Genomic DNA, 55,192 nt, shown 5'->3' with positions numbered 1-55,192 from the left:
AGGACCTCGTCGAATCGCTGCGCAGCGCCGTCGGCCTCCAGGACGCCGCGCTGGACCAGGTGACGGCCGTCTACGCCGCCACCGACGAGGTGGCCAAGGCGAGCACCGGCGGGGTGGGCATCATCGTGACCCTGCTGTCGGCGACCGCGTGCAGCCGCGCCCTCCAGAGCACCTGCGAACGGGCCTGGCACCTGCCCAAGGCCAAGGCCGCGCTCGCCGCCTGGCGGTGGGTCGCGTGGATCGTCGTGTGGCTGACGGCGCTGCTCTTCCAGGGCCCCGTGCTGAACGCCTTCGGGACGGGGCGGATCGCCGGGTTGGTCCTCGCGACCCTCGCCGCCACCCTGCTGTGGTGGTGGACGCAGCACCTGCTGCTCGGGGGCCGGGTGCCGTGGCTGCCGCTGCTGCCCGGCGCGCTGCTGGCCGGTGTGGGGCAGCAGGCGCTGTCGCTGGGGTCGCGGATCTACATGCCGGCCGCGGTCAACCGCAGTCTGGGGGAGTTCGGCGGACTCGGCGCGGTCTTCGTCCTGCTGTCGTGGCTGATCGTGCTGTTCACCATCGTCACCGTCGCCATCGCCCTGGGCCAGGTCATCGCCCGCGAACCCTGGCCGGCCCGGTTGCTCGGCACGCCTCAGGAGGAGCCCCGCTGACCTGCTCCCGTCCGCTCCGCCGGTCCCGCCGGTCCCGCCCGGCCGCCCGCGGCCAGCAGGGCGAGGACGGCGAGCACCGCGAGGAGCACCAGCACCAGCAACAGCACGGTGAGCACCGTCGGGTGGTTCCACAGGGCGAAGACCAGGGCGACGACGAGCACCGCGGCGGTCGTCAGCCACCGCCGGTTCGCCTCCACCCACCGGCCCGCGCCGCCCGGGTCCACCCCGTGGGCCAGACCCCAGCGGGCCGCGGAGTCCGCGGTGCGTTCGGAGCCGCGCCGCACGGCGCCCGGCAGCCGGCCGGGCCCGGTGAGCCAGGCGCCGAGCGCGACGACCACGCCCAGGACGATCGCCGTGCGCAGGGCGGTGCGCAGGAAGCGCACCAGGGTGTCGAAGACGGCCGCCGCGGCCGCCGGCGACTGCACCTGCTCGGGCAGCCGGTCGAGGTAGACGTGGCGTACGACGACCAGCGCGACGGACACCAGGAGGCAGGCGGCCGCCGCGCACAGCGCGGTGGTGACCAGGGCCCGGCGCCGGCGCCGGGCGAGCAGCACCCCGGCCGCGCCCAGCAGGACGGTGAGGACGGGCAGCCAGTTGCCGACGACGTCCAGGAGGTGCACGGCCCCGCGGATCTTCCCCAGTTGGTCGGAGTGGAAGAGCACGAGCCGCTTGTCCACCTCGGGGATCTTCTCGGCGGGGGCCAGCCCCGCCTTCACCAGGTCCTGCTTGACCTCGTCCACGGCGGCGCCGAGGTCCAGGGTCACCGTGCCCCCGTCGACCTCGACGGGCCCGCGCCCGTGGCCGGTGAGCGCCCGTACGACGGAGGCGTGCGCGAGGCGGTTGGCCCCGACCCACAGCCGCTCGAAGCGGTCGCCCTCGACGAAGCGGGTCGCCGCCTTCGTGACGGCCCGGTCGGTGGCCTCGTCGAGCTGCGGGCCGAGCGCCCTGACCGCGGTGCCGACCGCCGGCGGCAGCCCGCGGTCCTGCAACCAGGCCGCGAGGTCGGCCGTGATCCGGGGCCCGTCCACGCGTACGTCGGCGGCCTGGGTGATCCGCCCGACGGCCGCGGCCCGGATCGCCGGGTCGGTGGCGAGCGGGGTGACGGTCTGCACGTAGCGGCGGTCGTCCAACACGATGTCGTGGACCCACACGGTCAGCAGTGACACCGGCACCAGCAGGCAGGTGAGCGCGATCAGTACGGCGGACAGCCCGGCGCGGGCGGCCCGCCCGCCCCGCCCGCCCCGCCGACCGTCGGCGGGCGGAGGCGGGCCGGACGGCGCGTCACCGGTCGGCCCGTTCCCGGGCGGCGGGGTCGACGGCGGGTTCGACGACGGGCTCGACGGCGGGTTCGACGGCGGGTTCGACGGCGGGTTCGACGGCACGTTCTCGGACGGCACGCTCATGCCGTCCATTGGATCCCCGGCCGCGCGCCGCCGCGCGCCCGGTTACCCCGTCCGGGCCTGGGGGCGGGCGCGTTCGGCCCGCTCCCGGCCCGGCGGCGGCTACCGCGGCTCGTGTCCCTGCGCGCGCAGGACGTCGGCCACGCGCGGGGGCTCGTAGGCCTCGCCCTTGAGGACCTTGCCGTCCTCGCGGCGGGCGGGGCGGCCGTCCGGGCCCAGCTTGGACATGTTGGCGCGGTGGACCTCGGCGAGCACCGCGTCGAGGTCGATGCCGTGGACGGCGGCGGTCCCGTAGGCGATGTAGACCACGTCGGCCAGCTCGTGGGCGATGTCGACGAGCCGCCCGGACTCGGTGGCCTCGGCCAGTTCGGTCACCTCCTCCTGGAGCAGCACCTGACGGTGCGCGGCCAACGCGGGCGCGACGGAGGTCGGTCGGGTCGCGAGGTCCAGCCCGAAGGCCTCGTGGAACGCGCGGACCAGTTCCTGGGGGGTGGGTGAGGTGGTCATGCGGCCCTGCCTTCGGTCGTGGGGGAGGTGGGGGAGGCGTGGTCGGCGCCGGCGCGGCGCAGTGCGAGCACCGCGTTGTGGCCGCCGAAGCCGAAGGAGTTGCTGAGGACGACGTCGCCGCCGGTCGGCAGGCCGCGCGGGACGAACGTCACCACGTCCAGGTCGCAGGCGTCGTCGCGGTCGTCGCAGCCGAGGGTGGGCGGTACGAGGCCGTGGTGCAGGGTGAGCGCGGCCACCACCCCCTCGACGCCGCCGGCGCCGCCCTGGAGGTGCCCGATGTTGCCCTTGACGGCCGTGACCGGCACCCCCTCGGCGTCCGGGGAGCCGGCCGCGCGTTCGTCCAGGAAGCGGCGCAGCGCCGTGGCCTCGGCCAGGTCCCCCTCGACGGTGGCGGTGGCGTGCGCGTTGACGTGGACGACGTCGGCCGGGACGGAACCCGCGTCGGCGAGCGCGCGGCGCAGGGCGAGGAGGATCCCCGCGCCGGAGGGGTCGGGTGCGACGAGGTGGTGGGCGTCGGCGGACAGCCCCCAGCCGGCGGCCTCGCAGTAGACGCGGGCCCCGCGGGCGCGGGCGTGTTCCTCGGACTCCAGGACGACCAGTCCGGCGCCCTCGCCGTGGACGAAGCCGTCGCGGTCCTTGGCGAAGGGGCGCGAGGCGCGGTCGGGTTCGGCGTTGCGGGTCGACAGGGCGCGCATGGCGGTGAAGGCGGCCATCACGGCGGGGGTGACGGCGGCCTCCGTGCCGCCCGCGAGGACGACGTCGACGTGGCCGTGGCGGATGCGGTCGATGGCCGCTCCGATGGCCTCCGTGCCCGAGGCGCAGGCGCTGATGACGGTCCGGGCCTCGCCGGTGATCCCGAGTTCGAGGGAGATCTGCGCGGCCGGCTGGGAGGGCACCGTCATGGCGGCGGTGAGCGGTGAGACCCGCTCGGGGCCCTTCTCGCGCATCCTGCGGTCCCCCTCGACGAGGACCGGGGCGCCGCCGATGATGGTGCCGACGCTCACGCCGACCCGGCTCGGGTCGAGGCCGCTGTCGAGGGTCCCCGACTCCTCGAAGCCGGCGTCGCGCCAGGCCTCGCGGGCGGCGACCACCGCGAACTGGGCGGCGCGGCCCATGCGTCGGGCCCGGACGCGGGGCAGCAGGTCGGCGGGGTCGACGGGGACGGTCGCGGCGATGCGCACCGTCTGGTCGGAGAACTCCTCGTCCGGCAGGGCGCGTACGCCGCTGCGTCCCTCCAGGAGTCCTCGCCACAGGGAGGGGACACCGACGCCGAGCGGGGTGATCGCCCCCAGGCCGGTGATGACGACCCTGCGAGGTGTCGCGTGGGTCACTTCTACGTGCCGGCCGGGGGTGGTGGGCGGCTGGTGCATGTGGTTCTGCTTTCCTGTTCCATGCTTTCAACTGTCGGTCCGTGCTCGACAGTTGCCTGCATGAAAGTCACGTCGTGGACGCCCGCGCAAGGTCTTGAGACGCGCGTCACCCGATACCCCGCAATGGGGCTTCGAGTCGGCGGTCGTGACAGGGGTGCGCGGTACACTTCGACACCAGATCACGCCCTGAACGGGTGAGCACCATCGCGGGGGGAATTTTAACGATGGGGACAACTGGCGTTCACAGACGGGCTCCCGATTCCGAGCCCGCTCCCCAGGTGATGGAGCTGCCTCAGCTCCTGCGCGTCTGGCGGAGTGACGCGGGTCGTAAACTGCGCCGGGACCGTGCGATTCCGCAGAAGGAAGTCGCCGAAATCATGGGCGTGAGCGAACGGTGGTACCGGAGTCTGGAATCCGGTGATTCTATTTCGCTGTCCAGTGACATATTGGGTCGGCTTTCCGAGGCATTGGTTCTGGGGCCCGACGAGCGCATGGTCCTCTACAGTCGCGCGCTCGACGGGGCGGGACTCGCCCTCACGGACGAGGAGGGCGCGGCCGAGAACCAGCTCGCGCTGTTGCAGGTGGTGACGGCCCAGACGCAATTCCCCGCCTATCTCACCGACGCCTGCTGGAACATCGTCGGCTACAACACCCTCATGTCCACCTGGTTCCCCTGGGTCCTGGAGCCCGGCGCGAACCTGATGCGGTGGGCGCTGACCGATCCGAGCGCCCGCGAGCAGATGCTGGACTGGGGCCGGCACGCCGAGGTCTACCTCGCCATGGTGCGGTTCGCCCTGGCCACGGGCACGCACAAGGAGTCGTTCGACCAGCTCCTCGACCAGGTCCTGCGGGATCCCGAGTGCGCCCGGATCTGGGCGCGGGGGCCGAAGGTCATCGCCTTCCGCCACGGGCACCGGTACCGGCTGAGCCTGCCGCACGTCTCGCCGGAGCCGATCACCGTCAACTCCCAGGTGCTGCTCCCCGCCTATCAGCACGGACTGCGCTGCGTGATGCTGCTTCCGCAGACGCCTCCCGTGTCGACGTCCCCCGCGCGGCCCCCCGCCGCGTCGGGGTCCGTCCTTCCCCACTCGCAATAACGTCACAGTACACGCGGAACCGCGCCGCGGACCGGCAAAGTTCTGCCGCTTCCGCATTCTTCCGACGGGCGACCGGCAAACATTTGCCGGTCGCCTTTCGTTTGTTCTCCTTGTCCGATTCCCAATGCTCAGGAAACGGACAAGTCGGTACAGCGGCAAACTTCTGCCGCTTGACGAACGCTTGAGCCGCCGACCATCCTCGTGCCACCGAAAGCGTTTTCCACCGAAAGCCTTCCGGCGCATCGTTCACACAGGTCGACCGATATCCGGTCGACTCCGTCCCGGCGTACGCGAGTCATCTCGTGGGCGCGTACGGGCATTTTCCCGTCGGAGATCCTGACCGATTCCTGAGATCGCGCGCGCACCGCGCTGCCATTGACGTCCACCTACAGGTCGCACCACGGCCTGAGCAGTCACATGAAGGTCTTAGAGCATGGCACTGCAATTCGCGAGCACGGCCAACCGGACCGTGCTCGCCCGCCGGCAACGCAATCGCCTCGACCAGGCTTTCGTCGAAGCCGACTACCGCAGCCGCTTCCGTACCTGGGAACGCGTCGCCACCGTCCGCAACAGCCCCGTCCGGGTGCTCGACGGCGACGGCGAGCTGTTCTTCAGCCCCGAACTCGTACCCGCCCTCGCCCACCCGATCCTCCGGGCGGCGCGGCCGCAGGTCCGCGAGACGCTGCTCGTCCACCGCCTCTACGAATACCTCAAGTTCACGATCGACCTCGAGCAGAGCGCCGTCATCCCGGTCACCGGGCACATCAGCCGCGGCATGTCCGGACTGGACCTGCCCGAACCGATGCGCATGGACGCCTTCAAGATCGTCACCGACGAGGCCTGGCACGCGCAGTTCACCTACGAGATCCTGCGCGACGTCCGCGCCCGCACCGGCATCGCACCGGCCCTGCCGGACACGCCGACGTTCACCGCCGAACTGGCCCGGATCCACGAGGAACTCCCGAGCGAGATCCGCGGCCTGGACGAGATGCTCTTCGCCATCGTCAGCGAGACGCTCATTTCCTCCATCCTCGACGAACTGCCCCGCGACGAACGGCTCCCCGAGGGCGTCCGCGAGATGGTCGCCGACCACGCCGTCGACGAGGCCAAGCACCACTCCTACTTCTCGACGCTGCTGCGCCACCTGTGGCCCGCGATGACGCGCCGCGAACGCGAGCTCGCCGGCCCGTACATCCCCCGGCTGATCTTCGCCTTCCTGGAGCCGGACTACGAGAGCGCCGCCCTGGGCCTGCGGGCGTCCGGGCTCGCCGGCCACGAGGTCGAAGAGGTCATGACGGACGTCTACACCCGCGAGAAGACCGTGGACGACGTGCGCCGCGGCGCCGCGCCCACCCTCCAGTACTTCATCGAGGCCGGGGCGCTGGAACACGGCGCCACCCTCGAGGCCTTCCAGGAATCGGGGTTGATCGCGTGAGGCCCGCCATCGTCTCGGCCGCACGGGCCCTGACGCCGACCGTCACCCAGTACTGGCTCACCCACCAGGACGGCGACGCGCCCCTGCCGGCCGCCGTACCCGGTCAGCACGTCACGCTGCGCGTCGGACCCCGGGTGAAGACCTTCACCGTCGTCGCCGCCGACGAGGACGGCTACGAGCTGGCCGTCCGCACCCGCGAGCGCGGCGGACAGCGCGACCACGTGTCGCCGCGGCTGCACGTCGGCGCCCGGGTCCGCGTCGGCGAGCCGGGCGGCCGGTTCACCGCCGAGAACCCCGCACCGTTCAGCCACTTCCTGGCCGCCGGCGTGGGCGTCAACCCGATCCTCGCGCTGCTGGAGAGCGGCCGGGTGCGCGACTGGCGGCTGGTCTACGTCGACCGGGGCGCCGCCGAGTTCCCCTTCCTCGACCGGCTCCACGCGCTGGCGGCCGCGCAGAACGGCACCGTCGTCGTCTTCGACACGGCCGCGCACGGCCGCCCCGACTGGACCGCCGTCGTCACGGGCATCCCGACCGGCGCCACCCTCGGCGTGTGCGGGCCGCCCGCGATGGTGGCGCAGGTCCGGGCCGCCGCGGAACTCGTCCCCGGCACCCGGAACCTGGCCACCGACGGCCCCTCGGCGGGGTCGGCGGGCGACGTGCCCGCGTCCGTCGAGGTGGAGTGCGCCAAGACCGGCGTCACCTTCGAGTTCGGGCAGAACCAGCCCCTGTTGGACGCGCTCCAGAGCAACGGCGTACCCGTGCCGTCCTCGTGCCGGCAGGGCATCTGCGGGACCTGCGAGGTCCAGGTGCACGACGGCCGCATCGACCACCGCGACGAGGTGCTGACCGACCAGGAGAAGGACGAGTCGCGCTACATGATCCCGTGCGTGAGCAAGTCGATCGGCGAGCGGCTCGTCCTCAACGTCTGACCCGCCCCGAACGCCCGGTGCCCCCCGCCTCATGACCAGGAAGACCGCTGTGAACCAGCTCATCGACGACTACGCCGGCCGACTCGGCCTGAGCACACCCCTGGAGCCGACCCTCGACTGCCTGCGCCGGCTGCACGAGGCCCACCTGTACACCGTCCCCTTCGAGAACTTCGGCATGCACCGCAACGCGGAGCGCGGCCTGGGCGAGGAGGTCCTGCACGCGGCGATCGTGCGGGGCCGCCGGGGCGGCATCTGCTTCGAGACCGGACTGATGATGCGGTGGCTGTTCGAGGCCTGCGGATTCGACCACGAGGTCCGCCTCGCCTCCTGCGTCAACCCGACGTACGGTCTCGGCCCGGCCACCCACCAGGTCTTCGTCGTGACCATCGACGGAACCCGCTGGCTCTTCGACATCGGCTACGGCGCCCAGGGCCCCCGGGGCCCGTTCCCGCTGGTGGACGGCGAGGGCTTCGAGCACCCGGCGCTGTCCACCCGGGTCGCCAAGGTGGCCCCCGCCGGCGAGGGCGGCGCCCCGGTGTGGGAGGTCTCCATCCGCGAGCACGCGACGGGCGCGACCGAGTGGCGCGAGATCTACCGCTTCGTGGACGCCCCGGCGGCGGACATCGACCTGGAGATGGCGCACTTCTACACGGTCGCCTCCCCCGACAGCCTGCTGAACCGGCACAAGGTGGCGAGCGTCCCCACCCCCACCGGGCGGGTCAGCGTCCGCGACCTGTTCCTGACGGTCGTCCACGACGGCGTCAGCACGACCACCCCCATCGCGGACCGCGCGGAACTGCGCGCGCTGCTCGAACGACACTTCGGCCTCGTCGTGCCCGAGCGCGAGCTGGCACCGGCACTGGCCGGGGCGCCCGAGCCCTCGCCGGCCGCCGTGCCCGTTCCCGCGGCCGGCGCTCCCGCCGTGGCTCCCGCCCCCGCCGCGCCCGTTCCCGCGTACGCCTCCGCGCCCGAAAGGCACTGACCCATGCACTACCTGACCGTCCCGGGCTACACCGGATCCGGCCCCGACCACTGGCAGACGCACCTGGAGAACACCTACGCGGACTTCACCCGCGTCGTCCAGGACGACTGGGAGGTCGTCGACCGCGGCCGTTGGGTCGCCCGCCTCGACGAGGCCGTGCGCGCCGTCGACGGGGACGTCTTCCTCATCGGGCACAGCTGCGGATCGGTGACCATCGCGCAGTGGGCCGCGACCCGCTACGACCGCCGCGTCGTCGGCGCGCTGCTGGTGGCCCCGGCCGACGTCGACGCGCCCGACGTGATGCCCGCCATCGCCCCCCAGGCCCCCCTGCCGACGAGCGCGCTGCCGCTGCCGACGCACCTCGTCGTCTCCGACGACGACCCGTTCCTGTCGCTGCAGCGGGGCATGGCGCTCGGCAAGCGGTGGGGGAGCGAGGTCGAGGTCATCCCGGGCGGGGTCCACTTCGCCACGCGGGACGGCTTCGGCCCGTGGCCGTACGCGGCCGAGCTGATCGGGCGGCTCTCCGGAGCCGCTCCCGTACCGACCCAGGAACGTGTTCCCGTTGCCCAGTAGGTTCTCGGCGGTGCCCCGGCCCGTCTACTTCTATCTCGCCGCCTCCTTCTTCATGGGGCTCGCGAACACCATCTTCGACGTGGTGTTCAACTTCTACCTCGCCGAGCGCGGCATCCAGGAGGCCGACGCGGGCGTGATCTACGCGATCGCCACCGGCGCCATGGCCGTCGCGGTCGTCCCGCTGCTGTTCCTGCGCCGGTACGCCTCGCAGCGCGCGCTCCTCATCGGCGCCTCGGTGCTCTACACCGTGCCCTTCGCCGGGCTGCCGTTCGTCTCCTCGGTCGCCTCGGCCTCCGTCGTGCTCAGCCTGATCCTCTCCGGGATGCTCGGCCTGCTGTCGGTGGGCAACGCCATCGCGGGCGCGCAGGTCCCCGAATCCGCCCGGACGCGCCTGTTCAGCGCGTTCTTCATCAGCTACCTGGGCGCCGGCGTCATCGGCTCCGCGCTGGTGTCCGTCGTCAGCGGTTGGCTGGACACGAGCGACCTGGAGAAGTACCGCTTCTTCCTGCTGCTGTCGTTCCTCGCGGCGTGCGTGATGCTCGTGCTGCGCTTCCCGTCCGGCAAGGCGGTCCCGCAGGCCGCCGCCGCGACCGGGGAGCGGGCGCCCGAAGCGCCGCCGGAGACCCGCAACTTCGTCGCGCTGTTCCTCGCCGCCGGCTTCCTGGGCGCGTCGATCGCGCTGTTCTTCCGGTTCGCCAACGTCCTCTTCGCGCAGGTCTACGACATCTCCGTGAGCGACATCTCGCTCATCCTCGGCACCGACAAGATCGTCAGCATCTTCGGCGCGATCTTCGCGCCCGTGCTGGTCAAGCGCTACTCCCTGCGCCCCAGCGCGGTGATCTTCGGCGTGCTCGCGGTCGTCGGCCTGCTCGTGCAGTCCCTGACCGTGCCGCTCGTCGTCTTCGTCGTGCTCTACCTGCTGCGCCTGCTGTTCAACTACTGCCTGATGCCGCTGCTGGACACGGTCGCGATGTCGGGCTTCGCCCCGGCCCGCCAGATGGTCTCCATCGGCCTGCGCCAGTCCTCGTTCTACCTGGGCGGCGCCGGCGCGGCGGCCCTCTACGGATGGCTGCTCGACGACGGCCGGTGGCAGGCGGCCCTGTGGTTCTCCGCCGGCTGCGCCCTGGTCGGCTCGCTCGCCATGACGTTCGTACGCGGCTCCGAGCCCGGCCGACCGGCCGATGCGGCCGCGGACACGGCCGAGGCCACGGCCGCCGACGGGGACGGGCCGACGCCGAAGAAGCCGAAGAAGGAGGCGGCACATGCCTGACACCCCGAACCCGACCGGCCGGCTCGTGGTGGTGGACCCGTACTCCAGCGGCTCGGTCCTCGCCCGCCGCGCCGCCGAGCGCCACGGCATGGACGCCGTCGCCGTACTGACCCCCGGGACGCTCCCCGCCGCGCTCCGCGCCTCCTACCCGGCCGGCGACTTCGCCGCGGAGGTGCCCTTCACGGACGTGGCGAGGACCGCGGCGGCCGTGGAGGCCCTGTGCGGCGGCCGGCCGCGCCACCTCATCTGCGGTTCCGAGCCCGGCGTCGAGGCCTACGACGCCCTCGCGGAACACTGGGGGCTGCGCCCCAACTCCGGCCCTTCGGAGCCGCGTCGGGACAAGTTCCTGATGCAGGCCCGGCTCAAGGAGGCCGGGGTGCCCTACATCCCGCACCACCTGGGCACGGACACCGAGTCGATCGTGGCCTGGTGCGCGGGGAGCGGCCTGGCGCAGTACGTCCTGAAGCCGGTGAAGTCCTTCGCCACCGACGGGGTGTTCTTCTGCGCCGACCTGGACGAGGTGCGCGCCGCCTGCGGGCTGCTGTTCGCGCGCAGCGACCTGTCCGGGGTGCCGATCACCGAGATCCTGGTCGAGGAACGGCTGGTGGGGCCGGAGTTCGTCGTCGACTCGGTGTCGCTGGACGGCGAGGCGTTCGTCGTCGACATGTTCCGGTACGAGAAGGAGACGGTCGACGGGAACCCGGTCTACCGCGCGATGGCCTCGGTGGACGTCGGCGAGCACCCGGAGGTCGTGGCCTACGTGGAGCGGGCCCTCGCGGCGCTGGGCATCGACAACGGTCCGGCCCACAGCGAACTGATCCTCACCGCGGACGGCCCGGTGCTCATCGAGACGGGCGCGCGGATGCACGGCGGGCTGGGACCGAAGCTGGTCGAGGCCTCGTCCTCGCACTCGTTGATCGACCTGACGCTGGCCTCGCGCGTGGCGCCGGCGGAGTTCCTGGAGCGGACCCGGGTGCGGCCGACCCTGCGCCGCGGGGTGGTGGAGTGCTTCCTGTTCGCGCCGACGGCGGGCGTGCTCACCGCGAACCGGATCGCGGAGCGGTGCGGGGGCCTCGACAGCTTCCTGTTCGACACCTGCGCGCAGGTGCCGGGCGACCGGATCGAGAAGACGGTCGACCTGATCACCTCCTACGGGCGGGTCGTCCTCGCCCACGAGGACCCGGACGTGCTCGCGCGGGACACCGAGTACGTCCTCGCGCTGGACCGCAGCGGCGGACTCATCGAGGTGCGGCCGGAGGACTGACGCCCTCGGGCGCGGCGGCGGGCGGCGGCCCCGGATCCATGGGATCCGGGGCCGCTCCGTCGTACCGGGCGGACCGGTGCGCGTCGCCGTCGCCGTCGCCGTCCACCGGGGCCGGGGTCGGGGCGGGGACGGTGAAGATCCGGTCCAGGTGGTGGCGCAGCACCTCGACGGCCGATTCGGGTCCGCGCTGGCCGACGAGGATGGAGGTGCCCATCGTCGCGGCCATCGCGAGCAGGCCGATCGCCTCGATCCGGGCGTCCGCTGCGGGATCGGCGGCGCCGTCCGCCTGCGCCCGGGCGATCAGCCCGGCCAGGGCGTCCTCGGCGGCGTCGGGGTTGGCGATGAACGACCGGTCGGCGAGGGACTCGTCCGTCACGGACAGGATCGCGTAGGCGCTGTAGAGGAGGTGGAAGGTGCGGCTCTCCTCGTCGGTGGGCAGCGAGGCCAGCAGCAGGGCCTCGGCGGTCTCGCGCGGGCCCGGGGCGGGCCCGACGGCGGCGAGGCGGGCGCCGACGCGGGCGGTGAAGCGGTCGGTCAGGTGCTGGAGCCCGTAGAGGAGCAGCTTCTCCTTGGTCTCGAAGTAGTACTGGACGAGCCGCAGGGACACCCCGGCCTCGGCCGCGACGTCGCGCATGCCGACGGCGTGCAGTCCGCGCCGTCCGGCGACCCGGACGAGCGCCTCGGCGATCTGCGCCCGCCGTTCCTCGTGGTCCACGCGCTTCGGCATGGTCTGCGGCTCTCCTGTTCGTCGGCCTCGGTGGGTCCCGATGGGTCCCGGTGGGTCCCGGTGATTTTCATGGTACCGCCGTACCAAGACAATGATACGGTCGTACCACGAAGAACGGATCCACCAGGAGGTGCCCCGTGCCCGTTTCCCCGTCCGCGCCGTCCCCGTCCCGTCCGCGCCGCGACATCGGCCGCTACGTCAACGACACCCTGCGCGACCGCTACTTCGCCACCTGCGACGCCCTCTTCGCGATGGGGGCGCCCATCCGCTCCGAGACCGACGTGGAGACCAGCTTCGGCACCACCCGCGTCTACCGGTTCGGCCCCACCGACCCCGCCGCCGAGTCCCGTACGCCCGTCGTCCTCATCCACGGCTCCGGCGGCTGCTCCGCGATGTGGTACCCCAACACCCCCGCGCTCAGCGCCGAACGACCCGTCTACGCCTTCGACACCCCCGGCGACCCCGGCCGCAGCGTCCATCGCGAACCCATGTGGCAGCCCGAGCGCGCCGCCCAGTGGATGGACGAGGTGTTCGAGGGCCTCGGCCTGGACCGCGTCCACCTCGTCGGGTCCTCCTACGGCGGCTGGCTGGTCATCAACCAGGTGCACCGCCGCCCCGAACGCCTCGCCTCCGTCACCGCCCTCGACCCGGGCGGACTGGAGAAGGTGGGCCTGCGCTTCTTCGTGTGGATCTTCGCCAGCCTCTTCGCCACCTTCGCGCCCAAGGCACTGCGCCCGCGCCTGGCCTCCTGGCTGGAGCAGCCCGTGCTGGTCGTCCCCGAGCTGCGCGTCTGGATCCAGGCCCAGGTCCGCGCCTTCCGGATCCGCCGACCCGCCCCGCTGCCGCTCAGCGACGCCGAACTGGGCACGATCCGCACGCCGTTCTACCTGATCATGGGAAAGCGCAGCCTGCTGGTGCACCCCAAGCGACAGCTGGAACGCGTCCCGCGCATCATTCCCGGGGCCCGCGCGGAGATCGTCGAGGGGACCGGACACGGCCCCCAGATCGACCACCCCGCCTTCGTCAACCCCCGGATGCTGAGCTTCATGGAGGACGTCGACTCCCTCGACCACGCCCGGTAGCCCGAACGGGTCCCGCCCCGCCCCACCCGATCCCGTGATCGTCGCCGACCGGTCACGAATGGAGAAGCCGGCGGGGAGGGGCCCGGACTAACGTTTCGGCCATGGACATCAGCATTCACACCAGCTTCCTCCCGCACGAGGACCCCGAGGCCTCCCTGGCCTTCTACCGCGACGTCCTCGGCTTCGAGGTCCGCAACGACGTCGGCCAGGGCAAGATGCGCTGGATCACCGTCGGCCCCGCCGGACAGCCCGGCACCTCCATCCTGCTGGCCCCGCCGGCCGTCGACCCCGGGATCACCGACGACGAGCGACGCACCATCGCCGAGATGATGGCCAAGGGCACCTACGGCTGGATCCTGCTGGCCACCCCGGACCTCGACGGCACCTTCGAGAAGATCCAGTCGGCCGGTGACGTCGAGGTCGTCCAGGAGCCGATCGAGCAGCCGTACGGCATCCGCGACTGCGCCTTCCGCGACCCGGCGGGCAACCTGATCCGCATCCAGGAACTGCGTTAGGGCCGGGCGGAGGTACCGCATGTGCCTCCCCGGATGGGGCGAGGCCCTGACCCTCGCCCGGCGTCGGAGCGACTTCGCCCGACTGCGCCGCGTCCGCGACCGCATCGACCGCGAGCACGCCCGGCCCTGGACGTCGAGGCGCTCGCCCGGGCCGCCGACATGGCGCCCCGCCACCTCAGCCGGCTCTTCCGCCTCGCGTACGGTGCCCAGCCCCACGCCTACCTGCTGGCCCGCCGCGCGGAACGCGCCGCGACGGCGGCCCGCCACGGCGTCACCGCCCCCCGCCCGGCCTGACGGGCCCGCCACGCCCGAACGGACCGGTCGCCGCCCTCGTCCGGGCGGGGCCCTCGCCCGAGGCGGGCGCCGAGCCCCGCGCGGCCGCGCTACGCGTCCGCCACCGCCCGCAGCGGATCCAGCGCCGCCGCCCGCCGCGCGGGGACGAACGCCGCGACCGCGCCCACCGCGAGCGACAGCAGGCAGACCAGGGCGAGGGTCCCCCAGGGCAGCACGAGCGCGTACCCCTTCATCGCCCCGTTGGCCAGCGAACCGACCGCCCAGGCGCTGAACACACCGCCCACCAGGCCCAACAGCGTGCCGAAGGCGGCGACGAGCACGGCCTCCGACCGGATCATCCGCCGCACGCCGGCGCGGTCCATGCCGAGCGCGCGCAGTACGCCGATCTCCCGGGTCCGTTCCGCCACCGACATGGCCAGCGTGTTCACGATGCCGAGCGCGCCGACCGCGACGCCCAGCGCGAGCAGCCCGTACATCAGGGCCAGCAGGTCGCCGACGCTGCCCGCCGCCTCCCGGACCAACGACGCCCGGTCCTGCACCTTCAGCAGCGGGTTGTCGCCCACCGCCGCCCGCAGCCGCTTCGCCGTCGCGTCCGACGTCGCCGCGCCCGCGGCCCCGCCGTCGGCGCGTACGAGGACCCGCTGCGCGGAATCGGGCCGGAAGGCGCTGCGCCGCACCTCGGAGCGGTCGCCGAGCGCGTCGCCCGCCGTCGGGTTGTCCTCGTAGACGCCGACGACGGTGTACGGACGCGGCTCCTGGTCGCGGCCCATGCGCGCGGCGAGCCGGTCGCCCGCCGCGAGGTGGTTCTCCCGGGCGAGGCTGCGGGACACCGCGATCCGCCCCGGGCCGAGGCCCTCGGCGGAGCCGCCGACGAAGTCCAGCCGCATGACCCGGTCCACGACGGCCGGGTCGACCCCGGACAGCCGGCGGACCATGCCGCCGGTGACGAGCGTGGAGTCCGCGACGGCCGTGGCCGTGCGCACCCCGGGGACGGCGGCCACCCGGCGCACGGCGTCCGCGTCGATGCCGTGGGTGGGGGTGCGGGTGCCGATCACCCAGTCGGCGGCGAGCCCGGCGGCGGCCTGCCGGTCCAGGGCCCGCCCGGTGGACTCCCCGATGACGGCGAGCCCGGCCACCAGCGCCGTGCTGATCATCAGGGCGGAGGCGGTGGCCGCCGTACGCCGCGGGTCGCGCAACGCGTTCTCGCGCGCCAGGTGCCCGACGAGCCCGGAGCGGCCCGCCGCCCGGCCCGTGGGCCGTCCCGCCGCCCGGCCCGTGACCCGGTCGGCCAGGGCGCCCGTCAGCCGGATCACCGGTCGGGCGAGCAGCGGCGCCAGCACGATCAGCGCGGCGATCAGGAGCCCGCAGGCGACCATCGCGTCCTGAAGGTTGTCCGTCGAGGCGTCCTTCGCCCCGGACAGTGACACCAGCAGGGCGGCGGCGAGGGCGAGCAGGGCCAGGCCCACGGCCCCCCGCACCCGCTGCCGGCCGGTCGAGGGCGGCTGTTCGGCCGAGCGCATCGCCTCGACGGGCGCGACCTTCGCGGCCCTGCGCGCGGGCAGCCACGCGGCGAGCACGGTCACTCCGACCCCGACGGCGAGCGCGGCGACGACGGGCAGCGGTCCGATCACCAGCGGGCCGTTCGGCAGCGCGTCCCGGTCGGTGCTCAGCAGGCCCGGCAGGGCGGCGGCCACGCCGAGCCCGAGGAGGAACCCGGCCGCCGACGCGACCAGGCCGAGGAGGGCCGCCTCGACGAGGACGGCGCCGGACACCTGCCGGCGGGAGGCGCCGATCGCCCGCAGCAGGGCGATCTCACGGGTGCGGCGGGTCACCAGCACGGTGAAGGTGTTGACGATCAGGAACGACCCGATGAAGAGGGACACCCCGGCGAAGAGCAGCGGCAGTTTGGTGTAGCCCCGGGTCAACGTGTCCACGAGGACGGCCTGTTGGGCCGCGAGCGCGGCGCCGGTGACGGCTTCGGCGCGGTCTGCCGGCAGGGCGGCCGAGACCCGCGCGGACAGTTCCTGCGCCGGGGTGCCGGGCGTGGCCGCCAGGTCGATTCCGGTGTAGCGGCCCGGGGAGGCGAACAGCCCCTGAGCGGTGGCCCGGTCGAACAGGACGAGGGTCCCGCCGGCGGTCACCCGGCTGTCCGAGGACCGGACGAGGCCGACGAGCCGTTTGCTCATGACCGGCCCGTCCGTGGCCAGCCGGACCGTGTCGCCGAGCGAGAGCCGGCCCGCCGCGGCCGTGCCCTCGTCCACGACGATCTCGTCCGGGCCGGCGGGGGCGCGGCCGGCGACCAGCGGGTGGCGGCCGTCCGCGCCGTCCGCGCCCGGTACGTAGGCGCCGGCCAGGTTCGAGCGGGCGTTCCCGGCCCGCAGCGGAGCGCCGTCCGCGTCGGCCAGGGTGGCCGAGCCGTCGGCGTTCGGGCGTACGGAGGCGACGCCGGGCAGGGCGGCCAGCTTCCGTACGAGCGCGTCGTCGAGGGCGGTCGCGCCCCGCTCCTCGACGGATTCGGCCGGGGAGCTCTTCGGGCCCACGGACACGGCGATGTCCGCGAAGTCCTTGGAGGTCGCGGCCCGGTGGGCCGCGGCGGAGGAGTCCGCGAAGACGAGGGCGCCGCAGACGAACGCGACACCGAGACAGACCGCGAGCACGGTCATGGCCAGACGGGCCTTGTGCGCGAGGAGGTTGCGCAGGGCTGTTCGCAGCATGGGGAGCTTTCGGGAGGAGGAGGCGTGGAGGGGCACGGGGTGGCCGGGCTCGGGAGCCGGGCTCGGCGGGCGACTCGGCGGGCGGGGCTCAGTGGCCGGGGCCGGGGCCCGCGCCCTCGGCCTCGGCCTCGAACCGGAGCATCCGGTCGAGCACGGCGCCCGCGGTCGGCTCGCGCAGCTCGTCGACGAGCCGGCCGTCGGCGAGGAACACCACCCGGTCCGCGTGCGCGGCGGCCACCGGATCGTGCGTGACCATCACCACCGTCTGCCCCAACTCCCGTACGGAGTCGCGCAGGAAGCCGAGGATCTCGGCCCCGGAGCGCGAGTCGAGGTTCCCGGTCGGCTCGTCGGCGAAGACGATCTCGGGCCGGGAGAGCAGCGCGCGGGCCACCGCGATCCGTTGCTGCTGCCCGCCGGACAGCTCGGCGGGACGGTGCCCCAGTCGGTCGCCGAGCCCGACGGTGGCGACGACGGTCTCCAGCCAGTCCGGGTCGGGCGCCCGCCCGGCGATCCGCAGGGGCAGGGTGATGTTCTCCAGGGCCGTGAGGGTGGGCAGCAGGTTGAAGCCCTGGAAGACGAAGCCCACCTTGTCCCGGCGCAGGGCGGTCAGTTGCCGCTCGTTCAGCGAGGACAGCTCGGTGTCGCCGATGCGCGCGGAACCGGACGACACCGTGTCCAGTCCGGCCAGACAGTGCATCAGCGTGGACTTCCCGGAGCCCGAGGGGCCCATGACGGCGGTGAACCGGCCCCGGGCGAAGTCGACGCTCACCCCGTCCAGGGCCGTGACGCGCGTCCCGCCCTTCCCGTAGACCTTCGTCAGGCCCGTGGCGCGGGCGGCGGGTTCGGCGACGGGACGCGCCGCCTGGGCGGCGCCGGGGTACGGGGAGAACTGCGACACGGGGATGCTCCGAGCGGTGCGAGGAGGGGGGACTCTCCCATCGTCACCGCCCTGACCTGCGCGGACATCGGCCTGCGGGCTGGAGCCGGCCTCTGCCGAAAGGCCGGGCCGGCGGGGCGCTCCCCGCCTTTGGACAGAGGCCGCGACCGGGCCGCCCCCGGTCCGCCGCCCCCCCGTCCTCGGTGTCAGGAGGCCAGGCCCGACCGGTGGGCGAGGAGCGCCGCCTGGACCCGGCTCGTCGACCCCGTCTTCTCCAGGATCGCGCCCACGTGCGTCTTCACCGTGCCGATCCCGATGCCCAGCCGGTCGGCGACGTCCTGGTTCGACAGGCCCTCGCCGAGCATCGCGAGGACCTCCCGCTCCCGTGCGGTGAGGCGGGCGATCCGCTCGTCCCCGAGCGCGCGCTCGGCGGGACCCGGACCGGCGCCGCCGCCGTCCAGCATCCGGCCGATCACCGAGGCGGTGACGCCCGGGGACAGCACGGCGTCCCCGCCGGCGGCGGCCCGTACCGCGCTGATCAGCTCCTGCGGGCCCTCGTCCTTCAGCAGGAAGCCGGTGGCTCCCTCCCGCAGCGCCCGCAGGACGTTGTCCTCGTCGCCGAAGGTCGTGAGCATCACCACGCGCGGCGCGGGATCGAGCGCGAGCAGCGGCGCGATCGCGGCCAACCCGTCGAGGACCGGCATGCGGATGTCGACCAGCGCCACGTCGGGGTGGTGGGCGGCGGCCAGGTCGACGGCCTGCCGGCCGTCGGCGGCCTCGGCGACGACGTCGATGTCGCCGGCGTGCCGCAGGATCAGGCGGACCCCGGCCCGGATCATCGCCTCGTCGTCGGCGAGCAGGACGCGGATCGGACGGTTCGGCTCGGTCACGGGGTCTCCCAGGGCGTGGTGTCCCGGACCGACGGCACGGGAAAGCGGTCGATGGCGATCAGCCGCTGCGCGGCGTCGAAGCAGTAGCGGGCGACGACCAGCCCGTCCGGGCCCGACTCGGTGGCCCCGTTGAAGGGGTACACGCAGCCGGCCGTGCCGGCCGGGCGCGGCGGTTCGTGCCCGGTGGCGGCGGCCCGCACGGCCTTGTTGTCCAGGACGCCCGTCGCCGCCACCTCCTGGTACGTCATGCCGACGCGCGGCAGCGGAGCCGGACCCGAGGGACCGGTCGGCCGTACCGCGAAGACGAAGGCGACCCCGAGGACCATCAGCACGCACAGCGTGAGCAGCCCACAGACGAGCAGTGCCCCGGCGGTACGACGCTCGGCCGCGCCGTCCCCCGTACCGTCCCCCGTCCCGGCCACGGCCCCTCGCGGGGCCGCCGGATCCGGGTCCTCCCCCGGTGCCGGGTCCTCGCCCGGTGCCGGGTCCTCGTCCGGTTCCGCCGGTACGGACGCCACCACCCGGAACCCGCCCGACGGCAGCGCGCCGGCCTCCAGCGTCCCGCCGAGCAGCTCCACCCGTTCCCGCAGCCCGGCCAGCCCGCGCCCGGTGCCCAGGCCCTCCCCGGCGGACGCGGGCCCCGCCGGGGCGCCGTTGCGCACGGTGACCCGTACCCGCCGCGCGTCGTGTTCCACGGACACGGCGACGTGTGCCTCGGCGGCGTACCGGTGCACGTTGGTCAGGGCCTCCCGCACGACGCGGTGCACCGCCCGGCGCACGGGCGCGGGCCGGGCGTCGAGGTCCGGCCCGGTCCAGTCGAGCCGTACGGCGATCCCCCCGTCGCGGGACTCCGCCACCAGCGCCTCGACGTCGGCGCGGGTGCCCGTCGCGTCGGTGAGCGCGTGCGGTCCCGTGTCCCGGCCGAGCGGGCCGAGCACCCCGAGGGCCTGGCGCAGCTCGCGCATGGCGTCCCGGGTGGTGCGGCGTACCAGCACCGCCTCCTCGCGCAGTTCGGGCGCGGCCCGCTCCAGCGCCAGTTCCAGCCCGCCGGCGTGCAACGAGACGAGGCTCAGCCGGTGCCCCACCAGGTCGTGCATCTCGGCGGCGATCCGGGAACGCTCGTGGGTGCGGGCCTCGCTGTCCGCCAGCCTGCGGGCCCGTTCCGCGGCGTCACCGCGCTCGCGCAGCGCCCGTACCAGCCGTTCCTGCTGCCCCCGGGCCGTGCCGACGAGGCCGGGCACGATCACGGCGGTCGGCGCGAGCACCAGGCCGAGGGCCAGCCCGTACGCCGGGGAACCGGGCCCGAACCCGCTCCCGGCCGCCGTGGCCGCCGCCACGAGCGCGGCGCCGGAGCCCGCGAGCAACCGGGCCCGGACCGACCGGCGGGCCACCACGTACGCCGCGCCGGCCGTGACGGGCCCGAGGACGGGCGCGACCCCGGCCAGCGCGGCCAGCACCGGCAGCACGGCGGCGGCCGGCAGCCGGCGCCGCAGCGCGAACAACCCGACCCCGGCGACGAGCAGCGCGAGCTGCGCCCGCGGACGCTCCAGGCAGTGGAGCAGCCCGAGCGCCACGTACACCCCCAGCCCGGCGAGGGCCACGCCGATCGTCTCCGCGACCGCGCGACCGGGGGCGAAACGACGCAAAACGCTGACGACCGGCACGCTGCCCAGTATCGACGCCCACCCGCCCCGGAACATGCCCCCACGGACCGAACCCCACCTCTCCCGAAAGGCAGAGGCCCGCCCCCGAACCGTCCCGGACCGCCCGGATGGGCGGGCGCTCAGGCGGGTGGGGCGGACCAGGTGACGAGTGGCGGGCGGACGGCGGCGCACAGGGGGAGGCCCTGGGCGTCGGTGAGGCCCAGGCGGGCGAGGAGGGTGCCGGAGCGCGTCGCGGCCGCGACGGTGTCCGGGTCGATGGCGTCGAGCATCAGCTTGGCGCGGCGGAACATCGCGAAGTTCCCGGCCTCGTCCACGTCGCCCCAGGTCAGGTAGATGAACCGGCCGGCCGGGCGGCCCTGGACGCAGGGGCCCCTCAGGTCGAGGCCCGCGTCGGTCGGCGTCGCCGTGCACTCCAGCGTCCACGTCGCCGCGTCGGCGTCCGCGGGCCGCGGGTCCAGGAGTTCGCCCGGGGGAGTGCGCCGTTGGACCGCGACGTGGATGTTGCCGTAGCCGGGGAAGCCGGGGCGCGCGGCGCAGGCCCGGCCGGGGAGGTCGTTCGCTTCGATCCGAATCCGCATGCGCCCATCCTCACCCGTACCACGCCGGGCGGTCCGTCAGCCCGCCGGCCGGAGCTCGTACGACCTCACGAGGCGGGCCAGTTGCCGGCCCGCCGCGTGCAGGGGCTCCTCGCTGCGGTTGACCTGGGCGGTGACCTCGGCGCCCTCCAGGGTGCTGATGACCGTGCCGGCGACCTCCCGGGCGGTCGCCGCGTCGAAGCCGGCCGTCAGGAGCTTGTCGTGGACCAGGGCGGTCCAGTCGCGCAGGGCGTCGGCGCAGGCCCGCTGGATCTCCGAGTCGGTGCCGAGCGTCTCCAGGGCCGCCGCCGTGACGGGGCAGCCGTCGATCCAGCCCGATCGGCGCAGCTCCTCGGCGAGTTGGCGGGAGCAGGCCAGCACGGCCTCGGCGGGATCCTCCTCGCCGGCCAGCGCCCCCCGCAGCAGCGCGGCGAACTCCGCGCTGCTGTGCGCGATCGCCGCCACGGCGACGGTCTCCTTGCCGCCGGGGAAGAAGTGGTAGACGGAACCGAGCGTCGCCTGGGCCTCGTTGGCGATCTGCTTGATGCCCGTACCGACGTATCCCTGGCGCTGGAGCAGGCGCGCGGCGGCGACGACGATCCGGTCGCGGGTGGTGTTCTGCATGGGCTCACCGTACCCGGCAATTGAGTAGAGCGCTCGTTCTAGAACTGTGCTACCTTCTGTCCAGCCGCTGGATAGAGCGCTCGTTCTAGTCCAGGCATCCGAGCCGGCGACCACGTCGGCGACCACACATGGGGGATCAGTCATGAGCAGCACCCGTCAGTCCGTCACCGTCATCGGCCTCGGCCCCATGGGCCGCGCGATGGTCGAGGTGTTCCTGGACCGCGGCTACGAGGTCACCGTCTGGAACCGCACCGCGGCCCGCGCCGCCGACCTGGTGGCCCGCGGCGCCCACCTCGCGCCGACCGTCGCCGAGGCCCTGGACGCGAACGAACTCGTGATCCTGAGCCTCACGGACTACGCGGCGATGTACGACGTACTGGAGCCCGCCACCACCCGGCTCACCGGCAAGGTCCTCGTCAACCTCAGCTCCGACACCCCCGAGGAGGCCCGCAAGGCCGCCCGCTGGGCCGCCGAACGGGGCGCCGTCCAGCTGACCGGCGGGGTCACCGTCCCGCCCTCCGGCATCGGCAAGGCCGAGTCGTCCACCTTCTACAGCGGCCCCCGCGAGGCGTTCGACGCCCACCGGGCGGCGCTGGAGGTCGTCACGGGCCGGGCGGACCACAAGGGGGAGGACCCGGGACTGGCCGCGCTCTTCTACCAGATCGGCATGACCATGTTCTGGACCTCGATGCTGAGCTACTGGCAGGCGACCGCCCTCGCCCGCGCCAACGGCCTGACCGCCGGCGACATCCTGGAGCACGCCGTCGACACGGCGAACTCCCTCCCCGGGTTCCTCACCTTCTACGCGGAGCGCATCGACGCGGGCGTCCACACCGGCGACGTGGACCGGCTGGCCATGGGCACGGCCAGCGTCGAGCACGTCCTGCACACCCACGCCGACGCGGGCGTCGACACCACCCTCCCGGCCGCGGTCGTCGACCTCTTCCGCCGGGGCATGGAGGCCGGCCACGCCGCGGACAGCTTCTCCTCCGTCGTGGAGCTCATGACGAAGCCCGCGTAGGGTCCGGGCCACCGCCCTCCCGCCCCCTGATCACGTCAACCGCTCGCCGCGGGCGCCGAGATACCGGTACGAAGGACACACACGGCGTCGAGACCGCCCGCTCAGCCCCGTTCGCCCTCGCCCTCGTCCTCCTCCTCGGTCCAGGCCCGGAGCTTCTCCGGATTGCGGACCGCCCAGATGCGGGCGATGCGGTCGCCGGCGAGGTCGAACGCCGCCACGGTGACGGTGCGGCCCGCGCGCTGGGCGACCAGGCCGGGCCGGCCGTTGACCGTACGCTCCAGGAGCGCCATCCCGGGCACCTTGTCGGCGATGTGGATCAGGTACTGGGCGATCTGCTCGGCGCCCTCGACCGGCCGCAGGACGGTGCCGACCATGCCGCCGCCGTCGGCGGTCATCGTGGCGCCGGGGTCGAGGAGGCCGACGAGGGCCTTGATGTCCTTGGCCTCCCACGCCTCCTTGAAGTCCCGCACCAGCCCGGCCTGCCCGGCCGTCGCGGCCGCCGGCGTCCGCGCGGCGCCGATGCGCCGACGGGCCGACGACGCCAGCTGCCGGCAGGCCGCCGGCGTCCGGCCGACGATCCCCGCGATCTCGGCGAAGGGGTAGCGGAAGACGTCGTGCAGGACGAACGCCACGCGTTCGGCCGGGGTCATCGACTCCAGTACGACGAGGAAGGCCATGTGCACCGACTCGTCCAGGGTGACCCGGTCGGCGGGGTCGGCCGGCTCGGCCCCGCCGCCGCCCGCCGCTCCGACGGACCACTCCGTACGGTCGGGCAGCGGCTCGGGTATCCACGCGCCGACGTACCGCTCCCGCCGGGCCCGGGCCGAGCCGAGCATGTCCAGGCAGACGCGGCCCGCCACCGTCGTCAGCCAGGCGCCGGGGGACTCGATGGCCTCCTGCTGCCGGCGCGACATCGCGTACCAGCGCGTGTACGTCTCCTGCACGGCGTCCTCGGCCTCGGCCAGTGAACCGAGCAGCCGGTAGGCGAGGTTGATCAGCCGGCGCCGTTCGTCGACGACGGCGCTCAGCTCCGGCTCGGATGGGGTGCTCATGGTCGTGATCGCTCCCTGTGCTTCTCGTTCGCTCGCGCCCGCCACTTCGGTACCTCGACCACCTCGACGAAACGGCACCCCGAAAGGTCAGGTCCGCCGGCCCACCTCACATTTCGAGGAGCCGCGTCGTCGTACCACCGAGACACCACGATCCGCCGCCGCGAGGCAGAAGAGGGGACCGCGTCATGGCCACACACACGACGACGACGGCAGTACCGGGCAGAGTCACGTTTCCGCAGGTTGCCATGGCCCTGCAGACGTTGGCCCTCTTTTTCCAGGCGGTCACCGCCGGAATGCTGCTCTCCTCGTCCCACGGCTACGCGCTGCACGACGCCGGATCGAAGGTGATGTACGGCGCCTCGATGCTGTACGTCGTCGCCGCGGTCCTGGCCTGGCGCCCGGGCGGCGGCTCACCCCGCCCCATCCTGTACGCGACCGGCTTCCTCGCCCTCGCTTCGGCACAGGTGGTCCTGGGCGTCGCGCACGTGTCGTCGCTCCATGTCCCCCTGGGCGTCCTGATGTTCGGCCTGAGCGTGACGGCACTGCTCCGCATGCTCTCCGCCCGCCGCACCGCCGCCCGACCGTAACGACCCCCGCACCACGCGGCAGGCCCGGGCCACCGACCTGGGCCTACTCCCGAGCGCGGCGAACCTGAAGAGATTTCCGGTGGACGAGGCGGCACACCCCCGCACTTCGACGAAAACGAGGCCGTCACCGCCACCACGGATCGCCGACCGAACGCCGTTGCCGTCGTCCTGGACGATCCGACCCGTGAGGGTCCCCTGATCCGCCTGAGGCTCCCGCTCCCCGCAGCCTGAGCGTGCATGCCCTTCGTTGTCGTACAGGTCGCAGGGGTGGCTGATGGCGACCGTGTTCGGGCCGCAGGACCGGCGGCGGCCACGAACCGTGTCCACAGGCCGGCCGGATGGCCAGGCCTTCGGGCATCCGCAGGAGCGAAGTCACGCGCAGACCCGCCGAGGGCTCGGGCACGTACGCCGACCTCAGGATGGGTGGAAGTCGAGGAGCGTCTCGGTGTCCGGATGCTGCCAGGGGAGCGTGTCGTAGCTTCTGACTTGCCACTCTATGTGGGCCTCGGCCTCGTCGATGAGTTCTGCGGCGTCGTGGACGACTCCACCGTGTGTGCGGTCCCGCCCGTCGTGCACGGTGTCCCACATGCTCTTCTTGCTTTGGCGGGTGGAGGGTCCCTGTTCATTGCTACCGAACCCCGTGAGCTTGCTGTTCCAGACTGGCTGATAGCCGACGCGGAGCCCGTTTTCACCCAGGTCCGCGTGCACGTCCGGCAACAGCAGGGCCCGAAAACAGAACTCCGAGAGGGGGAGACCGCCTTGGGAGATCGAGATCCGGTGCTTTCGCAGGCGGTTATGGAGGGGGTACTTTTGCCGGACTCTCGCTCCAGTGGCGCTGTTGCTAGCGCCCTGCCCTACGTAAACGGGGATCTGGAGACTCTTGAGAGGGAGGTAGAGTTCCACACTCTCCCCCCTGTAGTAGATCGCGTACAGACCGGAACCCTCGAATTTCGCGATCTCATGGGCCATGGACACAAGTGGCTGGCGTTCAAGGGTCTCGCAGATGGTGTTCGCGATCTGCATGGTTGACAAGGGGTCGAACTCGGAGGGCGTGTATTCGGCCGACATGGCTTCCTGTTCGTGTTGAAGATGTTGTCGGATCGGCCGCGCGGCGGCGGGCCCAAGAGGGCGTGATCGCGTTCGCTGCGGAGCTTGAGACGTCACCACTCGACGTCGAACGTGTCCTCGGCGGTCATCTCCTCGAGGGACGCCTCGGGTACGGCTTCGATCGCGTCACCGGATCGGTAGTACCGCCAAGCGCTCTTGTACTCGTTGGGAGAGTCCGCGTACATGATCACGTAGCCCATGAGCGCGGTGATCTGCCATTCCTTGGGGAGTGCCGCCGACACCAAGAGGAACGCCTCGTCGGCGGTGAGGCCAGCGGGCGGCACACTTAGCACTTCTAGTTTCGAGCGCGGCGGCTCGGAGTACCGGAAGTTGTAGGGAAGCCCGCCCTTGAGCGCTTTGAGGAGAGCGTGCAGCGTGGTGTCGCCGGGCCGAATCCCTTCGACGGGCCTGTCCAAGTCGATCGGATACACGACGTCGAAGTGGTTCTTCTTCAGGATCGTGCTGTCGCGCTGGCGACCGGGGTCCTTGTTGCCGAAGCCGTTGTTGTTCCAAGGGATGCCGCCCTGCCCCTTGTGGTGACTGATGAGGAGCTGCTCTGGTGCGAGCGCGGAGAAGTCCTCTGCGACATACAGACAGGAGAAGGCGACGTTCATCAAGTCGAGATTGCGTCGGCCCGAGAGTTTGCGCAGGTGGTTGCGTAGCCGACCGGGGAGGGTCTTGTCGGCCTTGCCGACGTAGACGAAGTCACCGTCGAGGTAGAGCTGGTACACGCCGGGCCGCTCATCGAGCAGCACGAGGGTTTCTTCGGCTAGTGGGGCCCGCCCCAGGTGGGACAGTGCTTCGGACAGCTGATCGCCAAGGGCTTTGGTGATACTCAGTCGGAAGTCGTCGTGGTAGGCGCCCCGGCCGTTGGGCATGGCTGCTGCCGGTGTCATTCTCCCCGCCCCTTCTACGGTCTTGATCACCGCGAAGACTATGGTCTTGCTCACTTTCAGGCGAGCCAATCGAGTGAAAGTAGTGCCTGGATGGGCCGCTCCGCGGTATGGTTCTCTCATGGTTGAACAGGCAAAAGACACACAGGCTCCGCGTACGAGTGTTGAGCTGTTCGCGGGTGGGGGCGGCCTCGCCATGGCGGTTCACCAAGCGGGCTTCCGTCCGCTCCTGTTCAACGAGTTCAACAAGCGCGCCTGCGAGACCCTCGTGGCCAGCGCGCAGAAGACCCTTGGCGTCGACGGTCTGCTGCTCTCCGACGGGAAGAAGCCCGAACCCCCGAAGCCCGGCCAGCCCGCGCCCCTCTATCCCGGAGACGTTCGCGACCTCGATCTGGGGGCCCTTGAGGGGAAGGTCGACGTGCTGGCCGGTGGGCCGCCGTGCCAGCCGTTCAGTGCGGGTGGCGTCGCCAAGGGCGACGAGGACAAGCGCAATATGTTTCCCGCCATGTTCAAGGCCGTTCGCGAGATGAGGCCGAAGGCGGTCATCTGTGAGAACGTCCGCGGCCTGCTGCGCCCTTCGTTTGAGGGGTATTTCGAGTACATCCAGAACGAACTGCGTCTTCCCTTCGAGAAGCGGGATGACGAGGTCAAGTGGCAGGCGCACAACTCGCACCTGCAGGGCATCCTCGGAAAGCTGTCCGACGAAGACAGCGACCCGGATCACTACAAGGTCGTCATGGTGCCGGTCAACGCGGCTGATTACGGAGTGCCTCAGGTACGCAATCGCGTTGTCCTCATCGCTTTCCGGGCCGACCTCGGAGTGGACATCGACGCGTTCACGAAGGACGTCAACACGCCGAGGTTTTCCGACGCGGCGCTGCTTCGGTCTATGCGAGATGAGGACGGCGAGTACTGGCGGCGTCACGGCGATGTTGTGCCGGACTATGTGCGTGATCAGGTTCGAGCGAACCTGCCCAAGGTCATCAAGGAGGACGACTGCCGCCCGTGGCGCACGCTGCGTGACGCCATCCAGGGATACGGCACGGACGTGAGACTTCCGGCGCTGCCGCCCGTGGACCTTGACCAGCTCGCGGAGTACCGCCGAGGCCCCGGCCCCGACTTCGGTAAGAGCGTCGGCATCGCCGATCACTTCGGCTGGCCTGGCGCTCGCATCTACAAGGGGCACACCCCGAATGGACTCGATCGGCCGGCGAAGACGGTCAAGGCCGGTGTGCACGGTGTACCCGGCGGCGAATCGGTGATGTTGCTGGACGACCGTGTTCGCGACTCCGATTCGCCTACTGGTTGGACCCACCTCCACCGTTACATGACGGTTCGCGAGACCGCCCGAGTCATGACCTTCCCGGACGAGTGGCTCGGATCCGGCCCCCGCGGAGAACAGATGCGGCAGCTGGGCAACGCGGTTCCCGTCGTGCTCGGTGAGTTCTTTGCCAACGCCGTCGCCGAGGCCCTTGCGGCGGCGGGACACTAAGAGCATGCCGCAGACAGGGTGGAAGGAGCAGCTACCACCGGAGCGGGCGTATAAGCGTCGGTCTGGCTCTATCGCGCCGGCGGTGGAGCAGGACCGTGCCGCTGGAGGCCGTGGTCGGCGCAACATCGCCTTGGGGGATGGGCGCTTCGCGAGGGCCTCGATCAGCCTCCGGCTCTACAGGAGCACGCGGCGCATTCGCGCTTATCTGCGCTGGTCGCAGGATGGAAAGACCCAAGAGAAGTACGTCTGTGAGGTCGAGCACGACTCCAGGCGGGAGAACCTGGTCGAGGCGTGGCAGTGTGCCTGGGACAAGCGACTCGTGACGGAGGAACCGCTGCCCTCGCAGTCGACTGCCTCCTCACCCGAGGTTCGTGCCTCCATGCGGGGCAACCGAGGAAAGGACACAGGGCCGGAGCTGGCCCTGCGTAGCCTGCTCTATCAGCGAGGTCTGCGCTATCGAGTGGACGCGAGGCCACTCGCGGAGATTCGACGCAGGGCGGACCTCGTCTTCCCCCGCGATCGGCTCGCGGTCTTCGTTGACGGCTGCTTCTGGCACGGCTGTCCAGATCACTACCGCCCAGCTGTGAAGAACGCGGACTTCTGGCGCGACAAGATCGACGGCAACCGGTCCCGCGACGCCGAGACCAATGAAAAGCTGCTCGCTGCCGGATGGACGGTCGTCAGGGTTTGGGAGCATGATGATTCTGCCTCGGCGGCGGATCGTGTTGAGCAGACGCTGCGACAGCTTCGGCTCGGCACCCCGGAGAACACTTCTGCTCCGAGGGGCAGGTGACCTCCCCCTCGGTGGTGGCACGAGGTGCATGACGCGGGTGGGGCATAGGGCCGACTGCGAGCAAGAGCGGCATTCGGCCATCGCCTCCGCCATCGCTGTTGATCCGTTGCGAGGTGCCCATGAGCTCCCTATTCTCGTGGGCAACGCGTTGCTGGAGACGAGTAGCCAAGGATCACGCGAGCAGAGAGAGCCGCCGGTAGCTGGGAAGGCGGACTCGCGCCCGAGGTGAAGATCCTCCTGAGCGCGGGGAGGAACGGCCGCCAGGCCCAATGTCCGGCCGGGTCGCCCCCGTCATCGGGCTGAATGAGGCTGTTGCCCTCGGGTGGCGGCGAAAGTGCGGTGGTACCGCGAGTTCCCTTCTCGCCCGCACTCCCAAGGGATCATGACGACGCCCCTGAAGGGCTGCGATGATCCACACCACGAGCCGCGTTCTGACCTCTGACCTACGCGGCCACATCGACCGGATCGTCTCTGTCTCCGGCTGCAGCGTAAGATGCAGTTCGTGATCCTGCGCGACCACTCCGGCATGGTCCAGGTGACCCACAAGCGCGACGGCGGCCCGCTGGAGGAGCTGCTCGAGTCCCTCACCCCGGAGTCCGCCGTACGGATCACCGGGCGCGTCGTGGACGCGGCCCAGGTCAAGCTCGGCGGTCTGGAGCTCGTCCCCGAGTCGGTCGAGGTGCTGAACCTGGCGGAGACCCCGCTGCCGATCGACGAGCACACCGGGCCCGAGCACCGGCTCGACTGGCGCTTCCTCGACGTGCGGAAGCGGGAGACCGCGCAGCTGGTGTTTGCGGTGCAGACGACCCTGGAGCAGGGGCTTCGCGAGTACGCCATGGAGCACGGGTGCACGGAGATGCACACCCCGAAGCTGATGGGGACCGCCTCGGATTCCGGGGCAGAGGTGTCCAAGCTCGGGTACTTCGACCGGTCGGCCTACCTGGCGCAGTCGCCGCAGTTCTACAAGCAGATGGCGGTGGCCGCTGGCATCGACCGGGTCTTCGAGATCGGCCCCGTCTTCCGGGCCGAGCCGTCGTTCACCTCCCGGCACGCGACCGAGTTCACCGGCGTGGACGTGTAGCTGTTGTGGATCGACGACGTCGAGGACGTGATGGCCTTCGAGGAGCAGATGCTCGCCCACGCTATCGCCAAGGTGGCCGAGGTCCACGGTGAGCGGATCCGCGAGGTCTTCGGGGTCGAGGTCGCGGTTCCGGAGACGCCGTTCCCGCGGATCACTATGGCCGAGGCGCAAGAGGTCCTGCGGGCCGGCGGCTGGGACCCGGAGTGGGCGAAGGAGGACCTGGACCCGGACGGTGAGCGTCGGATCGCCGCGCACATGAAGGAGCAGACCGGGCACGAGTTCGCGTTCATCACGCACTACCCGGCGAGCATCCGGCCCTTCTACCACATGCGCCCGGCGGACCGGTCGGACCTGACGCTCAGCTTCGACCTGCTGTGGAAGGGCCTGGAGGTCACCACCGGTGCCCAGCGCGAGCACCGCTCCGACGTCCTGCTGAAGCAGGCGGAGGAGAAGGGCATGAGCACCGAGCCGATGCAGGACTACCTGAACATCTTCCGCTTCGGCTGCCCGCCCCACGGCGGCCTCGGCGCTGGCCTGGGTCGGATCCTCATGGTGATGCTCGGCCTGGACTCGATCCGTGAGGCGGCCTTCCTCTTCTGCGGACCGAACCGCCTCACCCCCTGACGTAGCCGTACGTGCCGCTGCCCCCGCCGCCGGTTCGGCGGTGGGGGCAGCGGCAGGGCCGTGATCAGTAGCGGGTGTGTCCCAGGTCGAAAGTCCACGCCTCGGCCGGGTACTTGTCCCAGTGGGACCGGAGGGCCAGCTCGCGGTCGGCGTACCGGCCCTGGTGGCACAGGCCACCGTGGGACAGCGTGACGCTGAGCGCCAACGGGGACTCGGCGGTGACCCAGTGCGGGGTCAGAGCGTGGTTCCACAGCTAGTCACCGGGGTACATGGTCACCGACTGCCGCTCGGCCTCGTCGTGCGCTGGCGGTTCCTCAGCAGTGGTCCCCCCAATGATGGCGGCTTCAGCCGTCAGGTGCTTGTCGGGGTTGTGGTAGCTGTGGAAGGTCTTGGTGCCGTGGACCTGCCAGACGAGGCCGTGCGAGTCGTTGTGGTACGTCGACGCGGCTCCCTGGGAGGACAGGAAGAAGATGGGCGCCTCCATGCGGCCCGAGGAACTGGCCGAGCTGCGACGCACCGACGTTGACCTCGACGCGGGCTCGGTCCGCGTGCGCAGGGCCGCCCCGGAGCTGAACACGGGCCACAGGGTGATAGGAGAACCCAAGTCCCGTGCGGGAAAGCGGGAGATCATGCTGCCCAGCTTCGTGCTCCTCGACGTCCGCCGGCACCTGGAGTGGTTCGCAGAAGACGGACCCGACGGCCTGGTCTTCGTGGGCGAGAAGGGCGAGCCCCTTCGCGGTACGTCCTTCGGCCGAAAGTGGCGCAAGGCCCGCGAGGCGGTCCGCATGCCGAAAGAGTTCCGCTTCTACGACCTGCGCCACACCGGGAACACCCTCGCTGCCGACACCGGCGCCAAGCTGAAGGACCTCATGCTCCGTGCGGGCCAGTTCTCGGAGCGGGCCCAGCTGATCTACCAGCACTCCACGAAGGAGCACCAGCGCCGCCTCGCCGAAGACATAGACGCCACCGTCCGCAGCCAGACAGCGAGCGGGGCTCATGGAAGAGCAGGGAGCGTTGCCGCGAACATGTTGCCTCTGTCTGCAAGGTCGACTCATTCGGATCTTGCCGGTTGAGCCTGCCTCGTCCAGGCACCGAGCATCGCGACGGAACGAGAATCACGATTGCTGAGCTTGCCCATGTGCCCCGCGAAAGTGGCGAGATACGATGTCGGGCGGCGTGGGTCAAGCAGAGGGTGCGGGAAAGTCCTCGTTTCGTCGGGCACACGCCCCGAGGCCTGGCCAGGTCACCGCCCCTTTTCCACAGCCATGCGGGCGAGGAGCTTGACCACGGGGAGGTCGGCGGCAACCGCGTCCACGCTGGGGCCGAGGTCGTTCAGGATCAGGTCTTGCTTCCCGTGGGCCAGCCCGTTGCGGAGAGCGTAGAGGTGCTTGGGGATGTCGATGGCTGCGGTCCGGAGCGCTTCGATCCGTCCAAGTGCCCGTTCTCGGAGGGTCTCGAACACGTCGATCGGGTCCTCGGTCTTGTTCAGCGGGAAGTCTGACTCGAACGTCTGCAAGGATCCGAAGTCGTAGTCGCGCAGTTCATCCAAGTTGGCCTCGATGAATGCCTTCCCGTTGTCCTTGCACGGCCATTCAAGGACTCGATAGAGGCCGAGGTACTCGGAGAGGAAGTCAACCTGCCGGAGTGTCGCGGAGTAGAGGGACAGGGCCTCCTGGCGGCCTTCGAACCGGTCCTCGAACCGCGTGAGGGGGTCGCCCTCGATTGCGTACCGGAGGGTAAGTCCGCCCGTATACCGGAGCGCGTGCGCGTGCTCTACAACGGCTGCGAGGGAATCACGGTAGTAGTGGCTAGGGTCCTCCCGAGCCCTCCAATGCCCGATCGCCTCGTACGGCGGCGGGGTGTCCCTCCTGTACGGCAGGACGGTAGTGGGGGAGTCGTGATCGAACGCGAGGCAGTCCGCGAAGAACAGGGTCTGCCCCAGGGAGGCGTGGTCGGCGTTCGGGTCGTACTGCCCATCCGTGGACAGAGGGATGGGCATGAACAGGTGCTCGTAAGGGTCTTCAACGATGGCCCATCGGTCATCTGCCGCGAACCCCTCGCCGACGCTCAGCCCTGAGGCGCATATACCGAAGGTGGCACGTTCCCAGTTGATCACGGCACCGATCGTAGGTCCGGCCTTGCCCCGGTGGGGCTGTTTTCGCACTTGCCTGTTGCTGCGTGGGCTGCGGTCAGTTGTCGTCGGCCGATAGATCGAGGAGACGTACCCGCCGCCGCTTGGCCGGCGCGAATGGCTGCGCTGTGATTTGGTCTTCGCCTCCCTCCTCTGCGGTCACGATGGCGGTGATCCGCGAAGCCGGCATGGTCACCTCGGCAGCCCCGAGAGGCACAGGCTGTCCGAAGATCTCCACGGTGAAGTCCGGATCCTTCAGTGCTAGCTCGATCCGTTCGTCGACCTGTAGGTACTGCGCGGCAGCCTCGGGGAGGTCCCTTGGACGGGCAAGGGTCCAATGCTTCAGCGTGGGCGGTACTTCGACGCTGAGGCCACGGAGGAGTTCGCATGCCCTTTTGATGCTTGCTCGGTCGCCCGGAGAGATGTGCTCCGGAACACCGAAGGGGGTGCCGGTACGCCGCTGGACCTCGTCCAGCTTTTCCATGAGGAGGATCTCGTCGTCCAGCGCCTCATCACTGACCGTGTCGTCGTCCACGGTGCCGCACAGCACGGAAGGGCCCACGGGTGTGTTCTGCAAGTGCATCTGGAACCGATGTGGGGCCCGGGCCAGCCGTGCGAAGCGAAGGAGAGCCAGCCTCTCACTGGGGTGCAGGCCCGGGACAGGGGACATGGACAAGCTCGTATGGGCTGTCCGGTTTTGCGCGTCCAGCCGAAGACTGATCTTCAGCGAGCCTGTGCGATCCGTCCCCGTAGCGACTGCGCCTCGCCTCCCCCTGTGGCGTGCCTGCAGGTCTACGGGGAGGGAAGCCAATCGTCGGCCGTTCTCGTCCTCGATCAAGGCGCGTGCAGCGATGACGGGGCCGGATGCGTCGCTAGATCCCAGGCGAAGAAGCGCGGATGGGTGTGGGGGCTCATTTTGAATTCCGAGGCCGGCTGGAAGGTCCAGGACCAGCCGGGTGAGGTGGTCGCCAGTGAGCTCAACGGGATCACCGAAGTCCAGAAACTGCTCCCACGCGTCACGCGCATCCCGCCCTTCGGGAGTGTCGGGAAAGGCCGCGCTGAGGCTGAGGGTGGTCGGCCGGTCTACCTCGGCTCCACGGTACGCCGGTTCCATCGAAATGCGTTCGCCGGACGGGCCGACCGTCACGGAGAACCGGTAATGAGGCTCGATCTCGTTGAGCTGCGTGACTGCATCCCCGACGCGTGCGAGCGCCTCCGGCCCATCTGCGACAGCGACGTGCTGGCCTTCAGCGAGCCGGTGCAGGACCTCTCTCGTGGTCCAGAAGCCCCCCTCGTGGAGGTAATAGTGGGCGAATGCTGGCTGTTCCAGCTCCCGCGCCTTCAGCCAGTTCAATCCGTACCAGCTCAATGGGAACGGGTAGCGACCGCGGAGTCCGTCGAACCACTCCAGCTCTGCAGGGCTGGGGTCGATGGGGACCACGAGGGTCCAGCTCGTCGGCTGGTGACCCGCGGCGCGCGCCAGCGAGTTCTCGATCTTGCGGCGGCGGCCGTGGTCGACCCGGCCTGTGAACGACTTCATCTCGTAGATCGAGAGGAGGCCGTCATCGGATCGGAACAGTGCGTCCCGCCCCCCATCACCCCCTGCCCCGTCGACACGGAGCACCTCGGGGTTCAAGAGGTTCAGCAGGACGGCAGCCGCCGTCTCGTAGGCGTCCGCCTGCTGCGCTACAAGTTCCCAGCGCGATGGACCACTCGTCATGGCGCCCTCCTGCGGACAGTCTGCCGTGCAGAGGCGGCGTCAGAGGGTGAATGCGCATCCCATGGCAGGGCCGCGTCGTGGGCTGTGAGCGGAAGCCCCTCAACCTGACGCCCCATTAGGGAAGTTATGGCACGCGAATGGCATGCGGGGCCGAATGGGTCTAGACAACAAACAAGCCCCAGGTCATTGACCTGGGGCTTTGCTTTGGAGCGGATGACGGGAATCGAACCCGCGCTATAAGCTTGGGAAGCTCATGTTCTACCATTAAACTACATCCGCACAGCGGTCCAGTTTCCTGGAGCCGTATCGTTGCACACTGTACCCCATGATCGACCCCCGGTGAATCGACCCGTGGGGTCGTCGGTGTTTTCGGGTGGCATCGCGGTTCGTGGGGGCGGGAGTTGGGGCGTACCGTTGCGGTGCGGAGCGGCGGCCGGCGCGGGGTCCTCTTCATCCCCTAATGTGGCGATTCATCGCAGTACGGCTCGTTGGGGAAAGGGACTCGATGGAGCACACCGTCGTCCGCTGTGCCGAAGGGCACGTGTTCAGTACCGCTTCGTTCCCGCTGCAGCATCTCGGTGCCGGCCGGATCGGGCCCGGACGGCTGCTGCGGTGTCCGCGGTGCGCGCGGCTGCGTCACGCCGTGCCCGTGGGCGGTTCGCCCAAGCGCTAGCGGACGGGATTGGGCCGGGCGCGCGGGTGCCGCTCCGATTGGGGGTGGCCCGCGCGCTCTGCGTATCCTCGGGACGTGCTTCTCTCCGACAAAGACATCCGGGCCGAGATCGACAGCGGACGGGTTCGCATTGACCCGTTCGACGAGTCGATGGTGCAGCCCTCCAGCATCGATGTGCGCCTCGACCGGTTCTTCCGGGTCTTCGAGAACCACCGCTACGCGCACATCGACCCCGCGATCGAGCAGCCCGACCTGACGCGCATGGTCGAGCCCGAGGGGGACGAGGCCTTCATCCTGCATCCGGGTGAGTTCGTCCTCGCCTCGACGTACGAGGTCATCTCCCTCCCCGAGGACATCGCCTCCCGTCTGGAGGGCAAGTCCAGCCTCGGCCGGCTGGGTCTGGTGACGCATTCGACCGCCGGGTTCATCGACCCCGGTTTCTCCGGGCACGTGACCCTGGAGCTGTCGAACCTGGCCACCCTTCCGATCAAGCTCTGGCCGGGCATGAAGATCGGGCAGCTGTGCATGTTCCGGCTCAGCTCGCCCGCGGAGTTCCCGTACGGCAGCGAACGCTACGGCTCCAGGTACCAGGGACAGCGCGGGCCGACCGCCTCGCGCTCCTTCCAGAACTTCCACCGCACCCAGGTGAGGCACGACGCATGAGCGCAGTACGCGAGAACCTGACCTACGAGGGCTTCGGCAACGCCGTCCGAGAACTCGCCCAGACCATCGCCGACGACGGCTACGAGCCCGACATCATCCTGAGCATCGCCCGCGGCGGCGTGTTCGTGGCCGGTGGCCTGGCGTACGCGCTGGACTGCAAGAACATCCACCTCGTGAACGTCGAGTTCTACACGGGCGTCGGGACGACGTTGGAGATGCCGGTCATGCTGGCCCCCGTCCCCGAGGCGATCGACTTCACGAACAAGAAGGTCCTGATCGCCGACGACGTGGCCGACACGGGCAAGACGCTCAAGCTCGTCCACGACTTCTGCCTCGGCCACGTCGCCGAGGTCCGCTCCGCCGTCATCTACGAGAAGTCGCACTCGCTCGTCCAGTGCGAGTACGTGTGGAAGCGCACCGACGACTGGATCGAGTTCCCCTGGTCGGTCCAGCCGCCCGTGGTGAAGCGCGAGGGCCAGGTCCTCGACGCGTAGGACGTACGCGCAAGACGTACGCGCGAGGCGCATGCGAGAGGGGCCCGGCACACGCGGAACAGCGTGCGCCGGGCCCCTCTCGCGTGGCTCTAGAGAGTGCCGAGCTTGATCATCGACAGCAGGGCGACCAGCTGGATCGCGGACGCGCCCAGCGCCTTCTGCCAGGGCAGGTCGTGCGACTTGCTGACCAGCGAGGTGAACAGCGCGCCGGCGGCGAGCCAGGTGATCCAGCCCAGGACCTGGACGAACATGTTGTCGCCGCCCAGGAAGATCGCGAACATCAGACGCGGGGCGTCCGTGATCGACATCACCAGCATCGACAGCCCCACCGTCGGCTGCCACGCGCCGTCACCGCCGAGCTGGCGCGCCAGCGTGTGCGTGACCGCGCCCAGGATCAGCCCGCAGATGACGAAGGCCACGCCCGTGCTGAGCACGATCGGGATCGCCTGGGTGAGGGTCGCCTTGATGGCGTCCTCGCGGGCCTTGTCGAAGCCGAAGACCGCGAGCATGCCGTAGAGGAACGTCACGACGAGCGCGGGACCCCACACGGCGTAGTCGCGCATCTGGAGGAACGTCGGCCCCGGGCGCATCACGATGCCGCGCAGGAGCTCCTTCCAGTGCAGCCGCGGTCCCACCGGCGCCGCGGCCGGGGCCGGGCCCGGGCCCGCCTGGTAGCTCGCCGCCTGGCCGTACGGGTCCTCGCCGAAGGAGAAGGCCTGGGTGTGGCCCGGGTTGTTCGCGTACGAGGACTCGTGCGGGGCCGTGTACGGGCTCTGCGGCTGCTGCGGCTGCTGCCCGTACGGGTCGAAGTACTCCGGCTCTCCGTGCCCCCCGGCCGCGCCCTGCTGGGGCCAGGCCTGCTGCGGCGGTGGGCCGGCGGGAGGGTACGGCTGATGCCCGTACGGTGCCTGCGGCGCTTGCTGCTGCTGACCGTACGGCTGCTGCCGCGGGGTGTGCGGGGGTTGTTGCGGGGGGCGGTTGTTGTCGCGCCCGCGTCCGATCCTGAATCCAGCCACGTGATCGAAAGTACCTGCTCCGTCGGGCGAGGGTGGCCGGGCCGCCGGAACACGCCGCCTTTGCGGCTGAGCTGTGACATCCCCTAGGGGGAGTGGGGGACGGGGATCCGGTGGGTGATTTACCCGGTTGCGGGTCAGTCTGCGGAGGTTCGTTACATTGCCGAGGGAATGCCTACATATCGGGCCCGTAGCTTCGTCGATGTCGCCGCCAAGGAGTGACGCACGAGCACGGAAAGAGTCCCTCACCATGCGCAGCAGCAGCACCCGACGCACCAGCCGCAGCACCCTTCGTACCGCCACCGTCCTCGCCGGAGCCGCCGCCGTCCTGGCGCTGCCCGTGGGCGCGGCCTTCGCGGACTCCCCGACGGGTCCGGAGCAGCCGGAAGTCCTGCCGGGGGTGGAGCGGCCGGCCGTCGACCCGTCGGTCGACCCGTCGGTCGACCCGTCGGTCGAGCCCTCCGTGCTGCCCGCGGTGGACCCGAGCACCCGGCCGACCGACCCGGCCGCGAAGCCGCCGGTCGAGGGTCGGGCGTACGTCACCACGGTGAAGCTGGCCGACGGATCGATCGCCAAGGTCTACCGGATCGGCGGGGGCCACTTCGAGGCGGACGTCCTCGCGGGCGGCACGAAGCTCGACACCCTGGTCAGCAAGGGCGGCAAGCCGGCGTACGGACAGCACAACGGCCTGCACGTGGTCCTCCAGCCGAACGGCACCGTCACCTCGTGGATCGAGGGCGCCAAGCCGAAGCCCAAGCCGAAGCCCAAGCCGGAACCGAAGCCGGACCCGAAGCCGGACCGTGAGGTCCGCAAGGAGCGCTCGGTACGGATCGCCGTGCCGGACGGGTGCGTCGCGAAGCTGATCGACGGCCCGAAGGGCGAGCGCGTCGAGATCCGCACCTCGAACGGGCACCTCCTCGGCACGATCGACCTGAAGCACCCGAGCGTGATGAAGGACGGCTGGACGTACAAGCTCGTCCAGGACGGCAAGCGGGTCAAGTTCGTCGTCATCGACGGCAAGGGCGGTGGGGACAGCTGGGTCTACGACTTCGCCACCGGCCGACTGATCGAGACGTACAAGGTCGAGCGGGGCCGCGGCGGCAAGCCGGTTCCCGCCGCGGTCACCGGCACCCCCGAGCGGGTCGTCCCCAAGGGCGCCGTGAAGGCCGGCGCGGAGGGCGTCCACACCCCGCGGGCCGAGGCCCCGGTGCTGCTGGCCGCCGGTGGCGGCATGGCCGCGGTCGGCGCGGCGGGCCTGGGCTTCGCGATGCTGCGGCGGCGCTAGTCCTCCGGTCGCCCACCGCGGTACGGATACGGGAACGGCCGGTCCCCCCTGAGGGGGACCGGCCGTCGTCCGTCGTGACGGGGCGCCGGGGGCGCCGCCGGTTACTTGGCCTCGTCCGCCTTGGCCACGTCCGGCTTGGCCTCGTCCGCCTTGGCCACGTCCGGCTTGGCCTCGTCCGGCTTGGCCTCGTCCGGCTTGGCCGTGGTGGCCTCGGTCTCGGTCTCGGTCTCCTTGGCCTTCGCCTCGACCTCCGCGTCCAGGGCCTCCTCGGCCTTGGCTTCGGGCTCGGTCTCCTCCGACGCGGCGTCGGCCTCGGCCTTGGCCTCGTCGGCGGTCTCCGCCTTCGCCTCGACCGCGGCCTTGTCGTCGGACTTCGCCTCGGGCTCGGCAGCGGCTTCGGCCAGGGCCTCCGGCTTCGCCTCGACGGCGGCCTCCTCGTCCGCCTTCGCCTCGGCTTCCGGCTCCGTCTCGGCCTTCGCGTCTGCCTCGGGCGCGGCCTCGGCCTTGACCTCGGCGTCGGGCGTGGCCGCGGCCTTCCCCTTGGCTTCCGGCTTCGACTCGGGCTCGGTAGCGGCCTCGGCCTCGGCCTCCGCCTCGGGCTTCGCCTCCGCCTTCGCCTCGGCTTCCGCCTTGACCTCGTCCTCCGCCTTGGCGGCAGCTTCGGCCTCGGCCTCGGCTTCGGCCTCGGCTTCGGCCTTCGCCTTCGCGGCGGCAGCAGCTTCGGCCTCCGCCTCGGCCTTCGCCTTCGCGGCGGCAGCGGCTTCTTCGGCCGCCTTCGCCTCGGCCTCCGCGGCGGCCTTCGCCACCGCTTCGGCCTCCGCCGCCGCGGCGGCCAGTTCCTCTTCCGTCGGCTCCGGGGCCTTGACCGACTCCAGCAGCAGCTGGGCGACGTCCACGACCTGGACGGACTCCTTGGCCTGGCCGTCGTTCTTCTTGCCGTTGACCGAGTCGGTCAGCATGACCAGGCAGAACGGGCAGGCGGTGGACACGATGTCCGGGTTCAGGGACAGGGCCTCGTCGACGCGCTCGTTGTTGATGCGCTTGCCGATCCGCTCCTCCATCCACATCCGCGCGCCACCCGCGCCACAGCAGAAGCCCCGCTCCTTGTGGCGGTGCATCTCCTGCTGGCGCAGGCCCGGAACGGCGGACATGATCTCGCGCGGCGGCGTGTAGACCTTGTTGTGCCGACCCAGGTAGCAGGGGTCGTGGTACGTGATCAGGCCGTCGACCGGGGTCACCGGCAGCAGCCGGCCCTCGTCGATCAGGTGCTGGAGCAGCTGCGTGTGGTGGATGACCTCGTACTCGCCGCCGAGCTGCGGGTACTCGTTCGCGATGGTGTTGAAGCAGTGCGGGCAGGTCGACACGATCCGCTTCGCGGACTTCGGCTTCTTCGTCGACGGGTCGTCGTCGTCCTCGCCGAAAGCCATGTTCAGCATGGCCACGTTCTCCTGGCCGAGCTGCTGGAACAGCGGCTCGTTGCCGAGGCGACGGGGCGAGTCACCGGTGCACTTCTCGTCGCCGCCCATGATCGCGAACTTGACGCCCGCGATGTTCAGCAGCTCGGCGAAGGCCTTCGTGGTCTTCTTCGCCCGGTCCTCCAGGGCGCCCGCGCAGCCGACCCAGTACAGGTAGTCGAACTCGGAGAGGTCCTCCGCGTCCTTCCCGATGATCGGGACCTCGAAGTCGACCTCCTTCGTCCACTCCACGCGCTGCTTCTTGGCCAGACCCCAGGGGTTGCCCTTCTTCTCCAGGTTCTTGAGCATCGTGCCCGCCTCCGACGGGAACGCGCTCTCGATCATCACCTGGTAGCGGCGCATGTCGACGATGTGGTCGATGTGCTCGATGTCGACGGGGCACTGCTCCACGCACGCGCCGCAGGTGGTGCAGGACCACAGCACGTCGGGGTCGATGACGCCGTTCTCCTCGGCGGTGCCGATCAGCGGGCGCTCGGCCTCGGCCAGGGCGGCCGCAGGGACGTCCTTCAGCTGCTCGGCGGAGGCCTTCTCCTCGCCCTCCATCGTCTTGCCGCCGCCGGCCAGCAGGTACGGGGCCTTGGCGTGCGCGTGGTCGCGCAGCGACATGATCAGGAGCTTCGGGGAGAGCGGCTTGCCCGTGTTCCAGGCGGGGCACTGCGACTGGCAGCGACCGCACTCGGTGCAGGTGGAGAAGTCGAGGATGCCCTTCCACGAGAACTGCTCGACCTGGGAGACGCCGAAGACGTCGTCCTCGCCGGGCTCCTCGAAGTCGATCTCCTTGCCGCCGCTGGTCATCGGCTGGAGCGCGCCGAGCGCGGTGGCGCCGTCGGCGTTGCGCTTGAACCAGATGTTCGGGAAGCCGAGGAAGCGGTGCCAGGCGACACCCATGTTGGTGTTCAGCGAGACCGTGATCATCCAGATCAGCGAGGTGCCGATCTTGATCATCGCGGTGAAGTAGATGGCGTTCTGGAGGGCGCCGAGCGACATCCCCTTGAAGGCCAGGACCAGCGGGTACGAGACGAAGTACGCCGGCTCGTACGAGTCCACGTGGTGGATCGCGCCCTCGAGGCCGCGCAGCGCGAGGATCGCGAGGCCGATGGTGAGGATGATGTACTCGACGAAGTACGCCTGCCAGGCCTTCGAGCCGGCGAAGCGCGACTTGCGACCGGCCCGCGAGGGGAGGTTGAGCAGTCGGATGACCATCAGCACGACGATGCCGACGACCGTCATGATGCCGATGAATTCGGTGTACATCTCGAACGGCAGGAACTCGCCGACGATCGGCAGCATCCAGTCGGCCTGGAACAGCTGGCCGTACGCCTGCACGAGGGTGGGCGGCAGCGTCAGGAAGCCGATCGCGACGAACCAGTGGGCGAAGCCGACGATGCCCCAGCGGTTCATCCGGCTGTGCCCGAGGAACTCCCTGACCAGGGTGATCGTTCGTTCCTTCGGACGGTCCGTGCGGCTGCCCGCCGGGACGGGTTGGCCGAGTTTCACGAACCGGTAGATCTGCGCCACGGCTCGGGCGAGCAGCGCGACGCCGACCACGGTCAGGACCAGCGACACGATGATCGCGGCGAGTTGCATGGAAGGGCTCCTCGGGCGGGACTTACTAAGCGGTAACTTATTGAGTCAAGGCTTGAGGTTACCCATTTCCCGCGCCGCACTGTAGGTGAGCGAGCGGTGATCTGTGTCGCTCAGGCATGCCTCTGTCGGTAGGCCGCCCGAGGCGTCTGAGTGAGGATCGCGAGATCCATCCCCAGCCAATGGCTCTCCACATAGTGCCGGTCCAGCAGGTCCATCTCCTCCCAGGGGAGGTCCGAGCGTGCGCTGACCTGCCACAATCCGGTCATTCCGGGTCTTACCCACAGGCGCAGGGGTCGATCCGCCTCAGCCCGCGCGAGGGGGCCGACCAGCGACATCTCCCCGCGCAGCACGTTCAGCAGCTGCGGCGTCCCGTCGAGGGCGCACCGCCGGATCCACGCGCCCACCCGCCCCGCGCCCTCCGTGCGCAGCCGCCAGGCACGAAACGGTCGCCCGCCCATCCCGAGCACGGGTTCGCGTACGAGGACCCGCGCGCGCGGGCGCAGGCCGAGCGCGGCGCCGGCCACCAGCAGCGGCACGAGGAGCAGCCCGAGCAGGATCGCCGCGCCGACCAGGTCGAACACCCGCTTGGCCGGCCACGGCCCGGGTCGGGCGGGGAGCGTGAGCAGCAGAGGCATGCCGGCAGCGTGCCGGACGCCCGCCGCGCCCCGGGCGCGCCGCGCGGCGGGCGTCCCCCGCTTGGGGGGCGTCCCGCGGGCCCCGTCCGTGCCCGGGCGCCCGGTTCCACCCCTGTCCGATCTGTCCATGAGCGTAAGGGCCGCCTAAAGGTTGAGTCCCTTCGACTCACCTCTGTTGACGCGAGCGCACTGGTGGGGCATTCTTGAGCCTGTTCCACTCAAGTCAGCTGGAGGAATCGAAATGGCACGTGCGGTCGGCATCGACCTGGGCACCACTAACTCCGTCGTCAGCGTTCTCGAAGGCGGCGAGCCCACCGTCATCACCAACGCCGAGGGCGCCAGGACCACGCCGTCCGTCGTCGCCTTCGCCAAGAACGGCGAGGTCCTCGTCGGCGAGGTCGCCAAGCGCCAGGCGGTCACGAACGTGGACCGGACCATCCGCTCCGTCAAGCGCCACATGGGCACTGACTGGAAGATCAACCTGGATGGCAAGGACTTCAACCCGCAGCAGATGAGCGCCTTCATCCTGCAGAAGCTGAAGCGCGACGCCGAGGCCTACCTGGGTGAGAAGGTCACCGACGCGGTCATCACCGTCCCGGCCTACTTCAACGACTCCGAGCGTCAGGCGACGAAGGAGGCCGGTGAGATCGCGGGCCTCAACGTCCTGCGCATCGTCAACGAGCCGACCGCCGCCGCCCTGGCCTACGGCCTCGACAAGGACGACCAGACCATTCTCGTCTTCGACCTCGGTGGCGGCACCTTCGACGTGTCGCTCCTGGAGATCGGTGACGGCGTCGTCGAGGTGAAGGCCACCAACGGTGACAACCACCTCGGTGGTGACGACTGGGACCAGCGCGTCGTCGACTACCTGGTGAAGCAGTTCGCCAACGGTCACGGCGTCGACCTGTCCAAGGACAAGATGGCGCTCCAGCGTCTGCGCGAGGCCGCCGAGAAGGCGAAGATCGAGCTGTCCTCCTCCACGGAGACCTCGATCAACCTGCCCTACATCACGGCTTCCGCCGAGGGCCCGCTGCACCTGGACGAGAAGCTCACGCGCGCCCAGTTCCAGCAGCTGACGGCCGACCTGCTCGACCGCTGCAAGACCCCGTTCCACAACGTCATCAAGGACGCCGGCATCCAGCTGTCCGAGATCGACCACGTGGTCCTGGTCGGCGGCTCCACCCGCATGCCGGCCGTCGCCGAGCTCGTCAAGGAGCTCACCGGCGGTCAGGACGCCAACAAGGGCGTCAACCCGGACGAGGTCGTCGCCATCGGCGCCACCCTCCAGGCCGGTGTGCTCAAGGGTGAGGTCAAGGACGTCCTGCTCCTCGACGTGACCCCGCTGTCCCTCGGCATCGAGACCAAGGGCGGCATCATGACCAAGCTCATCGAGCGCAACACCACGATCCCGACCAAGCGGTCCGAGATCTTCACGACGGCCGAGGACAACCAGCCGTCCGTGCAGATCCAGGTCTACCAGGGCGAGCGCGAGATCGCGGCGTACAACAAGAAGCTCGGCATGTTCGAGCTGACCGGCCTGCCGCCGGCCCCGCGTGGCGTCCCGCAGATCGAGGTCTCCTTCGACATCGACGCGAACGGCATCATGCACGTGACCGCGAAGGACCTCGGCACGGGCAAGGAGCAGAAGATGACCGTCACCGGCGGCTCTTCGCTCGGCAAGGACGAGGTCGACCGCATGCGCCAGGAGGCGGAGCAGTACGCGGACGAGGACCTGCGCCGCAAGGAGGCCGCCGAGTCCCGCAACCAGGGCGAGCAGCTCGTCTACCAGACGGAGAAGTTCCTCGCGGACAACGCGGAGAAGGTCCCGGCCGAGGTCAAGACCGAGGTCGAGACGGCCGTCACCGAGCTGAAGGACAAGCTCAAGGGCGACGACGCCGCCGAGATCCGCACCGCGACCGAGAAGCTCGCCGCGGTCAGCCAGAAGCTCGGCCAGGCGATCTACGCCGACGCCCAGGCGGCCCAGGCCGCCGGTGGCGCCGAGGGCGCCCAGGCGAAGGCCGACGACGACGTCGTCGACGCCGAGATCGTCGACGACGAGAAGCCGAAGGGTGGCGCTGCCTGATGTCGGAGGAGACCCCGGGTTTCGACGAGAAGCCCGAAGTCCCCGCCGACGGCACGCCTGACGACGCCGCCGAGCCGAAGGCCGCAGCTTCCTCCAAGGAGGAGGCCGCGGCCCCGGCCGGGGACTCCGCAGCACAGTCCGCCCAGGACACGGCCCTGCTGGCGCAGCTGGACCAGGCCCGTACCGCGCTCGGTGAGCGCACCGCGGACCTCCAGCGGCTCCAGGCCGAGTACCAGAACTACCGCCGTCGCGTGGAGCGGGACCGGGTCGCCGTCAAGGAGATCGCGGTCGCGTCCCTCCTGACGGAGCTCCTCCCGACCCTGGACGACATCGGTCGGGCCCGGGAGCACGGCGAGTTGGTCGGCGGCTTCAAGTCGGTGGCCGAATCGCTGGAGACCGCCGCCGCCAAGATGGGGCTGCAGCAGTTCGGCAAGGAGGGCGAGCCCTTCGACCCGACGATCCACGAGGCCCTGATGCACTCGTACGCGCCGGACGTCACGGAGACGACCTGTGTGGCGATCCTGCAGCCCGGGTACCGGATCGGCGAGCGTACGATCCGCCCCGCGCGGGTCGCCGTGGCCGAGCCCCAGCCGGGCGCGGCGCCGGCCGCCAAGTCCGAGTCCGCGGATGGCGACACGCCGTCTGACAAGGACGCGGATGCCCCCGACAAGGGCTGACGCACACCATGTAGGCAGAGGGATCCGAGAGGAGGGACACCGGGGATGAGCACGAAGGACTTCGTCGAGAAGGACTACTACAAGGTCCTCGGTGTCCCGAAGGACGCCACCGAGGCCGAGATCAAGAAGGCGTACCGGAAGCTCGCGCGCGAGTTCCACCCGGACGCCAACAAGGGCGACGCCTCGGCCGAGGAGCGCTTCAAGGAGATCTCCGAGGCGAACGACGTCCTCGGGGACGCCAAGAAGCGCAAGGAGTACGACGAGGCGCGCGCCCTGTTCGGCAGCGGGGGCTTCCGCCCCGGCCCGGGCGCGGGCGGCGGTTCGTTCAACTTCGACCTCGGCGACCTCTTCGGCGGGACCCAGCAGGGCGGTCCGGGCGGCGGCTTCGGCGGCGGCCTGGGCGATGTGTTCGGCGGCCTGTTCAACCGCGGCGGCGGCGCCGGCGCGGGTGGCCCCCGTACCCAGCCGCGCCGCGGTCAGGACGTGGAGTCCGAGGTCACGCTCTCCTTCACGGAGGCGGTGGACGGGGCGACCGTCCCGCTGCGGATGTCCTCGCAGGCTCCCTGCAAGGCCTGTTCGGGCACCGGCGACAAGAACGGCACCCCCCGGGTGTGCCCGACCTGTGTCGGCACCGGCCAGGTCTCGCGGGGCAGCGGCGGCGGCTTCTCGCTGACCGACCCCTGCGCGGACTGCAAGGGCCGCGGCCTGATCGCGGAGAACCCCTGCGAGGTCTGCAAGGGCAGCGGGCGCGCCCGCAGTTCGCGGACCATGCAGGTCAGGATCCCGGCGGGCGTCTCGAACGGCCAGCGGATCCGGCTGCGCGGCAAGGGGGCCCCGGGCGAGCGCGGCGGCCCGGCCGGCGACCTGTACGTGGTGGTGCACGTCGACGGTCACCCGGTGTTCGGCCGCAAGGACGACAACCTCACGGTGACCGTTCCGGTGACGTTCGCCGAGGCGGCCCTGGGCGCGGAGATCAAGGTCCCCACGCTGAACGGCCCCTCGGTCACGCTGAAGCTCCCCCCGGGCACCCCCGGCGGCCGTACGATGCGGGCCCGCGGGAAGGGTGCGGTCCGCAAGGACGGCACCCGCGGCGACCTCCTCGTCACGGTGGAGGTGGCGGTTCCGACGGAGCTGTCCGACAAGGCCCGGGAGGCCCTGGAGATGTACCGGGACGCGACGGTATCGGAGGATCCGCGCGCCCAGCTGTTCGACTCCGTGAAGGGAGCATGAAATGGACGGCCGCCGCAGTCAGCCCCGTTTCGGTAACGGGCCCTACCAACTGACCGACGAGACCCCGGTCTACGTGATCTCGGTGGCCGCCCAGCTCTCGGGCCTGCATCCGCAGACCCTGCGCCAGTACGACCGTCTCGGGCTGGTCTCCCCGGACCGGACGGCCGGCCGCGGCCGGCGGTACTCCGCCCGGGACATCGAACTGCTCCGCACCGTCCAGGCCCTGTCGCAGGACGAGGGCATCAACCTGGCCGGAATCAAGCGGATCATCGAACTGGAGAACCAGGTGGCGGCGCTCCAGCAGCGCGTCGCCGAGCTGTCCACCGCCGTGGACGGCGCGGCCGCCGCCCTCCAGGCCCGCGAGGCGCAGGTGCACGCCTCGTACCGCCGCGACCTGGTGCCGTACCAGCCGCCGCAGCCGGGCAACGCCCTCGTCGTCTGGCGCCCCAAGCGCCCGATGGACTGACGGCCCGCACAGTGCGTCGAAGGCCCCGCCCGGATCCCGGGCGGGGCCTTCGCGCGTCTGTTCGTCGTACGTCCGCCCGGGAAGCACGGTCCGGGAAGCCCCGCCGGAGGCCCTCCAGGGCTCCGTGGGGCCCTGCGGGGGCGGTACGGGGGGTTCCGGGTGGCCCCGGGGTCCGTACGGGCCCCCGGGGGCCGCTCAGGCCTCCGGGCCCTCCGGCGCTCCCGCGTGGTGGAGGATGCCGGACTGGGCGATGAGGTAGCCGAGCTGTGCCCGGCTGCCGCTGCCCAGGGCCGTCGCGAGGCGTGCGATGTGGGCCCGGCAGGTGCGGACGTTCATCCCGAGCCGGCGCGCGATGGCCTCGTCCACGTGCCCCTCGACCAGCAACTGGGCGATGGAGCGCTGCACGCCCGAGATCCCGTCGGGCGTGTGCGTGTACGTGACCTCGTCGCTCAGCGGCACGGCGCGCCGCCACAGCTGCTCGAAGACCTTGATGAGGTAGTCCACCAGCCCGGGGTGGCGCAGCTCCAACGCGACCCGGCGGTCGTCGCTGACCGGGATGAAGGCCACGGTCCGGTCGAAGACGATGAGCCGCTCGATGAGTTCTTCCAGCGTGCGGATCTCGACCTTTCCCGTGGAGATCCGGTCCACGTAGGCGAGCGTGCCCTGACTGTGGCGGGCGGTGTGCTGGTAGAGGGTCCGGATGCTCACGCCCCGGTCGATGAGCGGGGCGTCGCGCTCCAGGGCCTCGCTGAGGGCGTAGGAGGGCCGTGCGCCGCCGGGCTGGACGGTCAGCATCTCCGTATGACATTCGGCCGTCGCCAGATCGAGCGCGGCGTTGATCTGGTCGAATCCCTCCAGCACAGTGATGGCGTGGGTGTTGGCGGGGTTCTGCGCGCTGAGCGCGAGGAACGGCTCGAATGCATCGGTGAGGTCGACGGCGCTGCGCCTGCGGTCCTGGATCTCGCGTTCCAGGGGGTGGAGGCGCTGTGCGAGGGCGACCGCGGGCGGAACCGCGCGGAGCTGGTTCGCGTCATCCGGGTCGGGTCGCAGCAGGGCGAATTCAAGCAGGCAGGGGACGTTTTCAACTTCTCCCCTCGGCACCCGGCCCGTGCTGAGCGCCGCCGCGTACAGTCGTGCGCCCTCGTCGCACATGGCCGTCACGGGGTGGGGATGTGTCGGGTTTGTGTCTCTTATGGGCAAATCTCCACCCCCCAGGGTCCTGAACATGCAAGAACATGATGCATCGTCCCTGTGGCCGTAACGTGCCTGAATGAGCCATGGTCTGACGTGCGGGGGAGAGGATTCCATCAAGTGAGGACGAAGCCGACCATGTACAAGAGAATGCTTCGCTCGGCGCTTGCCGTTGTTTTCTCCGCTGTTGCGGTCTTTGGGGCAGTCAGCGCCGCCAGCGGAGATGCGGGGAGCGCTCTGGCCGACAGCGGTTGGAACACCGCGCCGGCAGGTAAGCCCGACAGCGGTTGGAACGCCACGCCGGCAGGCGAGGCGGACAGCGGCTGGAACATCGTCGCAGCCGACTTCGACAGCGGCTGGAACATCGTCGGACCGAACGACGAGTCGGACAGCGGCTGGAACACCACCCCCGTGACGGTCGTCTGATGACCCCCGACGACCGCGACTTCCGACGCGAGATGGCTTCGGCGTACCGGTCGGGTTGGCAGTTCATCGATCTCGTCACCGCAATCCCCTACGCCGGCGACTCGTTGATGGTCACCCTGTTCGGCCAGCCGATCGTCGTCGTGCGCGAGGAGGACGAAGACGTCCGCGCCTACCGCTGCCTGCGCCGCCCCCGGGGCGCACCGCAGCCCGTCCGCTGCGAAGTGCGGTACGGCATGGTCTTCGTCAACCTCGATCAGCGCGACCACCAGCTCTTCGAACCCGATGTCACCACCGCCGCCACCCCCCGCAGTGCCTGAAGCGATTCCCCCGTCGTTGCAGATCGCCTCAGGTGCTACCCCCACACAACGGCGCCATCGTGGACCTGACCACGATGGCGCCGTTGTGATGTCCGCGTCCAGTGGTTGAACCGGACAATCATCGAGGCGGCGCCCCGGGGCGTCCGGCGCCGTCGGCCGGACGTCGGGCGGTGCCGTCGGCCGCCCTCCGGGTGCCGTCGGCCGCCCTCCGGCCTCCGCCCGTCGGACCTCAGGCGCGACCCATCGCCCGGTCCAGGCTGATCTCCAGGACCACCCGGTCCGGGTTGGGCGAGGGGGTCCGCCCGTAGCGCTCCGCGTAGCGCTCCACCGCCTCGGCCACCGACGCCGGGTCCGTACGGACCACCGCGCGCCCCTCCAGGGTGGCCCAGCGCTTGCCCTGCATCTGGCACACCGCGACCCGCGCCGAGCCCTCCGGCGCCTCCAGGACGTTGCGGACCTTCTTGCTGTGCCGATTGCTGATCACCCGCGCCAGTCCGGCCCCGGGGTCGTAGGTGACCCCGACGGGCACCACGTGCGGCGTTCCGTCCGGTCGCGGGGTGGTCAGGGTGCAGACGTGCCGCTCCCGCCAGAAGGCGAGGTACTCGGCCGTCGGGTTGAGTACGTCATGGGACATGCGCCGAAGCGTACGGCGCGCTGCCTTGAGTGGAATAGACTCAACTTTACGCACGCTGTACGTGTCAGATCCATGCACGTACCCGATCCCTCCGGAGAGGAGAAGTCGCACGTGGACGCCGAACTGACCAACAGGAGCCGGGACGCCCTCAACGCCGCCACCAGCAGGGCCGTCAAGGACGGCCACGCGGACCTGACCCCCGCCCACCTGCTGCTGGCCCTGCTCGCCGGCGAGGACAACGAGAACATCACCGACCTGCTGGCCGCCACCGAAGCCGACCAGGCGGCCGTACGCGCCGGCGCCGAGCGGCTCCTCGCGGCCCTGCCCAGCGTCACCGGCTCCACCGTCGCCCCGCCCCAGCCCACCCGCGAGCTGCTCGCCGTCCTCGCGGAGGCCGACGCCGAGGCGGGCCGGCTCGGCGACGACTACCTCTCCACCGAACACCTCCTCATCGCCGTCGCCGCCAAGGGCGGCGCGGCCGGCGAGGTCCTTTCCGCCCAGGGCGCGACCGCGAAGAAGCTGCTGGCCGCCTTCCAGAACGCACGAGGAGGACGGCGGGTGACCACCCCCGACCCCGAGGGCCAGTACAAGGCCCTGGAGAAGTTCGGCACGGACTTCACGGCAGCCGCCCGCGAGGGCAAGCTCGACCCCGTCATCGGCCGTGACCACGAGATCCGCCGCGTCGTCCAGGTCCTTTCCCGCCGTACGAAGAACAACCCCGTGCTCATCGGCGAGCCCGGCGTCGGCAAGACCGCCGTCGTCGAGGGCCTCGCGCAGCGCATCGTCAAGGGCGACGTCCCCGAGTCGCTGAAGAACAAGCGGCTCGTCTCCCTCGACCTCGGCGCGATGGTGGCCGGCGCCAAGTACCGGGGCGAGTTCGAGGAGCGGCTCAAGACCGTCCTGGCGGAGATCAAGTCCAGCGACGGCCAGATCATCACCTTCATCGACGAGCTGCACACCGTCGTCGGCGCGGGCGCCGGCGGGGACTCCGCCATGGACGCGGGCAACATGCTCAAGCCCATGCTGGCCCGCGGCGAGCTGCGCATGGTCGGCGCCACCACCCTCGACGAGTACCGCGAGCGCATCGAGAAGGACCCCGCCCTGGAGCGCCGCTTCCAGCAGGTGCTGGTCGCCGAGCCCAGCGTCGAGGACACCATCGCGATCCTGCGCGGGCTCAAGGGCCGCTACGAGGCCCACCACAAGGTCGTCATCAACGACAGCGCCCTCGTCGCCGCCGCCACCCTCTCCGACCGGTACATCACCTCCCGCTTCCTGCCCGACAAGGCCATCGACCTCGTCGACGAGGCGGCCTCCCGGCTGCGCATGGAGATCGACTCCTCGCCCGTCGAGATCGACGAGCTCCAGCGCTCCGTGGACCGGCTGCGCATGGAGGAGCTGGCCCTGAGGAACGAGTCCGACCCCGCCTCCCGCGAACGCCTCGACAAGCTCCGCAAGGACCTCGCCGACCGCGAGGAGGAGCTGCGCGGCCTGACCGCCCGCTGGGAGAAGGAGAAGCAGTCCCTCAACCGGGTCGGCGAGCTCAAGGAGCGCCTGGACGACCTGCGCGGCCTGGCCGAGCGCGCCCAGCGCGACGGCGACTTCGACGCCGCCTCCAAGCTGCTCTACGGGGAGATCCCCGCCCTGGAGCGGGAGCTGGCCGAGGCCACCGAGGAGGAGGCCACCGCCGCCCAGGCCGGCTCCGCCAAGGACTCCATGGTCAAGGACGAGGTCGGCCCCGACGACATCGCGGACGTGGTCGGCGCCTGGACCGGCATCCCCGCCGGCCGCCTCCTGGAGGGCGAGACGCAGAAGCTGCTGCGCATGGAGGACGAGCTGGGCCGCCGCCTGATCGGCCAGACCGAGGCCGTGCGGGCCGTCTCCGACGCCGTGCGCCGCACCCGCGCCGGCATCGCCGACCCCGACCGGCCCACCGGCTCGTTCCTCTTCCTGGGCCCGACCGGCGTGGGCAAGACGGAGCTGGCCAAGGCGCTCGCGGACTTCCTCTTCGACGACGAGCGGGCCATGGTCCGCATCGACATGTCGGAGTACTCCGAGAAGCACAGCGTCGCCCGCCTGGTCGGCGCCCCGCCCGGCTACGTGGGCTACGAGGAGGGCGGCCAGCTCACCGAGGCCGTCCGCCGGCGCCCGTACTCCGTGGTGCTGCTCGACGAGGTCGAGAAGGCCCACCCGGAGGTCTTCGACGTCCTGCTCCAGGTCCTCGACGACGGCCGCCTCACCGACGGCCAGGGCCGCACGGTCGACTTCCGCAACACGATCCTGATCCTGACCTCGAACCTGGGCAGCCAGTTCCTCGTCGACCCGACCACCACGCCCGAGGACAAGAAGGCCCGCGTCCTGGACGTGGTCAGGGCGAGCTTCAAGCCGGAGTTCCTCAACCGCCTCGACGACCTGGTGGTCTTCTCCGCGCTGACCCGCGACGAGCTGGCCCACGTCGCCGAGCTCCAGATCGGCCGCCTCGCCCGGCGCCTGGCGGAACGCCGCCTCACCCTGGACGTCACCCCGGCCGCGCTGGCCTGGCTGGCGGACGAGGGCAACGACCCGGCGTACGGGGCGCGCCCCCTGCGCCGGCTGATCCAGACGGCCGTCGGGGACCGCCTCGCGAGGGAGATCCTCGCCGGCGAGGTCCGCGACGGGGACACCGTACGCGTGGACGTGGCGGGCGAGGGCCTGCTGGTCGGAAAGGTCCCGTAAAGGCCCTGTAGGGGGACGAGCCGGGCGGGCCGGGTGCCGGGAGGGCGCCCGGCCCGCCCGGCTCGGCTGTCCGCCCGGAGCGGATCGTGCCCGTTGGCTGGACACGAAGCGGGCCGGATGGTGGAGGATGAAGGTATCCGCACGAAGGGAAGTACACGGTGAGCATCGACCCGGCCTCGATTCCGAACTTCGGAGGGCAGCAGCCCGAGCCGCAGGCCACAGGACCGGCGGGCCCCGTCGTCCCCGACCAGGAGCTCGTCAAGCAGCTCCTGGAGCAGATGGAGCTCAAGTACGTCGTCGACGACGAGGGTGACCTCGCGGCGCCGTGGGAGGACTTCCGGACGTACTTCATGTTCCGCGGCGAGGACGAGCAGCAGGTCTTCTCCGTGCGGACCTTCTACGACCGCCCGCACGCGATCGACGACAAGCCGCAGCTCCTGGAGTCCATCGACGACTGGAACCGCCGCACCCTGTGGCCCAAGGTCTACAGCCACACCCACGACGACGGCTCCGTCCGCCTCATCGGCGAAGCCCAGATGCTGATCGGCACCGGCGTCAGCCTGGAGCACTTCGTGTCCTCCACGGTGAGCTGGGTCCGCGCCTCGATCGAGTTCGACAAGTGGCTCATCGAGCAGCTCGGGCTGGAGAAGGAAGTCGACTCCGCCGAGGGCGACGAGAAGCCCGAGGACGGCGCCGGCAACTGATCCGCCGCGCTCACGGGGGCACGTCCGCCGCGAGCAGCAGGTAGACCCCGTAGCCGTACGAGAGCCCGGCCAGGCACCCGGTCATCACGACCGCGGCGCGTGGCCGGGCTCTGGTCATCGCGGCCGCCACCGGAAGCAGCAGCGGGAACGCCGGCACCAGGAACCGCGGCTTCGACTCGAAGAACCCGGCCCCGCCCAGCGTGATCACCAGCAGGGTCCCGGTGTACACCAGCAGCGCCGGGGGCAGCCGGCGCCGGACCGCCAAGGCCGCGAGCAGCACCGCCACGGCCAGGACGCCCACGGTGACGGACGTGGCGAACGGCACGGGCGCGCCCGAGAGCACCTTCCAGATCGAACGCAGCGTCCCGACGCCGAAGTCGAACCGCGAGCCGAACTGCCGCTGCACGGTGAAGTACCCGAAGGGGTCGTGCCGGCGGGCGCCGACCGCCAGGACGTACGCCGCCCAGCCCGCCGGGGCCAGCAGCACGGCCGCCCACACCGCGGGCCGCCGCTCGCCCCGGACCGCCGCCCGCAGCGCGAGCAGGCTCACGGCGGCGGCCACCGCGATCCCCGTCGGGCGCGTCAGCCCGGCGAGCAGCGCGAGCCCCGCCGCCAGGGCCCAGCGCTCCCGCAGCAGGGCGTACAGGGCCCAGGCGGCGAGCGCGCACAGCAGCGCCTCGGTGTAGCCGAGGGTGAGCACCACCGCGTGCGGCAGCGCGGCCCACAGGGCCACCAGGAGCACCGCGGCCCGCGCCCCGAGCTGCCGCTCCCCGATCCGGTACACGCCGACGGCGGCGACGGCCGCGGCGATCCAGGCCACGGCCAGGGCGGACAGCGGGGTGCCCCCGGCGAGGCGGACCAGGGCGGGGAAGAGCGGGAAGAAGGCGTAGTCGCTCTGGATGGAGCCGTCGGCCCACATCTGGGTGCGGCCGTAGCCGTGGCCGGCGATCCCGAGGTACCAGACGGAGTCCCAGGAGCCGCCGAGGACCCGGACGGGGTTGCGGTCGACCCACCAGGCGCCGACGGTCACGACCACCGCCCCGACGCCGCGCACGGCGAGGAACACCGCGAGGGCGAGCAGGTGGGGCGGCGCCGCAGCGGCGCGGGCCCACAGGTCCCGCCGCCCCGGCCCCGCGGGCCGGCCGGGCCGTCCGATGGGCGAGGCGGAGGGCGCGGCGGCGGGCGCGGCGGCGGGCGCGGCGGAGGGCGCGGCGGTGGTCCGGGCGCGGGGCGGGACGGTGGCGGTGTCGGCGTCCGGGGTGGCGCCCGGGGTGGCGCCCGGGGTGGTGCTCGGGGTGGTGCCGGGGGCGGTGCTCGCGGTGGCGCTCGGGGCGGTGGTGGTGCCTGCGGTCGCGCTGATCGGGGTGTCGACGGTGGTGTCGGTCGGGGCGGGTCTCATGGGTCAGAGCCGCACCAGTCGGTCGACGGCCTGCCGGAGGATCTCCACGCGCTTGCAGAAGGCCCACCGCACCTGGGTGGCGCCGGCGGCCGTGTCGTCGTAGAAGACCTGGTTCGGGATGGCGACGACCCCGCAGCGCTCGGGCAGCGCCCGGCAGAAGGCGAGGCCGTCCTTCTCGCCCAGGGGGGCGATGTCGGTGGTGATGAAGTAGGTGCCCTGGGGGCGGAACACCTGGAGACCGGCGGCCTCCAGACCCCCGGCGAGCAGGTCGCGCTTGTCCGCGAGGTCGCGGCGCAGGTCCTCGTAGTAGGAGTCCGGCAGGGCCAGGGCCTCGGCGACGGCGTACTGGAAGGGCCCGGAGGAGACGTACGTCAGGAACTGCTTGGCCGAACGGACGGCGCCGACCAGGGCGGGCGGGGCCGTGATCCAGCCGACCTTCCACCCGGTGAACGAGAAGGTCTTGCCCGCGCTGGAGATGGTGACCGTGCGCTCGCGCATCCCGGGCAGCGAGGCGAGCGGGACGTGCGCGCCCTCGAAGACGAGGTGCTCGTAGACCTCGTCGGTGACCACGAGGAGGTCGCGCTCCACGGCGAGCTCGGCGATGACGGCCAGTTCCTCGCGGGTCAGGACGGTGCCGGTCGGGTTGTGCGGGGTGTTCAGCAGCAGCAGACGGGTGCGCGGGGTGATCGCGTCGCGCAGGGCGTCCAGGTCGGGGCGGAAGTGCGGGGCGCGCAGGGTCAGGGGCACGCGGACGGCGCCGGCCATGGCGATGCAGGCGGCGTAGGAGTCGTAGAAGGGCTCCAGGGCGATGACCTCGTCGCCCGGCTCCAGGAGGGCGAGCAGGGAGGCGGCGATGGCCTCCGTGGCGCCGGCGGTGACCAGGACCTCGGTGTCGGGGTCGTAGGACAGCCCGTGGAAGCGCTCCTGGTGCGCGGAGATCGCGGTGCGCAACTCGGGGACGCCGGGGCCCGGCGGGTACTGGTTGCCCCGGCCGTCGCGGATGGCGCGTACGGCCGCCTCGGCGATCTCGGCGGGGCCGTCGGTGTCGGGGAAGCCCTGGCCCAGGTTGATCGACCCGGTGCGGGCGGCCAGGGCCGACATCTCGGCGAAGATCGTGGTGCCGAAGGGTGCCAGACGGCGGTTGAGGAAGGGACGGCTGCTGCTCGCGGGTGCGCTCATGGGCGTCATCCTGCGGGGAACCTCTGGAGTTGCTCAAGTGCGCTTTGGCCGGAACGGGCCGAGGGAATCACCACGACACGCCGGGACATGGGGATCCCGGGCCCCGGGGGACCGGGGTGTTCAGGAAGGGGGAGAGGACATGGCCCTCGTCATCGTTCTCATCGTGATCGTCTCCGCCGTGGTGATCGGCTCGATCGTCTACGCGTCCGTGAGGGCGGGCAGGCGCGCGACCGACCGCCTCCACAAGAGCGGGACCGGCTCCCGCGGCAGCGGCCGGGACAGCGGCTGGTGGGTGGCCGGGAGCTCCTCGTCGTCCGGCGGCTCGTCGTCCGGAGGATGCGGTTCCTCCTCGTCGTCCTGCGGTTCCTCCTCGTCGTGCGGGTCCTCGTCCTCCTGCGGTGGCGGAGGATGC

At 71.2% G+C, this 55,192-nt stretch carries 48 protein-coding genes, 1 tRNA gene and 5 pseudogenes (2 of these 54 cut by a window edge); 29 read left to right on the top strand and 25 right to left on the bottom strand.

Going from position 1 to position 55,192, the window contains the following annotated elements; all coding sequences use genetic code 11:
- A protein-coding gene (locus tag ACZ6ZI_RS09280; protein WP_469518158.1) for a YhjD/YihY/BrkB family envelope integrity protein crosses the window boundary here: on the top strand, positions 1 to 647 show its 3' portion. Its footprint begins 202 nt before the window's first position; only the last 647 of its 849 coding nucleotides appear in the window; its start codon lies beyond the left edge, outside the window; the stop codon is at positions 645 to 647.
- Here ACZ6ZI_RS09280 and ACZ6ZI_RS09275 read toward each other — a convergent pair.
- The 3 genes from ACZ6ZI_RS09275 to ACZ6ZI_RS09265 form a co-directional block, all read right to left on the bottom strand.
- Entirely contained in the window at positions 629 to 2,050 is a 1,422-nt protein-coding gene (locus tag ACZ6ZI_RS09275) for a hypothetical protein (RefSeq protein ID WP_469518156.1), read from the bottom strand. The two genes, ACZ6ZI_RS09280 and ACZ6ZI_RS09275, sit on opposite strands and share 19 nt — an antisense overlap.
- Before the next feature lie 99 nt (positions 2,051 to 2,149).
- A complete protein-coding gene (locus ACZ6ZI_RS09270) occupies positions 2,150 to 2,554 on the bottom strand; it encodes a pyrophosphohydrolase domain-containing protein (protein WP_469518153.1) in 405 nt (134 codons plus the stop codon).
- Positions 2,551 to 3,924, bottom strand: a complete 1,374-nt coding sequence (locus tag ACZ6ZI_RS09265) for a beta-ketoacyl-[acyl-carrier-protein] synthase family protein (protein ID WP_469518151.1) — start codon at positions 3,922 to 3,924, stop codon at positions 2,551 to 2,553. The genes ACZ6ZI_RS09270 and ACZ6ZI_RS09265 overlap by 4 nt, the downstream gene beginning before the upstream one ends.
- 491 nt (positions 3,925 to 4,415) lie before the next feature.
- Here ACZ6ZI_RS09265 and ACZ6ZI_RS09260 point away from each other — a divergent pair, with 491 nt between their 5' ends.
- From ACZ6ZI_RS09260 to ACZ6ZI_RS09230, 7 genes are all read left to right on the top strand, one after another.
- A complete protein-coding gene (locus ACZ6ZI_RS09260) occupies positions 4,416 to 5,021 on the top strand; it encodes an MmyB family transcriptional regulator (RefSeq protein ID WP_469518149.1) in 606 nt (201 codons plus the stop codon).
- Between the two features lie 433 nt (positions 5,022 to 5,454).
- On the top strand, positions 5,455 to 6,456 hold the full coding sequence (locus tag ACZ6ZI_RS09255; RefSeq protein WP_469518146.1) for a diiron oxygenase: 1,002 nt from the start codon (positions 5,455 to 5,457) through the stop codon (positions 6,454 to 6,456).
- The gene (locus ACZ6ZI_RS09250; RefSeq protein ID WP_469518145.1) at positions 6,453 to 7,385 is read left to right on the top strand and encodes a 2Fe-2S iron-sulfur cluster-binding protein; all 933 of its coding nucleotides are present in this window, start codon (positions 6,453 to 6,455) and stop codon (positions 7,383 to 7,385) included. The genes ACZ6ZI_RS09255 and ACZ6ZI_RS09250 overlap by 4 nt, the downstream gene beginning before the upstream one ends.
- Before the next feature lie 49 nt (positions 7,386 to 7,434).
- A complete protein-coding gene (locus ACZ6ZI_RS09245; RefSeq protein WP_469518143.1) occupies positions 7,435 to 8,367 on the top strand; it encodes an arylamine N-acetyltransferase family protein in 933 nt (310 codons plus the stop codon).
- Positions 8,368 to 8,370: 3 nt separating this feature from the next.
- Positions 8,371 to 8,940, top strand: coding sequence for an RBBP9/YdeN family alpha/beta hydrolase (locus tag ACZ6ZI_RS09240; protein ID WP_363053676.1), 570 nt, complete (start codon positions 8,371 to 8,373; stop codon positions 8,938 to 8,940).
- Positions 8,930 to 10,210 (top strand): MFS transporter, encoded by a 1,281-nt coding sequence (locus ACZ6ZI_RS09235; protein ID WP_469518140.1) that lies wholly within the window; start codon positions 8,930 to 8,932, stop codon positions 10,208 to 10,210. The genes ACZ6ZI_RS09240 and ACZ6ZI_RS09235 overlap by 11 nt, the downstream gene beginning before the upstream one ends.
- Positions 10,203 to 11,474: an ATP-grasp domain-containing protein gene (locus ACZ6ZI_RS09230; protein ID WP_469518138.1), complete on the top strand. Its 1,272-nt coding sequence runs from the start codon at positions 10,203 to 10,205 to the stop codon at positions 11,472 to 11,474. The genes ACZ6ZI_RS09235 and ACZ6ZI_RS09230 overlap by 8 nt, the downstream gene beginning before the upstream one ends.
- 115 nt (positions 11,475 to 11,589) lie before the next feature.
- On the opposite strand, the pseudogene ACZ6ZI_RS09225 reads toward ACZ6ZI_RS09230, so the two are convergent.
- Positions 11,590 to 12,201, bottom strand: a pseudogene (locus ACZ6ZI_RS09225) (TetR/AcrR family transcriptional regulator); the annotation flags it as partial.
- 137 nt (positions 12,202 to 12,338) lie between these two features.
- Between ACZ6ZI_RS09225 and ACZ6ZI_RS09220 the strand changes: the two are divergent.
- From ACZ6ZI_RS09220 to ACZ6ZI_RS09210, 3 genes and pseudogenes are all read left to right on the top strand, one after another.
- Positions 12,339 to 13,283, top strand: coding sequence for an alpha/beta fold hydrolase (locus tag ACZ6ZI_RS09220; RefSeq protein WP_469518136.1), 945 nt, complete (start codon positions 12,339 to 12,341; stop codon positions 13,281 to 13,283).
- A 101-nt stretch (positions 13,284 to 13,384) separates the two neighbouring features.
- Positions 13,385 to 13,798, top strand: a complete 414-nt coding sequence (locus ACZ6ZI_RS09215; RefSeq protein ID WP_363053680.1) for a VOC family protein — start codon at positions 13,385 to 13,387, stop codon at positions 13,796 to 13,798.
- A 19-nt stretch (positions 13,799 to 13,817) separates the two neighbouring features.
- Positions 13,818 to 14,068, top strand: a pseudogene (locus tag ACZ6ZI_RS09210) (AraC family transcriptional regulator); the annotation flags it as partial.
- 113 nt (positions 14,069 to 14,181) lie between these two features.
- Here ACZ6ZI_RS09210 and ACZ6ZI_RS09205 read toward each other — a convergent pair.
- The 6 genes from ACZ6ZI_RS09205 to ACZ6ZI_RS09180 form a co-directional block, all read right to left on the bottom strand.
- Positions 14,182 to 16,806, bottom strand: a complete 2,625-nt coding sequence (locus tag ACZ6ZI_RS09205) for an ABC transporter permease (protein ID WP_469518133.1) — start codon at positions 16,804 to 16,806, stop codon at positions 14,182 to 14,184.
- An 88-nt stretch (positions 16,807 to 16,894) separates the two neighbouring features.
- Positions 16,895 to 17,704, bottom strand: coding sequence for an ABC transporter ATP-binding protein (locus tag ACZ6ZI_RS09200; RefSeq protein WP_469518131.1), 810 nt, complete (start codon positions 17,702 to 17,704; stop codon positions 16,895 to 16,897).
- Between the two features lie 185 nt (positions 17,705 to 17,889).
- On the bottom strand, positions 17,890 to 18,573 hold the full coding sequence (locus tag ACZ6ZI_RS09195) for a response regulator transcription factor (RefSeq protein ID WP_363053685.1): 684 nt from the start codon (positions 18,571 to 18,573) through the stop codon (positions 17,890 to 17,892).
- The gene (locus tag ACZ6ZI_RS09190) at positions 18,570 to 20,237 is read right to left on the bottom strand and encodes a sensor histidine kinase (RefSeq protein ID WP_469518129.1); all 1,668 of its coding nucleotides are present in this window, start codon (positions 20,235 to 20,237) and stop codon (positions 18,570 to 18,572) included. The genes ACZ6ZI_RS09195 and ACZ6ZI_RS09190 overlap by 4 nt, the downstream gene beginning before the upstream one ends.
- 119 nt (positions 20,238 to 20,356) lie before the next feature.
- A complete protein-coding gene (locus ACZ6ZI_RS09185) occupies positions 20,357 to 20,815 on the bottom strand; it encodes a DUF5990 family protein (protein ID WP_469518127.1) in 459 nt (152 codons plus the stop codon).
- A 36-nt stretch (positions 20,816 to 20,851) separates the two neighbouring features.
- A complete protein-coding gene (locus tag ACZ6ZI_RS09180; RefSeq protein WP_469518125.1) occupies positions 20,852 to 21,436 on the bottom strand; it encodes a TetR/AcrR family transcriptional regulator in 585 nt (194 codons plus the stop codon).
- 142 nt (positions 21,437 to 21,578) lie between these two features.
- Between ACZ6ZI_RS09180 and ACZ6ZI_RS09175 the strand changes: the two genes are divergently transcribed.
- Positions 21,579 to 22,457 (top strand): NAD(P)-dependent oxidoreductase, encoded by an 879-nt coding sequence (locus ACZ6ZI_RS09175; protein WP_469518123.1) that lies wholly within the window; start codon positions 21,579 to 21,581, stop codon positions 22,455 to 22,457.
- Between the two features lie 101 nt (positions 22,458 to 22,558).
- Here the strand turns inward: ACZ6ZI_RS09175 and sigJ are convergent, their stop codons facing one another.
- Entirely contained in the window at positions 22,559 to 23,509 is a 951-nt protein-coding gene (sigJ, locus tag ACZ6ZI_RS09170) for an RNA polymerase sigma factor SigJ (protein WP_469518121.1), read from the bottom strand.
- A 185-nt stretch (positions 23,510 to 23,694) separates the two neighbouring features.
- On the opposite strand from sigJ, the gene ACZ6ZI_RS09165 reads away from it, so the two are divergent.
- Positions 23,695 to 24,096, top strand: a complete 402-nt coding sequence (locus tag ACZ6ZI_RS09165; protein WP_469518119.1) for a hypothetical protein — start codon at positions 23,695 to 23,697, stop codon at positions 24,094 to 24,096.
- A gap of 414 nt (positions 24,097 to 24,510) precedes the next feature.
- On the opposite strand, the gene ACZ6ZI_RS09160 is transcribed toward ACZ6ZI_RS09165, so the two are convergent.
- On the bottom strand, positions 24,511 to 25,164 hold the full coding sequence (locus ACZ6ZI_RS09160; protein WP_469518116.1) for an Eco29kI family restriction endonuclease: 654 nt from the start codon (positions 25,162 to 25,164) through the stop codon (positions 24,511 to 24,513).
- 92 nt (positions 25,165 to 25,256) lie between these two features.
- Entirely contained in the window at positions 25,257 to 26,129 is an 873-nt protein-coding gene (locus ACZ6ZI_RS09155) for a GIY-YIG nuclease family protein (protein ID WP_469518115.1), read from the bottom strand.
- Positions 26,130 to 26,217: 88 nt separating this feature from the next.
- Here ACZ6ZI_RS09155 and ACZ6ZI_RS09150 point away from each other — a divergent pair, with 88 nt between their 5' ends.
- From ACZ6ZI_RS09150 to aspS, 3 genes and pseudogenes are all read left to right on the top strand, one after another.
- Positions 26,218 to 27,588, top strand: a complete 1,371-nt coding sequence (locus ACZ6ZI_RS09150; protein ID WP_469518113.1) for a DNA cytosine methyltransferase — start codon at positions 26,218 to 26,220, stop codon at positions 27,586 to 27,588.
- A 4-nt stretch (positions 27,589 to 27,592) separates the two neighbouring features.
- Entirely contained in the window at positions 27,593 to 28,381 is a 789-nt protein-coding gene (locus ACZ6ZI_RS09145) for a very short patch repair endonuclease (RefSeq protein WP_469518111.1), read from the top strand.
- A gap of 407 nt (positions 28,382 to 28,788) precedes the next feature.
- Positions 28,789 to 30,086 (top strand): annotated as a pseudogene (gene aspS / locus ACZ6ZI_RS09140) (aspartate--tRNA(Asn) ligase).
- Positions 30,087 to 30,150: 64 nt separating this feature from the next.
- On the opposite strand, the gene ACZ6ZI_RS09135 reads toward aspS, so the two are convergent.
- Positions 30,151 to 30,291, bottom strand: a complete 141-nt coding sequence (locus ACZ6ZI_RS09135; protein ID WP_469518109.1) for a hypothetical protein — start codon at positions 30,289 to 30,291, stop codon at positions 30,151 to 30,153.
- A 48-nt stretch (positions 30,292 to 30,339) separates the two neighbouring features.
- A complete protein-coding gene (locus ACZ6ZI_RS09130; RefSeq protein ID WP_469518107.1) occupies positions 30,340 to 30,570 on the bottom strand; it encodes a hypothetical protein in 231 nt (76 codons plus the stop codon).
- Here ACZ6ZI_RS09130 and ACZ6ZI_RS09125 point away from each other — a divergent pair.
- A pseudogene (locus tag ACZ6ZI_RS09125) lies at positions 30,563 to 31,159 on the top strand (tyrosine-type recombinase/integrase); the annotation flags it as partial. The gene ACZ6ZI_RS09130 and the pseudogene ACZ6ZI_RS09125 overlap by 8 nt on opposite strands.
- Positions 31,160 to 31,329: 170 nt before the next feature.
- Here ACZ6ZI_RS09125 and mauJ read toward each other — a convergent pair.
- The 3 genes from mauJ to ACZ6ZI_RS09110 all read right to left on the bottom strand — a co-directional run bounded on the left by mauJ (position 31,330) and on the right by ACZ6ZI_RS09110 (position 34,216).
- Complete coding sequence (gene mauJ / locus ACZ6ZI_RS09120) at positions 31,330 to 32,202, bottom strand: methylamine utilization protein MauJ (RefSeq protein ID WP_469518105.1); 873 nt, start codon at positions 32,200 to 32,202, stop codon at positions 31,330 to 31,332.
- A 73-nt stretch (positions 32,203 to 32,275) separates the two neighbouring features.
- Entirely contained in the window at positions 32,276 to 33,937 is a 1,662-nt protein-coding gene (locus ACZ6ZI_RS09115; RefSeq protein WP_469518103.1) for a hypothetical protein, read from the bottom strand.
- A 205-nt stretch (positions 33,938 to 34,142) separates the two neighbouring features.
- A tRNA-Gly gene (locus tag ACZ6ZI_RS09110) sits at positions 34,143 to 34,216 on the bottom strand.
- A gap of 469 nt (positions 34,217 to 34,685) precedes the next feature.
- On the opposite strand from ACZ6ZI_RS09110, the gene dcd reads away from it, so the two are divergent.
- A complete protein-coding gene (gene dcd / locus ACZ6ZI_RS09105; protein WP_125813236.1) occupies positions 34,686 to 35,273 on the top strand; it encodes a dCTP deaminase in 588 nt (195 codons plus the stop codon).
- On the top strand, positions 35,270 to 35,767 hold the full coding sequence (locus tag ACZ6ZI_RS09100; protein ID WP_363053693.1) for a phosphoribosyltransferase: 498 nt from the start codon (positions 35,270 to 35,272) through the stop codon (positions 35,765 to 35,767). Before dcd ends, ACZ6ZI_RS09100 begins: the two co-directional genes overlap by 4 nt.
- Before the next feature lie 89 nt (positions 35,768 to 35,856).
- Here the strand turns inward: ACZ6ZI_RS09100 and ACZ6ZI_RS09095 are convergent, their stop codons facing one another.
- Positions 35,857 to 36,783 (bottom strand): Yip1 family protein, encoded by a 927-nt coding sequence (locus ACZ6ZI_RS09095; protein WP_469518100.1) that lies wholly within the window; start codon positions 36,781 to 36,783, stop codon positions 35,857 to 35,859.
- A gap of 247 nt (positions 36,784 to 37,030) precedes the next feature.
- Between ACZ6ZI_RS09095 and ACZ6ZI_RS09090 the strand changes: the two genes are divergently transcribed.
- Positions 37,031 to 38,065 carry a hypothetical protein gene (locus ACZ6ZI_RS09090; protein WP_469518098.1) on the top strand — a complete coding sequence of 345 codons (1,035 nt, stop codon included), beginning with the start codon at positions 37,031 to 37,033 and terminating at the stop codon, positions 38,063 to 38,065.
- 845 nt (positions 38,066 to 38,910) lie between these two features.
- Here ACZ6ZI_RS09090 and ACZ6ZI_RS09085 read toward each other — a convergent pair.
- A pseudogene (locus ACZ6ZI_RS09085) lies at positions 38,911 to 41,127 on the bottom strand (heterodisulfide reductase-related iron-sulfur binding cluster); the annotation flags it as partial.
- A 110-nt stretch (positions 41,128 to 41,237) separates the two neighbouring features.
- Positions 41,238 to 41,762: a sugar transferase gene (locus ACZ6ZI_RS09080; RefSeq protein ID WP_469518095.1), complete on the bottom strand. Its 525-nt coding sequence runs from the start codon at positions 41,760 to 41,762 to the stop codon at positions 41,238 to 41,240.
- 241 nt (positions 41,763 to 42,003) lie between these two features.
- Here ACZ6ZI_RS09080 and dnaK point away from each other — a divergent pair, with 241 nt between their 5' ends.
- Genes dnaK through ACZ6ZI_RS09060 form a run of 4 tightly spaced genes read left to right on the top strand, consistent with a single transcriptional unit; the run spans position 42,004 to position 46,218 of the window.
- Positions 42,004 to 43,845 carry a molecular chaperone DnaK gene (dnaK, locus tag ACZ6ZI_RS09075; RefSeq protein ID WP_363053697.1) on the top strand — a complete coding sequence of 614 codons (1,842 nt, stop codon included), beginning with the start codon at positions 42,004 to 42,006 and terminating at the stop codon, positions 43,843 to 43,845.
- The gene (grpE, locus tag ACZ6ZI_RS09070) at positions 43,845 to 44,522 is read left to right on the top strand and encodes a nucleotide exchange factor GrpE (protein ID WP_363053698.1); all 678 of its coding nucleotides are present in this window, start codon (positions 43,845 to 43,847) and stop codon (positions 44,520 to 44,522) included. Before dnaK ends, grpE begins: the two co-directional genes overlap by 1 nt.
- Before the next feature lie 45 nt (positions 44,523 to 44,567).
- Positions 44,568 to 45,752, top strand: a complete 1,185-nt coding sequence (gene dnaJ / locus ACZ6ZI_RS09065) for a molecular chaperone DnaJ (RefSeq protein ID WP_469518094.1) — start codon at positions 44,568 to 44,570, stop codon at positions 45,750 to 45,752.
- Position 45,753: 1 nt separating this feature from the next.
- Entirely contained in the window at positions 45,754 to 46,218 is a 465-nt protein-coding gene (locus ACZ6ZI_RS09060; RefSeq protein ID WP_363053700.1) for a heat shock protein transcriptional repressor HspR, read from the top strand.
- Positions 46,219 to 46,413: 195 nt separating this feature from the next.
- On the opposite strand, the gene ACZ6ZI_RS09055 is transcribed toward ACZ6ZI_RS09060, so the two are convergent.
- Positions 46,414 to 47,445: a helix-turn-helix transcriptional regulator gene (locus ACZ6ZI_RS09055; RefSeq protein WP_363053701.1), complete on the bottom strand. Its 1,032-nt coding sequence runs from the start codon at positions 47,443 to 47,445 to the stop codon at positions 46,414 to 46,416.
- 102 nt (positions 47,446 to 47,547) lie between these two features.
- Between ACZ6ZI_RS09055 and ACZ6ZI_RS09050 the strand changes: the two genes are divergently transcribed.
- Both ACZ6ZI_RS09050 and ACZ6ZI_RS09045 read left to right on the top strand, forming a co-directional pair.
- A complete protein-coding gene (locus ACZ6ZI_RS09050) occupies positions 47,548 to 47,835 on the top strand; it encodes a hypothetical protein (RefSeq protein ID WP_363053702.1) in 288 nt (95 codons plus the stop codon).
- Positions 47,835 to 48,152, top strand: coding sequence for a (2Fe-2S)-binding protein (locus ACZ6ZI_RS09045; RefSeq protein ID WP_363053703.1), 318 nt, complete (start codon positions 47,835 to 47,837; stop codon positions 48,150 to 48,152). Before ACZ6ZI_RS09050 ends, ACZ6ZI_RS09045 begins: the two co-directional genes overlap by 1 nt.
- A gap of 229 nt (positions 48,153 to 48,381) precedes the next feature.
- Here ACZ6ZI_RS09045 and ACZ6ZI_RS09040 read toward each other — a convergent pair whose 3' ends face one another.
- Positions 48,382 to 48,786 carry a pyridoxamine 5'-phosphate oxidase family protein gene (locus tag ACZ6ZI_RS09040; protein ID WP_469518091.1) on the bottom strand — a complete coding sequence of 135 codons (405 nt, stop codon included), beginning with the start codon at positions 48,784 to 48,786 and terminating at the stop codon, positions 48,382 to 48,384.
- A gap of 111 nt (positions 48,787 to 48,897) precedes the next feature.
- Here ACZ6ZI_RS09040 and clpB point away from each other — a divergent pair, with 111 nt between their 5' ends.
- Together clpB and ACZ6ZI_RS09030 are read left to right on the top strand one after the other, a co-directional pair.
- The gene (clpB, locus tag ACZ6ZI_RS09035; RefSeq protein WP_469518649.1) at positions 48,898 to 51,498 is read left to right on the top strand and encodes an ATP-dependent chaperone ClpB; all 2,601 of its coding nucleotides are present in this window, start codon (positions 48,898 to 48,900) and stop codon (positions 51,496 to 51,498) included.
- Between the two features lie 158 nt (positions 51,499 to 51,656).
- Positions 51,657 to 52,202: a type III secretion system chaperone family protein gene (locus tag ACZ6ZI_RS09030; RefSeq protein ID WP_469518089.1), complete on the top strand. Its 546-nt coding sequence runs from the start codon at positions 51,657 to 51,659 to the stop codon at positions 52,200 to 52,202.
- A gap of 10 nt (positions 52,203 to 52,212) precedes the next feature.
- On the opposite strand, the gene ACZ6ZI_RS09025 is transcribed toward ACZ6ZI_RS09030, so the two are convergent.
- Both ACZ6ZI_RS09025 and ACZ6ZI_RS09020 read right to left on the bottom strand, forming a co-directional pair.
- The gene (locus ACZ6ZI_RS09025; RefSeq protein WP_469518087.1) at positions 52,213 to 53,601 is read right to left on the bottom strand and encodes a hypothetical protein; all 1,389 of its coding nucleotides are present in this window, start codon (positions 53,599 to 53,601) and stop codon (positions 52,213 to 52,215) included.
- Positions 53,602 to 53,604: 3 nt separating this feature from the next.
- Positions 53,605 to 54,789, bottom strand: a complete 1,185-nt coding sequence (locus tag ACZ6ZI_RS09020) for a pyridoxal phosphate-dependent aminotransferase (protein ID WP_469518085.1) — start codon at positions 54,787 to 54,789, stop codon at positions 53,605 to 53,607.
- A gap of 279 nt (positions 54,790 to 55,068) precedes the next feature.
- On the opposite strand from ACZ6ZI_RS09020, the gene ACZ6ZI_RS09015 reads away from it, so the two are divergent.
- Positions 55,069 to 55,192: the 5' portion of a hypothetical protein gene (locus ACZ6ZI_RS09015; RefSeq protein ID WP_469518083.1), read on the top strand. It continues 41 nt past the right edge of the window; 124 of the gene's 165 nt are visible here — the first part of the coding sequence; the start codon lies at positions 55,069 to 55,071; its stop codon lies off the right edge, out of view.

The sequence above is a fragment of the Streptomyces sp. NPDC103540 genome (assembly GCF_055584445.1).
The sequence above is the reverse complement of the archived record's forward strand: the minus strand, read 5'-3'. Positions and strand labels throughout refer to the sequence as shown.

Coding starts and splice junctions, on each gene's coding strand:
- ACZ6ZI_RS09180 (WP_469518125.1), bottom strand. CDS start 21,436: ATGCAGAACACCACCCGCGACCGGATCGTCGTCGCCGCCGCGCGCCTG.
- ACZ6ZI_RS09130 (WP_469518107.1), bottom strand. CDS start 30,570: ATGGAGGCGCCCATCTTCTTCCTGTCCTCCCAGGGAGCCGCGTCGACG.
- ACZ6ZI_RS09185 (WP_469518127.1), bottom strand. CDS start 20,815: ATGCGGATTCGGATCGAAGCGAACGACCTCCCCGGCCGGGCCTGCGCC.
- sigJ (WP_469518121.1), bottom strand. CDS start 23,509: ATGAGCACCCCATCCGAGCCGGAGCTGAGCGCCGTCGTCGACGAACGG.
- ACZ6ZI_RS09230 (WP_469518138.1), top strand. CDS start 10,203: ATGCCTGACACCCCGAACCCGACCGGCCGGCTCGTGGTGGTGGACCCG.
- ACZ6ZI_RS09100 (WP_363053693.1), top strand. CDS start 35,270: ATGAGCGCAGTACGCGAGAACCTGACCTACGAGGGCTTCGGCAACGCC.
- ACZ6ZI_RS09270 (WP_469518153.1), bottom strand. CDS start 2,554: ATGACCACCTCACCCACCCCCCAGGAACTGGTCCGCGCGTTCCACGAG.
- ACZ6ZI_RS09090 (WP_469518098.1), top strand. CDS start 37,031: ATGCGCAGCAGCAGCACCCGACGCACCAGCCGCAGCACCCTTCGTACC.
- ACZ6ZI_RS09050 (WP_363053702.1), top strand. CDS start 47,548: ATGTACAAGAGAATGCTTCGCTCGGCGCTTGCCGTTGTTTTCTCCGCT.
- ACZ6ZI_RS09020 (WP_469518085.1), bottom strand. CDS start 54,789: ATGACGCCCATGAGCGCACCCGCGAGCAGCAGCCGTCCCTTCCTCAAC.
- ACZ6ZI_RS09205 (WP_469518133.1), bottom strand. CDS start 16,806: ATGCTGCGAACAGCCCTGCGCAACCTCCTCGCGCACAAGGCCCGTCTG.
- ACZ6ZI_RS09175 (WP_469518123.1), top strand. CDS start 21,579: ATGAGCAGCACCCGTCAGTCCGTCACCGTCATCGGCCTCGGCCCCATG.
- ACZ6ZI_RS09060 (WP_363053700.1), top strand. CDS start 45,754: ATGGACGGCCGCCGCAGTCAGCCCCGTTTCGGTAACGGGCCCTACCAA.
- ACZ6ZI_RS09240 (WP_363053676.1), top strand. CDS start 8,371: ATGCACTACCTGACCGTCCCGGGCTACACCGGATCCGGCCCCGACCAC.
- ACZ6ZI_RS09275 (WP_469518156.1), bottom strand. CDS start 2,050: ATGAGCGTGCCGTCCGAGAACGTGCCGTCGAACCCGCCGTCGAACCCG.
- ACZ6ZI_RS09165 (WP_469518119.1), top strand. CDS start 23,695: ATGGCCACACACACGACGACGACGGCAGTACCGGGCAGAGTCACGTTT.
- ACZ6ZI_RS09115 (WP_469518103.1), bottom strand. CDS start 33,937: ATGACGAGTGGTCCATCGCGCTGGGAACTTGTAGCGCAGCAGGCGGAC.
- ACZ6ZI_RS09160 (WP_469518116.1), bottom strand. CDS start 25,164: ATGTCGGCCGAATACACGCCCTCCGAGTTCGACCCCTTGTCAACCATG.
- ACZ6ZI_RS09055 (WP_363053701.1), bottom strand. CDS start 47,445: ATGTTCAGGACCCTGGGGGGTGGAGATTTGCCCATAAGAGACACAAAC.
- ACZ6ZI_RS09265 (WP_469518151.1), bottom strand. CDS start 3,924: ATGCACCAGCCGCCCACCACCCCCGGCCGGCACGTAGAAGTGACCCAC.
- ACZ6ZI_RS09025 (WP_469518087.1), bottom strand. CDS start 53,601: ATGAGACCCGCCCCGACCGACACCACCGTCGACACCCCGATCAGCGCG.
- ACZ6ZI_RS09045 (WP_363053703.1), top strand. CDS start 47,835: ATGACCCCCGACGACCGCGACTTCCGACGCGAGATGGCTTCGGCGTAC.
- ACZ6ZI_RS09145 (WP_469518111.1), top strand. CDS start 27,593: ATGCCGCAGACAGGGTGGAAGGAGCAGCTACCACCGGAGCGGGCGTAT.
- ACZ6ZI_RS09215 (WP_363053680.1), top strand. CDS start 13,385: ATGGACATCAGCATTCACACCAGCTTCCTCCCGCACGAGGACCCCGAG.
- ACZ6ZI_RS09255 (WP_469518146.1), top strand. CDS start 5,455: ATGGCACTGCAATTCGCGAGCACGGCCAACCGGACCGTGCTCGCCCGC.
- ACZ6ZI_RS09040 (WP_469518091.1), bottom strand. CDS start 48,786: ATGTCCCATGACGTACTCAACCCGACGGCCGAGTACCTCGCCTTCTGG.
- dnaJ (WP_469518094.1), top strand. CDS start 44,568: ATGAGCACGAAGGACTTCGTCGAGAAGGACTACTACAAGGTCCTCGGT.
- dnaK (WP_363053697.1), top strand. CDS start 42,004: ATGGCACGTGCGGTCGGCATCGACCTGGGCACCACTAACTCCGTCGTC.
- ACZ6ZI_RS09260 (WP_469518149.1), top strand. CDS start 4,416: ATGGTCCTCTACAGTCGCGCGCTCGACGGGGCGGGACTCGCCCTCACG.
- ACZ6ZI_RS09150 (WP_469518113.1), top strand. CDS start 26,218: ATGGTTGAACAGGCAAAAGACACACAGGCTCCGCGTACGAGTGTTGAG.
- grpE (WP_363053698.1), top strand. CDS start 43,845: ATGTCGGAGGAGACCCCGGGTTTCGACGAGAAGCCCGAAGTCCCCGCC.
- ACZ6ZI_RS09080 (WP_469518095.1), bottom strand. CDS start 41,762: ATGCCTCTGCTGCTCACGCTCCCCGCCCGACCCGGGCCGTGGCCGGCC.